At 41.2% G+C, this 57,671-nt stretch carries 52 protein-coding genes and 1 pseudogene; 35 read left to right on the top strand and 18 right to left on the bottom strand.

Features of this window, described 5'->3' with window-relative positions; genetic code table 11:
* Positions 1–40: 40 nt before the first annotated feature.
* Positions 41–1,045: a nucleoid-associated protein YejK gene (gene yejK, locus C6H66_RS05870; RefSeq protein WP_046394936.1), complete on the top strand. Its 1,005-nt coding sequence runs from the start codon at positions 41–43 to the stop codon at positions 1,043–1,045.
* Between the two features lie 88 nt (positions 1,046–1,133).
* On the opposite strand, the gene rplY is transcribed toward yejK, so the two are convergent.
* Both rplY and radD read right to left on the bottom strand, forming a co-directional pair.
* Positions 1,134–1,418 (bottom strand): 50S ribosomal protein L25, encoded by a 285-nt coding sequence (gene rplY / locus C6H66_RS05865; RefSeq protein WP_036777310.1) that lies wholly within the window; start codon positions 1,416–1,418, stop codon positions 1,134–1,136.
* Between the two features lie 160 nt (positions 1,419–1,578).
* A complete protein-coding gene (gene radD, locus C6H66_RS05860; protein ID WP_105395068.1) occupies positions 1,579–3,336 on the bottom strand; it encodes a DNA repair helicase RadD in 1,758 nt (585 codons plus the stop codon).
* 315 nt (positions 3,337–3,651) lie between these two features.
* Here radD and rsuA point away from each other — a divergent pair, with 315 nt between their 5' ends.
* The 3 genes from rsuA to C6H66_RS05845 all read left to right on the top strand — a co-directional run bounded on the left by rsuA (position 3,652) and on the right by C6H66_RS05845 (position 6,933).
* Positions 3,652–4,353, top strand: coding sequence for a 16S rRNA pseudouridine(516) synthase RsuA (gene rsuA / locus C6H66_RS05855; RefSeq protein WP_105395067.1), 702 nt, complete (start codon positions 3,652–3,654; stop codon positions 4,351–4,353).
* A gap of 44 nt (positions 4,354–4,397) precedes the next feature.
* A complete protein-coding gene (locus C6H66_RS05850; protein ID WP_046394933.1) occupies positions 4,398–5,582 on the top strand; it encodes a Bcr/CflA family multidrug efflux MFS transporter in 1,185 nt (394 codons plus the stop codon).
* 1,006 nt (positions 5,583–6,588) lie between these two features.
* On the top strand, positions 6,589–6,933 hold the full coding sequence (locus C6H66_RS05845; RefSeq protein WP_036777304.1) for a YejG family protein: 345 nt from the start codon (positions 6,589–6,591) through the stop codon (positions 6,931–6,933).
* A 61-nt stretch (positions 6,934–6,994) separates the two neighbouring features.
* On the opposite strand, the gene mepS is transcribed toward C6H66_RS05845, so the two are convergent.
* Both mepS and C6H66_RS05835 read right to left on the bottom strand, forming a co-directional pair.
* Positions 6,995–7,585, bottom strand: coding sequence for a bifunctional murein DD-endopeptidase/murein LD-carboxypeptidase (gene mepS, locus C6H66_RS05840; RefSeq protein WP_046394931.1), 591 nt, complete (start codon positions 7,583–7,585; stop codon positions 6,995–6,997).
* Positions 7,586–7,942: 357 nt separating this feature from the next.
* Complete coding sequence (locus C6H66_RS05835) at positions 7,943–8,647, bottom strand: phosphatase PAP2 family protein (RefSeq protein WP_046394930.1); 705 nt, start codon at positions 8,645–8,647, stop codon at positions 7,943–7,945.
* 403 nt (positions 8,648–9,050) lie between these two features.
* On the opposite strand from C6H66_RS05835, the gene C6H66_RS05830 reads away from it, so the two are divergent.
* On the top strand, positions 9,051–9,395 hold the full coding sequence (locus C6H66_RS05830) for a hypothetical protein (RefSeq protein WP_248000615.1): 345 nt from the start codon (positions 9,051–9,053) through the stop codon (positions 9,393–9,395).
* Between the two features lie 204 nt (positions 9,396–9,599).
* Here the strand turns inward: C6H66_RS05830 and yeiP are convergent, their stop codons facing one another.
* The 3 genes from yeiP to C6H66_RS05815 all read right to left on the bottom strand — a co-directional run bounded on the left by yeiP (position 9,600) and on the right by C6H66_RS05815 (position 12,099).
* Positions 9,600–10,172 carry an elongation factor P-like protein YeiP gene (gene yeiP / locus C6H66_RS05825; RefSeq protein ID WP_036777297.1) on the bottom strand — a complete coding sequence of 191 codons (573 nt, stop codon included), beginning with the start codon at positions 10,170–10,172 and terminating at the stop codon, positions 9,600–9,602.
* A gap of 131 nt (positions 10,173–10,303) precedes the next feature.
* Complete coding sequence (gene mtr, locus C6H66_RS05820) at positions 10,304–11,563, bottom strand: tryptophan permease (protein ID WP_046394929.1); 1,260 nt, start codon at positions 11,561–11,563, stop codon at positions 10,304–10,306.
* A 116-nt stretch (positions 11,564–11,679) separates the two neighbouring features.
* Complete coding sequence (locus tag C6H66_RS05815) at positions 11,680–12,099, bottom strand: nucleotide triphosphate diphosphatase NUDT15 (protein WP_105395066.1); 420 nt, start codon at positions 12,097–12,099, stop codon at positions 11,680–11,682.
* A 212-nt stretch (positions 12,100–12,311) separates the two neighbouring features.
* On the opposite strand from C6H66_RS05815, the gene fruK reads away from it, so the two are divergent.
* On the top strand, positions 12,312–13,250 hold the full coding sequence (gene fruK / locus C6H66_RS05810) for a 1-phosphofructokinase (RefSeq protein ID WP_105395065.1): 939 nt from the start codon (positions 12,312–12,314) through the stop codon (positions 13,248–13,250).
* A gap of 19 nt (positions 13,251–13,269) precedes the next feature.
* Here fruK and nfo read toward each other — a convergent pair whose 3' ends face one another.
* A complete protein-coding gene (nfo, locus tag C6H66_RS05805; RefSeq protein WP_105395064.1) occupies positions 13,270–14,112 on the bottom strand; it encodes a deoxyribonuclease IV in 843 nt (280 codons plus the stop codon).
* 107 nt (positions 14,113–14,219) lie between these two features.
* A complete protein-coding gene (locus tag C6H66_RS05800) occupies positions 14,220–15,302 on the bottom strand; it encodes a YeiH family protein (RefSeq protein WP_105395063.1) in 1,083 nt (360 codons plus the stop codon).
* A gap of 189 nt (positions 15,303–15,491) precedes the next feature.
* On the opposite strand from C6H66_RS05800, the gene yieE reads away from it, so the two are divergent.
* From yieE to dld, 8 genes are all read left to right on the top strand, one after another.
* Complete coding sequence (gene yieE / locus C6H66_RS05795) at positions 15,492–16,355, top strand: DNA-binding transcriptional regulator YeiE (protein WP_036814436.1); 864 nt, start codon at positions 15,492–15,494, stop codon at positions 16,353–16,355.
* 154 nt (positions 16,356–16,509) lie between these two features.
* Complete coding sequence (locus tag C6H66_RS05790) at positions 16,510–17,991, top strand: amino acid permease (RefSeq protein WP_105395062.1); 1,482 nt, start codon at positions 16,510–16,512, stop codon at positions 17,989–17,991.
* A gap of 327 nt (positions 17,992–18,318) precedes the next feature.
* Positions 18,319–19,452 carry an ABC transporter substrate-binding protein gene (locus C6H66_RS05785; RefSeq protein WP_105395061.1) on the top strand — a complete coding sequence of 378 codons (1,134 nt, stop codon included), beginning with the start codon at positions 18,319–18,321 and terminating at the stop codon, positions 19,450–19,452.
* 24 nt (positions 19,453–19,476) lie between these two features.
* On the top strand, positions 19,477–20,556 hold the full coding sequence (locus C6H66_RS05780) for a FecCD family ABC transporter permease (RefSeq protein WP_105395060.1): 1,080 nt from the start codon (positions 19,477–19,479) through the stop codon (positions 20,554–20,556).
* Positions 20,553–21,353 (top strand): ABC transporter ATP-binding protein, encoded by an 801-nt coding sequence (locus C6H66_RS05775; protein WP_105395059.1) that lies wholly within the window; start codon positions 20,553–20,555, stop codon positions 21,351–21,353. Before C6H66_RS05780 ends, C6H66_RS05775 begins: the two co-directional genes overlap by 4 nt.
* Before the next feature lie 874 nt (positions 21,354–22,227).
* Positions 22,228–24,195: a ligand-gated channel protein gene (locus C6H66_RS05770; RefSeq protein ID WP_105395058.1), complete on the top strand. Its 1,968-nt coding sequence runs from the start codon at positions 22,228–22,230 to the stop codon at positions 24,193–24,195.
* Positions 24,196–24,789: 594 nt separating this feature from the next.
* On the top strand, positions 24,790–26,172 hold the full coding sequence (locus tag C6H66_RS05760) for an APC family permease (protein ID WP_036777273.1): 1,383 nt from the start codon (positions 24,790–24,792) through the stop codon (positions 26,170–26,172).
* 193 nt (positions 26,173–26,365) lie between these two features.
* Entirely contained in the window at positions 26,366–28,081 is a 1,716-nt protein-coding gene (gene dld, locus C6H66_RS05755) for a D-lactate dehydrogenase (RefSeq protein WP_105395057.1), read from the top strand.
* Positions 28,082–28,221: 140 nt separating this feature from the next.
* Here the strand turns inward: dld and sbcB are convergent, their stop codons facing one another.
* The 4 genes from sbcB to C6H66_RS05730 all read right to left on the bottom strand — a co-directional run bounded on the left by sbcB (position 28,222) and on the right by C6H66_RS05730 (position 31,563).
* On the bottom strand, positions 28,222–29,652 hold the full coding sequence (sbcB, locus tag C6H66_RS05750) for an exodeoxyribonuclease I (RefSeq protein ID WP_105395056.1): 1,431 nt from the start codon (positions 29,650–29,652) through the stop codon (positions 28,222–28,224).
* Between the two features lie 157 nt (positions 29,653–29,809).
* On the bottom strand, positions 29,810–30,118 hold the full coding sequence (locus C6H66_RS05745) for a helix-turn-helix domain-containing protein (protein ID WP_065388691.1): 309 nt from the start codon (positions 30,116–30,118) through the stop codon (positions 29,810–29,812).
* Positions 30,108–30,437 carry a type II toxin-antitoxin system RelE/ParE family toxin gene (locus C6H66_RS05740; RefSeq protein WP_105395055.1) on the bottom strand — a complete coding sequence of 110 codons (330 nt, stop codon included), beginning with the start codon at positions 30,435–30,437 and terminating at the stop codon, positions 30,108–30,110. The genes C6H66_RS05745 and C6H66_RS05740 overlap by 11 nt, the downstream gene beginning before the upstream one ends.
* Positions 30,438–31,332: 895 nt before the next feature.
* A complete protein-coding gene (locus tag C6H66_RS05730; RefSeq protein WP_046394916.1) occupies positions 31,333–31,563 on the bottom strand; it encodes a hypothetical protein in 231 nt (76 codons plus the stop codon).
* Positions 31,564–32,351: 788 nt separating this feature from the next.
* Here C6H66_RS05730 and tmaR point away from each other — a divergent pair.
* Positions 32,352–32,669 (top strand): PTS system regulator TmaR, encoded by a 318-nt coding sequence (gene tmaR / locus C6H66_RS05725; RefSeq protein ID WP_046396789.1) that lies wholly within the window; start codon positions 32,352–32,354, stop codon positions 32,667–32,669.
* A gap of 44 nt (positions 32,670–32,713) precedes the next feature.
* On the opposite strand, the gene C6H66_RS05720 is transcribed toward tmaR, so the two are convergent.
* Entirely contained in the window at positions 32,714–33,346 is a 633-nt protein-coding gene (locus tag C6H66_RS05720; RefSeq protein WP_105395053.1) for an SDR family oxidoreductase, read from the bottom strand.
* 184 nt (positions 33,347–33,530) lie between these two features.
* Entirely contained in the window at positions 33,531–36,521 is a 2,991-nt protein-coding gene (gene rne, locus C6H66_RS05715) for a ribonuclease E (RefSeq protein WP_248000614.1), read from the bottom strand.
* Between the two features lie 632 nt (positions 36,522–37,153).
* On the opposite strand from rne, the gene rluC reads away from it, so the two are divergent.
* Positions 37,154–38,113, top strand: coding sequence for a 23S rRNA pseudouridine(955/2504/2580) synthase RluC (gene rluC / locus C6H66_RS05710; RefSeq protein ID WP_046395089.1), 960 nt, complete (start codon positions 37,154–37,156; stop codon positions 38,111–38,113).
* On the opposite strand, the gene C6H66_RS05705 is transcribed toward rluC, so the two are convergent.
* On the bottom strand, positions 38,110–38,700 hold the full coding sequence (locus C6H66_RS05705; RefSeq protein ID WP_046395084.1) for a Maf family protein: 591 nt from the start codon (positions 38,698–38,700) through the stop codon (positions 38,110–38,112). The two genes, rluC and C6H66_RS05705, sit on opposite strands and share 4 nt — an antisense overlap.
* A 142-nt stretch (positions 38,701–38,842) precedes the next feature.
* On the opposite strand from C6H66_RS05705, the gene yceD reads away from it, so the two are divergent.
* From yceD to C6H66_RS05615, 18 genes are all read left to right on the top strand, one after another.
* Positions 38,843–39,367: a 23S rRNA accumulation protein YceD gene (yceD, locus tag C6H66_RS05700; protein ID WP_105395052.1), complete on the top strand. Its 525-nt coding sequence runs from the start codon at positions 38,843–38,845 to the stop codon at positions 39,365–39,367.
* 12 nt (positions 39,368–39,379) lie between these two features.
* Positions 39,380–39,550: a 50S ribosomal protein L32 gene (gene rpmF, locus C6H66_RS05695; protein WP_011147057.1), complete on the top strand. Its 171-nt coding sequence runs from the start codon at positions 39,380–39,382 to the stop codon at positions 39,548–39,550.
* Between the two features lie 33 nt (positions 39,551–39,583).
* Positions 39,584–40,621, top strand: coding sequence for a phosphate acyltransferase PlsX (gene plsX, locus C6H66_RS05690; RefSeq protein ID WP_105395051.1), 1,038 nt, complete (start codon positions 39,584–39,586; stop codon positions 40,619–40,621).
* A gap of 6 nt (positions 40,622–40,627) precedes the next feature.
* Entirely contained in the window at positions 40,628–41,581 is a 954-nt protein-coding gene (locus tag C6H66_RS05685) for a beta-ketoacyl-ACP synthase III (RefSeq protein WP_105395050.1), read from the top strand.
* Between the two features lie 24 nt (positions 41,582–41,605).
* On the top strand, positions 41,606–42,538 hold the full coding sequence (fabD, locus tag C6H66_RS05680) for an ACP S-malonyltransferase (protein ID WP_105395130.1): 933 nt from the start codon (positions 41,606–41,608) through the stop codon (positions 42,536–42,538).
* A gap of 8 nt (positions 42,539–42,546) precedes the next feature.
* Positions 42,547–43,281, top strand: a complete 735-nt coding sequence (gene fabG, locus C6H66_RS05675; RefSeq protein WP_046395081.1) for a 3-oxoacyl-ACP reductase FabG — start codon at positions 42,547–42,549, stop codon at positions 43,279–43,281.
* 154 nt (positions 43,282–43,435) lie between these two features.
* Positions 43,436–43,672: an acyl carrier protein gene (acpP, locus tag C6H66_RS05670; RefSeq protein WP_011147052.1), complete on the top strand. Its 237-nt coding sequence runs from the start codon at positions 43,436–43,438 to the stop codon at positions 43,670–43,672.
* Positions 43,673–43,745: 73 nt separating this feature from the next.
* Positions 43,746–44,996 (top strand): beta-ketoacyl-ACP synthase II, encoded by a 1,251-nt coding sequence (gene fabF / locus C6H66_RS05665; RefSeq protein ID WP_046395080.1) that lies wholly within the window; start codon positions 43,746–43,748, stop codon positions 44,994–44,996.
* Positions 44,997–45,224: 228 nt separating this feature from the next.
* Entirely contained in the window at positions 45,225–46,049 is an 825-nt protein-coding gene (pabC, locus tag C6H66_RS05660) for an aminodeoxychorismate lyase (RefSeq protein WP_105395049.1), read from the top strand.
* A 49-nt stretch (positions 46,050–46,098) separates the two neighbouring features.
* Positions 46,099–47,124: an endolytic transglycosylase MltG gene (gene mltG, locus C6H66_RS05655; RefSeq protein WP_105395048.1), complete on the top strand. Its 1,026-nt coding sequence runs from the start codon at positions 46,099–46,101 to the stop codon at positions 47,122–47,124.
* A complete protein-coding gene (gene tmk, locus C6H66_RS05650) occupies positions 47,121–47,759 on the top strand; it encodes a dTMP kinase (RefSeq protein ID WP_105395047.1) in 639 nt (212 codons plus the stop codon). The genes mltG and tmk overlap by 4 nt, the downstream gene beginning before the upstream one ends.
* Positions 47,759–48,742: a DNA polymerase III subunit delta' gene (holB, locus tag C6H66_RS05645; RefSeq protein WP_046395087.1), complete on the top strand. Its 984-nt coding sequence runs from the start codon at positions 47,759–47,761 to the stop codon at positions 48,740–48,742. Before tmk ends, holB begins: the two co-directional genes overlap by 1 nt.
* A gap of 31 nt (positions 48,743–48,773) precedes the next feature.
* Entirely contained in the window at positions 48,774–49,559 is a 786-nt protein-coding gene (locus C6H66_RS05640) for a metal-dependent hydrolase (RefSeq protein ID WP_105395046.1), read from the top strand.
* Positions 49,560–49,630: 71 nt separating this feature from the next.
* The gene (gene hinT, locus C6H66_RS05635; protein WP_105395045.1) at positions 49,631–49,987 is read left to right on the top strand and encodes a purine nucleoside phosphoramidase; all 357 of its coding nucleotides are present in this window, start codon (positions 49,631–49,633) and stop codon (positions 49,985–49,987) included.
* A 179-nt stretch (positions 49,988–50,166) separates the two neighbouring features.
* Positions 50,167–50,736, top strand: coding sequence for a penicillin-binding protein activator LpoB (lpoB, locus tag C6H66_RS05630; protein ID WP_046395074.1), 570 nt, complete (start codon positions 50,167–50,169; stop codon positions 50,734–50,736).
* A complete protein-coding gene (thiK, locus tag C6H66_RS05625) occupies positions 50,699–51,586 on the top strand; it encodes a thiamine kinase (RefSeq protein ID WP_248000613.1) in 888 nt (295 codons plus the stop codon). The genes lpoB and thiK overlap by 38 nt, the downstream gene beginning before the upstream one ends.
* Before the next feature lie 50 nt (positions 51,587–51,636).
* Positions 51,637–52,659 carry a beta-N-acetylhexosaminidase gene (gene nagZ, locus C6H66_RS05620; protein ID WP_105395043.1) on the top strand — a complete coding sequence of 341 codons (1,023 nt, stop codon included), beginning with the start codon at positions 51,637–51,639 and terminating at the stop codon, positions 52,657–52,659.
* A gap of 415 nt (positions 52,660–53,074) precedes the next feature.
* Positions 53,075–54,379, top strand: coding sequence for an NAD(P)/FAD-dependent oxidoreductase (locus tag C6H66_RS05615; RefSeq protein ID WP_105395042.1), 1,305 nt, complete (start codon positions 53,075–53,077; stop codon positions 54,377–54,379).
* An 86-nt stretch (positions 54,380–54,465) separates the two neighbouring features.
* Here the strand turns inward: C6H66_RS05615 and C6H66_RS05610 are convergent, their stop codons facing one another.
* Both C6H66_RS05610 and C6H66_RS05605 read right to left on the bottom strand, forming a co-directional pair.
* Entirely contained in the window at positions 54,466–56,142 is a 1,677-nt protein-coding gene (locus tag C6H66_RS05610; protein WP_105395041.1) for a S8 family peptidase, read from the bottom strand.
* Positions 56,143–56,433: 291 nt separating this feature from the next.
* A pseudogene (locus C6H66_RS05605) lies at positions 56,434–56,591 on the bottom strand (IS30 family transposase); the annotation flags it as partial.
* A 527-nt stretch (positions 56,592–57,118) separates the two neighbouring features.
* Here C6H66_RS05605 and C6H66_RS05600 point away from each other — a divergent pair.
* A partial coding sequence (locus C6H66_RS05600) for a POTRA domain-containing protein (protein ID WP_146111024.1) occupies positions 57,119–57,671 on the top strand: 553 nt, incomplete at its 3' end.

The raw sequence follows: 57,671 nt of genomic DNA, 5'->3' as shown, positions 1-57,671 counted from the left end.
TTAAAAACGCATGAAGTCAGCCGCGAAAGGAGTAGAAAGAATGAGTCTGCAAATAGACCAGATTGCCTTGCATCAATTAATCAAGCGTGATGAACAGACATTAGATGTCGTGTTGCGTGATTCTTTACTCGCCACCGATCAAGTGGTGGAAGATATGATGGCTGAATTACACCGGGTATACAGCGCAAAAAGTAAAGCTTACGGCTTATTTAATGAAGAGAGTGAATTGGCAGAAGCGCTCAGGCATCAGCGTAAAGGTGATGAAGATTTTCTTGGGTTTAGTCGTGCGGCAACAGCACGTCTGAGGGATGAACTGGCGAAATATCCGTTTGCTGAGGGAGGAACGGTCCTGTTTTGTCAGTATCGCTATCTGGCGGTAGAGTATTTATTGATTGCTGTGCTTAATAGCTGTAACAGTATGTCTGTTAACGATAATCTGGATTTAAATACTACGCATTATCTGGATATTCCTCACGCAGATATTGTTGCTCGTATAGATTTGACGGAGTGGGAAACTAATCCTGAATCAAGTCGTTATTTAACATTCCTGAAAGGCCGGGTAGGGCGTAAAGTTTCAGATTTCTTTATGGATTTTCTTGCCGCCAGTGAAGGTATGAATGCTAAGGTTCAGAATAAAGGCTTGTTACAAGCAGTTGATGATTATTGTGAATCAGGTCAGCTTGATAAGAATGAGCGTCAGGCGTATCGCCAGCAAGTATACAGCTATTGTAATGAACAATTGCAGGCGGGAGAGGAAATCGAAATTAAAGAGTTGTCTCAGGCATTACCTGCGTTTGGAGAACAGAATTTTCAGCAGTTTTCTCAGGAGCAGGGATATGAATTGGAAGAGAGTTTTCCGGCAGATCGCAGTACGTTGCGTCAGCTAACTAAATTTGCCGGCAGTGGTGGCGGGTTAACAATCAATTTTGATGCGATGTTATTTGGTGAAAGAATTTTTTGGGACCCGGCAACGGATACTTTAACCATTAAAGGTACGCCGCCAAATTTACGTGACCAGTTACAGCGCCGTAGTGGTGGTCATTAAGAGTGGTGGTCATTGAGGCCAAAAAATAAATAACGCCGCATTTGCGGCGTTATTTACTCGGCGTCCCGAAAAGCTCGGCTGTGGCTAATTAAGCACGCAGGAAGTCAATGTGTGCCAGTTTTGGTTTAAACGGATGGCGCTGTACAGCCTGCACTTTAACTTTAGTCTCTTTACCGTCGATAACCAGGGTCAGAACTTCGCTATAAAATTCAGCTTTGTGTTCCATATTGATAACCTGATCGTGATCCAGTTCAATAGAAACTGGCTCTTGGTTGCCACCGTATACGATAGCTGGAAACTTGTTAGCTCTACGCAGGCGGCGGCTCGCACCCTTACCCTGCTCTTTGCGTACTTCTGCATTAATAGTAAACATTGTTTTTTCTCTTTAAGAAGAAAGTAAACCCTGCTACAGGCGACCCAGCAGCAGGTTCGAGATTTGGCTTAACATTTAACATAGTAGCATAGTGTCAAGCGGGCGGCATTCTAGCGAAAAATGGCGGTTACAGCAAATAGAATAGGTCAATCGGAACCTATTAATATAATTCGTCTGCTCGTCGAAAACGCCCTTGGTAATCAAAGATTTTTTCACGAATCTGCCAGAATCGACCTTTTTTACGAGCGACAACAAAATCAGGATGACGCAATAGAGGTTGCTGGTGAACGATATCTGAAGCTGTTTTCCAGTTAAAAGGTATAGCCGGAGCACGCTGATGTTGACGAAGAAATTGGTACTCAAAGAGCCGTCGTTGGGCAGGAGTTGTCAACCGAAAACGTTCGGCAACATCAGCACCATCTTCATCGTAATAGATGATTTTCAGCCATTCTCCTTTACTGTCAATTTCAGGGATGAGCTGCATACCACCACAACGCAGCACCAGAGCGTCTTTGAGTTTCAATGCGGCTTTCAGCATATCGTCGGGATCAACCAGCACTTCTTGGCAACTGTGGCAATGCCGTGCGGCGATATCATTTTCTGCACCGCAATGAGGGCAAAGTTTAAAACGAAAACGGAACTCACATTGACGGCGTTTGCCGTATTGATCCTTTTCCCAACCCTGACAGCGGCGGCCGAAGTGTTCAATAATTTCACCGTCGGAGGTGCATTTTCCCCAAAATATATTGGCGAAGTTGCAGATAGGGCAGAATACTTGAACCGGTTGGTTCTGTTTATCCGGTTTATTGCTGCCAACTTCTGGTGTGTAGAGATCGTGAGGATTTCCTGCATAATCGAGAATCAGGCAATCTTTTTTGCCGGGAAATAATCGTAAACCACGACCGATAATTTGCTGATATAGACTGACGGATTCAGTAGGACGCAGAATGGCTATCAGATCAACATGGGGAGCATCAAATCCAGTTGTCAATACGGCGACGTTAACCATATAGCGCAATTGCTGAGTTTTAAAGGCTTCGATGAACAGATCGCGATCAGTGGTTGATGTATCGGCGCTGACTAATGCAGCTTGGCCGGAAGGGAGTAATTGAAAAATCTCTTTGGCATGTTCGACAGTTGCCGCAAAAAGCATAACGCCTTTGCGATCAGCGGAATATTCAATGACTTGTTTTATAATATGAGGTGTGATGCGTTTTTGTCGTTTGATTTCGTGATTTAAATCAGTTTCATTGAAAATACCTTGTTGACTGGAGCGAACTTGGCTGAAATCATATTGCATAACCGGCATATCTAGCCGCTTTGGGGGGACAAGGAAACCGTGTTTAATCATATAACGTAGGGGCAATTCATATATGCAATCACGGAAAAAACAGTTTTCATCACCACGGATCATTCCGTGATAGTGATATTGATATATCCAGCCGATAGCCAGTCTATAAGGTGTTGCTGTTAAGCCAAGAATACGTAGTTGAGGGTTATTTTGCCGAAGGTGATGAATAATTTGCTGATATTGACTGTTTTCATCATCACTGATACGGTGACATTCATCAATTATCAGCAACGAGAATTGATTGTCAAAATGCTCAAGATTACGGGCGACAGATTGAACACTACCAAACACCACTTTTCCTGCGCTTTGTTTTTGCTGCAATCCGGCGGAAAAAATATCTGCGGGTAAACCGTATGCGCAATATTTGCTGTAGTTCTGTGCAACTAATTCTTTTACATGAGCTAATACTAATACTTTCCCACGCGCTAATTTTGCCAGTTCAGCAATAACCAGGCTTTTACCTGCTCCCGTTGGTAATACAATGATTGCAGGTTCATGATGGTGCCGGAAGTGATTAACAGTGGCATCCACAGCTTCTTGCTGATAGGGACGTAAAGTAAAAGTCATGATCGTTCCGTAACAGAAAAATATTCGTAAAAGAGTAACATTTTTCTTATTAATTTGCTGTGGGCGGAAGTCAAGGTAAGATAATTATCTGATTGAGAGAAACTATAACTGGTTATAACAAATAGATAATTGTTGTTCATAGTAAACATGGTTATGATTAGCTTTCAAATCTTTTGGGTTAATTTCACATCTTCTTTTTTGGTGGCACTGTTTGGTGGCACTGTTTGGTGGCATTGTGTTGTAGTGCCGAGGTAGTGCCAAAATAGTAGTGGATTATGTTCATATTTAAATTAATTAATACAGGTGTCTTCATCCATGCGATTGGATAAATTTTTGTCACAACAGCTTGGTATCAGTCGGAATGACGTAGGACGCGAGCTGCGTGCGGGGCGTATCACTGTTGATGATGAGATTATAAAAACCGGAGCTTATAAATTAACTCCAGAGCAACAGGTCATGTTTGATGGTTCGTTATTGGAACAGCAGCAAGGGTCTCGTTATTTTATGCTAAATAAACCGCAAGGGTATGTCTGTTCCACTGATGATCCGATAAATCCGACCGTTCTCTATTTTATTGATGAATCGGCAGCGCATAAATTACATACGGCTGGTAGGTTGGATATGGATACCACCGGTCTGGTTTTGCTAACCGATGATGGTCAATGGTCTCATCGCATTACTTCCCCAAAACATCATTGTAAAAAAACATATCTAGTTACACTTGAATGCCCGGTTGCAGCAGAGACGGCAGATAAATTTCTTGCAGGTGTTCAACTTAATGGTGAAAAGACACTGACAAAACCCGCCCAACTGGAAATTCTGGAACCTCAAGTTGTTCGCCTGACGATTAGTGAAGGGCGTTATCATCAGGTAAAACGTATGTTTGCCGCAGTAGGTAATCGGGTAACAGCGCTTCATCGTGAACGAATCGGCGAAATCATCTTAGATCCTGAATTGGAGCCAGGAGAGTATCGGCCATTGACTAAGCAAGAAATTGCCAGTGTCAATGTTCCTTGAATTCTAGTTTTAGTTAATTATTTTAAATTATTGGAGCAATATACGTGCAACAACAACGATCATCCTATTTAGGACTGATTTTAATTCTTGGTCTGCTTTCTATGTTAATGCCTCTTGCCATTGATATGTATTTACCGAGTTTACCGACTGTTGCCGAAGATTTCGGTGTAGATAGCGGGCAGGTTCAGATGACGCTGAGCAGTTATATTCTTGGTTTTGCTATCGGTCAGATGATATATGGTCCAATGGCTGACAGTTTGGGGCGTAAGCCGGTTATTCTGGGTGGGGTTGCTGTATTTGCTCTAGCTTCGGCTGCATGTGCAATGGTTCAGAATATCGATGATTTTATTTATATGCGCTTTTTGCATGGTTTCTCCGCAGCCGCCGCAGGGGTTGTCATTAATGCGCTAATGCGAGATTTGTTCACCAAAGATGAATTCTCGCGCAGCATGTCTTTTGTAATATTGGTAATGACTGTTGCTCCATTAATTGCTCCAATTCTTGGTGGCATGATAATGATTTGGTTCACATGGCATGCTATTTTCTGGAGTATTGCGGTAACTGCTGTTATTACCGTATTCCTCGTTGCTTTCTTTATCAGAGAGACTTTGCCAAGAGAGAAAAGACAAAAATTTCATCTTCGTACAACTGTAAATCAGTTTATTATGTTATTTCGCCAGCGCCGTGTATTTTGCTATATTCTTGCCAGCAGTTTTTCATTTGCGGGAATGTTTTCTTTTCTCAGTGCAGGGCCATTTGTTTATATTGAGTTAAATGGTGTTTCTCCTCAGCACTTTGGTTATTACTTTGCGCTTAATATTGCATTTATGTTTGTAATGACGACAATAAATAGTCGCTATGTCCGACGTTTTGGTGCGTTGAAGATGATGTATTTTGGTTTGAGTGTGCAGTTTGTGATGGGGATCTGGTTGTTACTGTCTACCACACTCGATTTTGGCTTTATTGCTTTGGTCATCGGTGTTGCAGCTTATATATGTGGTATTTCTATGATTACATCTAATGTCATGGCGGTGGTTTTAGATGATTACCCACATATGGCCGGAACGGTGTCTTCATTTGCGGGTACAATTCGTTATGGTATTAGTGCCTTGGTTGGTGCATTACTTGCCATGTTACCAGCCCAAAATGCTTGGCCAATGGTTGGCTCTATGGTTTTATCTGTTATTTTAGCTGTGCTGTTTATTATGTATACAAAAAAGAGTCGGTAAATAAAAACAGAAGGCTGTTTTCATGTGCAGCCTTTTCTTTAAAAAGAAAATTATTGTAGGCGAAAAATATTTTTGATGATATTTTACGGTTATAATTTTATGAGAGATTATTGAGTAACCATTTTATTCTAAAATGTATATCTTCTTTCATTGATATATTCTTGATTGATAGGAGTAAGGTTTAATTTATTGAAGATGATAAATTAAATTATATTGTTATGATATTTTTGTTATTTTAATATTTACCATTAGGCAATGAGACTATAATAAGTTTGTGGTATCAGTAGCATTTTCTGTATCACTGGAATTATCATTAAAAACGATAATTTTATTAAAGAGAGTATTTTTCCTGAATATTTCGGGGAATTGAAAATTGGTTGTGCTTAATAGCTATAAATAGTGGTGCTGATCTATTTATGGCGAGGCGAAACTATTGTTGTTTCATTGTTTTTTTATTATTGCTGTTGTGTTTTGTTGATTTTTGTATTCCCGTTGGGCTAACAGGCTAACTTTTGACTGTAAGGAAATTCCGAAATGTTCTGCCATGAGAATAAGTTGTTGTTGATGCATTGATAGTAATTATAAGTCTTTGTTGTATTTTTGTTAAATTAACAAATATTAAATGGCGTTATTATTAGGTTGTCGTTAATTATACCTTATAAAACACATTGTTATCTATTTGTTTTTACAGTTCTTATTTGATTTTTATGTTAAAGTGTTGAGTTGAAAAAATAAAATATGTAAACAATCATTAAACATAAAGTTGGGTTTTTGCATAAAAATTAGTTGAGTTTTCTTTAAAAAAAGTATAAATATATGAGAAATGAGAGATTGATCTCACTTTTTCTAAGGTGAAATTTGGAATTAATGTAATACTATAAACACAAATTTAACTTTTCGTTTACCTTTTTTGGGGGTTAGTTATTCGGTTTTGGCGAGTAGAACACCTGAAGATAGCCGCTAACTTTAACTTTTGTATCTATGTTCTTTCAGGTAGGAATGATTCGTGAATAATATTCAGCTTTCGGTAGTACATCGGCTGCCGCAAAGTTACAGGTGGTCACCCGGTTTTGTGGGTATCAAAGTTGAGCCACTTCCGGTTGATGAAGTGAATGCAGAGAGCAGCCTGATGGGGTTGAAGTTACTCAGCCACGAGGACGGGGCTGCGTGGAATGTTATGCAAAAATTGCAGCAATCACTTGCTGATATGCAAATCGGAAGCACTGTGATTGAGTTGGAAGGTCAACCGTGCTTATTTATTAATAGTGAAGATGAAAGTGCGGTTATGTGTCGTTTGAAGACACTTGGCGCTGCCATTGCTGAAAAGATAACTGCGCTTTATCCATTCTGATATAAACGCGAAAAGCGCTTCCTTTGATGGAAGCGCTTTTTTGTAGGCAAGGGAAAAATTTTTAGCCGTTAGGCACTAGGTTATTACTGATGACTCGGCGACCGCCGTAATAACGTTTGCTCCAGTATGTGCTGCTTAACTTGGAAACGACGACACCATTGCTGGTAGAAGCATGGACGAATTGGTCATTGCCAACATAGATGCCAATATGCCTGGTACGGGTACCTGTCTTAAATAAAACTAAATCGCCAGGGCGCAGCTTTGAGCGGTCGATTTTTTTGCCAATATTTTGTTGTTCAAATGTTGAACGTGGCAGTTCCATACCAAACTGATCACGGAAAGTACGTTGAACAAAGGCAGAACAATCTATACCGCGTTTTGTATCGCCACCGAGTCGATAGGCAACGCCCTTCCAGCCATTGTATTGGCTAAGAATTTTAGATTTTATGTCCAGATTACGAACAAGCGCTTCGAATTCATCCTGAGACGCTTGAAGTAAGAAGCCGTTCTTACCGTTTACTGCATGCGTATCAGTTTGTGTGTTACGAAACCTTGATGAATCTGGCGAGCTGCACGCGGATAAAGTGATCGCTACGAACAGCGCGGGTATCAGCCGCGTAATGTATCTCAGAGCCGGTTGAGACTTGACCATTATTTTTGTTTTCCCTTGCTATCCTTACCTTAGTTGGTCGCTATTATTGAAAAATATCAAACGCTTCGAAGCCTGGTGTTAGAAAAAACAATGAGTAAACAACGCGCTTGGTGGAAAAACGCGCCTGATGCCACGTTTTATAACGATATTTACAATAAATGTCATTCAGACCGAGAGTACAGAAACAATCAGGAAAAGGCGAGTATTTAATGACATAATTTACAAAAAATTAGATTTCTAAGTAGGAGAGATCAGGGATGTTGCTAATTTATGTTATTTATGTGGGTTTTATGAGCTATTGGGAAGGTTAAATATCTCCCCAATATTATTCGGTAAAAAGAGTTTAAGGGAAAGATCTTAAATTGGGCGACCAATTTGTGGCAGATTCTTATCCAGCCAGTTAATCATGATATCACTTAATGGTGTTAATAGTAGCCAACTTGTTCCGATTAGCACCAGTGATAAAGAGCCGACGGCAATATCAGTAAACCAATGCGCTCCCGCCATGATACGAGGTAATGCAAAGATTACCATGATCAATAATGCGGTACAGAATGTTCTGCCTGAGATATAGCGAAGGATAAAGCAGCTAAAAATCAGGAGCATTAATCCGTGATCGCCTGGAAAGCTATCGCCTGATGCATCTTTTGTTGCCAGATTGGTCATTTCGCTAATACGATTGATATGATCAAAGGTTAATGTTGGACTTGGACGGATAACCGGGAGTAGATGACCGATTTGGTTAAGTATAACTGCGCTTATTATCATGACCAAACCAATCATGAATAATCTGCGTTTGCCATCGTAATTCTGTTTACGAAAAGCGTTGTAATATAGTAATCCCATACATAAAAGCGAAATGGCATCGAAAGCCCTGATATTCACAAATGCTACAAATTCTGTGAATATTGAACCTGGGATTAATTTCTCATTAAAGAAGTAGAAGATTGCAGAGTCGATTTTGAACCAAAAACCGTGCTGTTCTGGTAAATACCAAGAGAGAAACAGAGTAATCCCCAACAGGTTCAATATAAATATGGTAAATGAGTGACTGCGTGTCATGGGAGACCTATTTGTTAAAAATAAAATAAGTGGTAACTGAACTTACAATTATGTCGGTTAATATAACAAATATTGAGTAATAATGTCACAATTCTTAATCATAAGTTAATTTGTTGTTTTTTTATCTACTTTGTGCTTTTTCCTTCATTTTTTATTTACTTTGGCAACTATATCTGTCCAATTCTGCGGGTTTTTATTGAGTGATGTTGTGGTGTTTAAGGTTGTAAATTCTTAATTTATTGATAATTATCTCTGATAATTCTAATATTGGAAGATATAAATATCTTAATCAGCTTTAATCGCTAAAAATCATAAATAAACAACGAAAATAGCCGTTACCAATACATAGACTCATAAATTTTTACGATTTCTAGGTTGATTTCATTTTTGGAAATCGCAGCGAATGATGTTGTTTTATGGTGAGGGTTTTATGTCTATGTTCCGGGTTATGATAGGTTGCTTTTTTCTGATGATTCCTAGTGTTGTCAATAGCGGATCAGAAACAACATCAAATACAGGGATTATTCGCTTTTCAGGTGCGATCGTTGAATCACCGTGTCGTTTTGACTGGCGTGATAACTGGGCTGACACTACTTGTTGGCGAAAGGGACATAAAATTACCCAACGACGAAAGCTCGATTTGCAAAATGATATTTATTTTTATTTACCACACCAAATGGGGGTAACAGAGATTAAATGGATAAAAGGAAAAGATAAAATCGGTGTTGTTACAATTTTCTATAATTGATGTTAAGAAAAATTTTAGAAGAGGAGTAAGGATTTTATTTGTCATTGCTAAAATGAATGAGTGACAAATTTATGTTGTATTTTATTTGAGAATTTAAATTATCTCTAAATGCTAAAGGGAAAGTAGGTGACTGATTTAATTAATGGAATAGGTAAAGTGAGTTACCCTGTTTTATCTTGGGCAACTCAGAATTAGCTACTATTGTTAATCACAACGTCCCATATAGCGACGTTCTGCAATATGAATACGGATTTTTTCCCCGCTACTGATATATTCAGGTACTTGCACGGTGAGTCCGGTGCTCATTTTGGCAGGTTTTGTCCGTGCACTGGCTGAAGCGCCTTTAATTCCAGGAGCCGTTTCTTCAATAACCATATCGACTGTCTGTGGCAGTTCAAGGGCAATGACTTGTCCCTCTATTGTCAGAACTTGCATACCCGGCAGGCCACCTTCGGGAATGAATAACAACTCTTCTTCGATTTGTTCCTTTTTAAAGTGATAAGGTGTGAAATCTTCATCATCCATGAAAACATATTCATCACCATCAATATAAGAAAAGTTAACGCTACGACGAGTCAGGCTGATCGTATCAAGGATATCATCGCCTTTGAAACGTTCTTCCACTTTCTGGCCGGTGCGGATATCAGTAAAGCGCATTTTATATAATGTGCTAGCTCCCCGGGCGCTTGGTGCTTGAATATCAATGTCTTTGACTAGCAGTAATTTACCATTATAACTGACGGCACTACCGCGTTTAATTTCGTTGGCTTTAGCCATATGTAACCTTCCATAAAACTGCAAGAGAATAATCGGCGACAAAATTACTCGCAGTCAGGGCATTAGGCAAGCAGGGATTAAAAAACCCCGCTGTTTTTTTTACATTGGGGTTGTAGTAAGAATGTTTTATATCAACGATACACAGGTAATAAATCAAGGGAGGACAAAATATGAGCTATAGCATTTATCAGACCAAACAGGATGACAAACCCAATAAGGAATTTTCCTCCTGGCGCTCGGTAGCTGGCTTCAGGGAAGCGCTGACGACTTGCCCGAGCCATGAGCGCTGGAATAATGACAGCCCAGATAGTTGCAGCAAATCCAGCGAAACCAATAGCGTATAGAAAACCATTGGGTAACAGCAAAGCTAGCGCTGTTGGTGGAATGAATGTCACTAATGCAGATTTTAACCGATCGGTATTGTTATCTTTAAAACCGAAGAAGTCAGCTATGTAATCAAATAGCCCTAAAGAGACACCAAGAAATGAACTTGCTAGTGCCATGTAAGAAAAGGCATTTAGAAACAGGTGAACGGCTTCGCTATTTGTTGTGTTATCCATGTGTTTTAATAAAGCATCGATATTCCCGCCATCAGCAATAATCTGTTTGAATACTTCGCGTGGAATATTTCCCTGAATAACATATTGCCACAGGATATAAATAGCTAATGCGATTAATGTACCCAATAACAGGCTGCGAATAACGGCTTTGCTGTCTTTATGATAATATTTTACTAAACTTGGGATGTTGCCGTGATATCCGAATGAAACCAATAAATAGGGCAGAGCGGCTAAAGCATAAGGCATATAATTTGTTGCTGTGTTATTTGATATGGCATCCGTCTGATTAAACAGGATGACATATTTAACTTCGGTAAACATGCCGCCAACGGACATAAAAAAAGTAATCACCATACCGCCTATCAAAATTGTGCTCAGACGATCGACAGCTTGAGTCGATAACCAGACAATAAATGCAACAACAAAGGCAAAAATAAAGCCCGCATTTGCCTGCGATATTGAGAGAACATCTTTAAAATTGTGGGCAATAATTGAGCCACCCGCTGAAATATAGGCATAGGTCAATATATAAAGCACGAATGCAATAGAGATACCATTGATGGCATTCCATCCTTTACCGAGTAAATCTTTAGTCATGGTATGGAAGCTGGCGCCTGATGGATAGTTCAGGTTGGTTTCTAGTATCATCAAGCCGGAAAAATACATGCACACCCATGTGTAAATCAGCAGAATAATTGAGCCAGTAAACCAGACTCCAGAAGTTACCACAGGAGTAGAGAACATTCCTGCACCGACAGCAGTTCCGGCAATTATCATTGCACCTCCCAGTATGGGAGGGCGCTTTAAACTTTGGGTTGTCTCAATGGACATATTTAACTCCTGCTGGTATATTGTTTCTTTGTACTAGCTTAAAGATACATTTTTGTCTATAGAGTGTAAATAGATGTCATAAAGGATTATTTGAAATTGAACTAACATAAGTTAGTTCATTCGGTCAGATAAAATTTATTTTCTTGCCACATTTTTATTGCATTCCGACTGGCTTCAAAATGAGGTTCAGGAAGATTATCGGGATTGCACCACATAAGTTGTTCACATTTTTCTGGTTCCATCAATTTCGGTTTATCTCCTGCATGTTTTGCCAGTAAACACACCGAAATAGTATGTTTTCCTTCCTGTTGATAAGTTTGAAGGTTATTGCAAATCCCGTAGACTTTTGGTGACTGAATTGTCAGACCTGTTTCTTCTGCAATTTCACGGATTGCACATTGCTCAAAAGTTTCTCCTGCATCAACATGACCACCAAAGATTGACCAGTATGGTGCATGTTTACTGCTGCGTTTTCCTAGTAATACTTGTCCATGTTCATTTACAATAACAACGCCAACACCCACAATGACAGACATCTGGTTTATTCCTTCATCTAAATTTCAGCAAATTTGCATTTCATTTTGAGAAAAACTCAATGCTATTCTTATCCGTAAATTAGTTTAAGGCAACGATCAATAAAGTACGGAATTTAACTGAAACGATTCAATTTTAGTGATATAAAGTGGTATAAATAGAACTGAAAATTCGTAGTAATGATGATTATCTACTTAGGAGACATCGGGCAAATATGAGCCGTAGAGTTGCCACTATCACCCTAAACCCTGCTTATGATTTAGTGGGGTTGTGCCCGGAAATCGTCAAGGGGGCGATCAATCGAGTGCAAACCGCCGGACTACATGCTGCGGGAAAAGGCAATAATGTTGCTAAAGTTTTGCGCGACTTAGGTATTGATGTCACGGTGAGTGGTTTTTTGGGTAAGGAAAATCAGGAAGGATTTCAACAATTCTTCAATGAAAATGGTATGGTTAATCGTTTTCATTTAGTACCGGGCAGAACACGGATTAATGTCAAATTGACAGAAGGAAGCGGTGAAGTGACAGATTTTAACTTCTCTGGTTTTTATGTCGGTGAAGCTGAATGGTCAGGATTTGTTAATGATTCGCTTTCATGGCTTGGGCAGTTTGATATGGTGGTTGTTAGTGGAAGCTTACCTGCTGGTGTCTCTGCTGAATCGTTTACTGACTGGATGACTTGTCTGCGTCAGCTTTGCCCTTGTATTATTTTCGATAGCAGTCGTGAAGCATTGGTTGCAGGATTAAAAGCATCCCCTTGGTTAGTTAAGCCGAATCGCCATGAGCTTGAAGTATGGGCAGGGCGCCTGTTACCTGAGTTATCCGATATCATCATGGCTGCGCACCAACTTAGGGATCAAGGAATTGCTCATGTTGTCATATCCTTGGGTGAACAGGGGGCATTATGGGTTAATGCTTCTGGAGCATGGTTGGCAAAACCACCATATTGTAAAGTCGTCAGCACTGTTGGGGCTGGTGATTCAATGGTTGGTGGTTTGGTTTATGGTTTGCTGATGCGAGAATCCAGTGAACATACATTGCGGTTAGCGACGGCTGTATCTGCGCTTGCCGTTAGCCAGCCTAATGTAGGTATCAGTAATCGCCCCGAATTAGCGGCCATGATGGCTAACGTTGAACTGATACCCGTTGAATGATGCTTTAATTAAAGAATCATTAATGTTGTTGTAATTTTAGCCAGGCAATTTCTTGCGGCCAAATATCTGGGTTTATCGTTTCAAGGATGAGTGGAATACCATCAAAACGAGCATCTTTCATAATATAACTGAAAGGTGTTTTGCCAATATTTCCTTCTCCAAGGCTATGATGTCGGTCAACACGGCTGGCGAATTCACTTTTGGCATCATTTAAATGCATTCCGCATAGATATTGAAAACCAACAACTTTTTCAAACTGTTGAAAAGTTTGTTTACAAACATCGTCCGTACGTAAATCATAGCCAGCAGCAAAGGCGTGACAGGTATCAATACAGACACCCACTCGGCTTTTATCTTCAACTCCGTCAATAATTGCCGCCAGATGTTCAAATTTGAAACCCAAATTAGTGCCTTGACCTGCCGTATTTTCGATAACAGCAGTGACTTCCTGGGTTTTATTGAGAGCAATATTGATAGATTCTGCAATACGTGCCAGGCATTTATCCACATCTATTTTATTGAGATGGCTGCCAGGATGAAAATTTAATAGATCGATCCCTAATTGTTCGCAACGTTGCATCTCATCAATAAAAGCTAGCCGGGATTTTTCCAGAGCTTCACTTTCTGGATGGCCGAGATTAATCAGATAACTGTCGTGAGGGAGAATTTGCCGACGGCCATATCCATAACGTTCACAATTTTCTTTAAATTTATCGATAACATCAGCGGATAAAGGTGGAGCATTCCACTGGCGCTGATTTTTTGTAAATAGGGCAAAGGCGGTAGCTTTTAATTCGTGCGCCCGGATAACCGCTTGATCAACTCCGCCGGCAGCGCTGACATGTGCTCCAACAAATTTCATATTTTTCTCCTTCCTACTTTACGTCATTATGACATTGTTCAATCACTCAATGAACCTTAAGAATGGAAAGGTTATATGTTGCTGAAATTTTTCCGTGCGGATTTTGATTAACCAAACAAATGTTGAATGCCCAGATTTATCAAAAAACCACCCGCCATCAGCCAGACAAATAAAATTAGAGCTAATAAAATGGGTTTAAATCCGGCCTGACGGATGGCGCTCACATGAGTCGTTAAACCCAATGCCCCCATTGCCATAGTAAGCATAATAGTATCGATATTAATCAGAAAATGAACTATTGCGGCAGGTAGTAAATTGAAAGAATTAAAACCCGCTATTGCAATAAACATCACCGCAAACCAAGGGATAGTCATTGGTGTTTTTTCCTGACGGTTTTTTCCATTTTTAGTGCTGGCTCGGCTAATGTAACGGGATAATAACAACAGGAATGGCGCCAACATCATAACCCTGAGCATTTTACTGATAACGGCTGCGTTTTCCGTTTGATCGCTAATCGCATGTCCAACAGCAACAACTTGAGCAACTTCATGAATGGTAGAGCCGGTAAAGATACCGAAAGTTTCCTGAGTAAGTGGTAACCACTGATAATACTCATTGAGTTGATAAAACCACGGATAAATGAAAATAGCGATAGTGCCAAAGATGACAACTGTCGATACCGCAACAGCAACTTTACTGGCAGGGGCGTTTACTACCGGCTCTGTTGCCATAATAGCTGCTGCGCCGCAGATACTGCTACCAGCGCCAATTAGTATTACCGTTTGTTGATCTAATCCAAAGAGTGATTTGCCTAGCCAGATTGCAATAAAGAAAGTGGAGGATAATATCACTGCATCAATCAGAAGGCCGGTAATACCAACATCGGCAATTTGTTGAAATGTCAAACGAAAACCGTAAAGAATAATACCTGCTCGCAAGAGATAATGTTTTGAGAAATGAATACCCTTATCACAATAAGGTTTAAGTAAAGGGTAGACAGTATTACCGGCAATAATCCCCGCGAGGATCGCCAGTGTTAATGTGCCCAGTCCCATATTAATAAACCACGGGATATTTCCGGCATATATTGAAATTGAAGTCAGTATTGCCGCCAATATTAACCCTGGTATTAATTTAATTCCGGGGATAGATGATTGTTTGTTGAATCTTTCAGCACGAATATCAGACATAGATGTTTCTCACTTTGCTTATATGTTTTAAACATAAGCATATAGCAGACTAAGTTATCATTAAAATTGATAATATTTTTATATGTAATCTGAAAAAGTGGTAAAAAAGAGGATTTTTGTTAAGTTGTTTATTACTGTATAAAATTAAAACAAGCTAACTTTGACTGACACCATATTTTGCGGGGCAATATGCACATCACATTGAGGCAGTTGGAAGTTTTTACTGAGGTATTGAAAAGCGGTTCAACGACGCAAGCTTCTCAGCAATTGGCGTTATCTCAGTCCGCAGTGAGCGCCTCATTAACGGATCTGGAAAACCAGCTTGGCGTACAGCTTTTTGATCGGGTAGGAAAGCGGTTGGTGACTAATGAACATGGCCGCCTCCTTTATCCCAAGGCTTTGGCGTTGCTAGAGCAGGCAGGGGAAATTCAGCAGTTATTCAAACAGGAGTTGGGAGCGTTACGTATCGCTGCCAGTAGTACCATTGGTAATTATATGTTGCCGGAAATGCTGGCAAATTATCGTCACGATTTTCCTGATACGCCGTTAGAGTTAAATATCAGTAATACGCAGGATGTGATCAATTCTGTGCTGGAATTCCGTGTTGATCTTGGTTTGATTGAAGGTCCCTGTCATAGCCCTGAGTTGATAACTCAGCTGTGGATGGAGGATGAGTTGGTTGTTTTTTCTTCTCCCGAAAATCCGCTAGCTAAGCAGGATTTAAAATTGGATGATTTAGTTAAGGCATCATGGATATTAAGGGAGAGCGGATCGGGTACACGAGAAGTGCTGGATCATCTGTTGTTTGCCCGTTTACCTGGGTTCAAGATTTTGATGGAATTGGGAAACTCTGAAGCGATAAAGCATGCGGTCAAATTTGGTATGGGTATCAGTTGTTTATCCAGACGAGTCGTTGCGGAACAATTGCAAAATCGCACTTTACTGGAGTTAAAAGTGCCAGGATTAAGACTTTTCAGAGTATTGTACCTAATTCATCATCGGCAAAAGCACATGTCTAACGCATTGCAAAAATTGCTCAGTTATTGCCGGTAAGGTTTACGTTCTGTCTAAAATCCAAAATTAGCTGTGTTACTTATAATTTTCTCTAAATTATGAAGGTATCTTATAACAGCGCTTCCTCGCTATTTTGATAGTGAGGATTTGTTACAATCCGCCATCAGATTTATTCGCAGCTAACAGGAACAGAATGTCTCAACAACAAAAAAGTGTTTCCGGGAAACCAGTAGCGCAACATTTGCGACGTGAATTGAAAGCTCGGCATCTGGCGATGATTGCCGTTGGCGGATCAATAGGCACCGGGTTATTCGTGGCTTCAGGTGCGACAGTTTCACAGGCAGGGCCTGGCGGAGCATTACTTTCCTATGCATTAATTGGTTTGATGGTTTATTTCCTGATGACCAGTTTGGGTGAATTGGCCGCTTATATGCCGGTTTCCGGCTCTTTCTCAACGTACGGTTCCAAATATGTTGAAGAAGGGTTTGGTTTTGCCTTGGGTTGGAACTATTGGTACAACTGGGCGGTGACTATCGCGGTGGATTTGGTTGCTGCTCAATTGGTTATGGGGTACTGGTTGCCGGATATGCCGGGTTGGATCTGGAGTGCACTATTTCTCGCGCTGATTTTCCTATTGAATTTTATTTCAGTGAAAGGATTTGGTGAAGCTGAGTACTGGTTCTCTTTAATTAAAGTCAGCACGGTTATTGTTTTTATTGTGGTCGGATTGCTGATGATAGCCGGTATCATGAAAGGGGCAGAAGGTGCCGGGTGGCATAACTGGACTGTGGGTGACGCGCCTTTTGCCGGTGGCTTCGCAGCCATGATTGGCGTGGCGATGATAGTTGGGTTTTCTTTCCAGGGAACCGAGCTGATTGGCATTGCGGCGGGTGAATCAAAAGATCCGGCGAAAAATGTTCCTAGTGCTGTACGTAAGGTATTCTGGCGTATTCTGCTGTTCTATATTTTTGCAATCCTGATCATCAGTCTGATTATTCCTTATACTGATCCAAGCCTACTGCGTAATGAGGTCGGTGATATCAGTGTTAGTCCGTTTACGTTGGTATTTGAAAACGCCGGTTTATTATCCGCCGCGGCTATGATGAATGCGGTTATTTTGACGGCTGTGTTGTCTGCGGGTAATTCAGGTATGTATGCATCGACTCGTATGTTGTTCACATTGGCAAAAGAGGGTAAAGCACCGAAGATTTTTGGCAAATTATCCAAAGGCGGTGTTCCACGTAATGCTTTGTATGCAACAACAATCGTTGCCGCGTTGTGTTTCCTCAGTTCAATGTACGGTAATCAGACCGTCTATCTGTGGTTGTTGAATACCTCTGGGATGACTGGTTTTATTGCATGGTTGGGGATTGCTATCAGCCATTATCGTTTCCGCCGTGGCTATATAGCTCAGGGATTGGATTTAAGTAGGTTACCTTATCGTTCGGGATTTTTCCCGGTTGGCCCAATCTTTGCGTTTGTTTTGTGTCTGACGATCACACTAGGACAGAATTATCAAGCATTTCTACAAGATAAAATTGATTGGTATGGTGTCACTGCAACTTATATTGGTATTCCATTATTCCTGTTGATTTGGTTTGGTTACAAGTTAGTGAAGAAAACTCACTTTATTAAATATAGCGAGATGAAATTTCCTGATATCGCAAACCAGTGAATGTGAATATGTTAAATCGTGATTAGCAGACGGGCAGGGATCTTTGAAAAAATTCCTGCCCGTCTGGTTTTTATGGTTTTTTAATTCGATTCGCGGTTAATTTATTATTATCTTAATGTTTTATTTATCTGAGTAGATCAGCCGTTATTGATAGGAAATTAAAAGAAAACCCCCATTTTGTGATCAGATGGGTGTTTTTTATTTTTCATAGAGTTAATCATACAATTAATCACGTAATTTACCAAAATTTGTGTAGATCATATTGATAAGTATTCTCATTTGGCCTATTGTTAATGCCATAATTATTAATATCAAAGGGCTAGCAAAATGAAATTTATATCTCGATCTGTAGCAAAGAGTATCAGTGTCGGCCTGTTAGCGGGTTCGGCAGTCATGGCAAGCTTCGCATCATGGGCTGAAACGGTCACCGACATAGTTGGTCGCACCGTTGAAGTTCCTGAGAATGTAAATCGTGTTTTGTTGGGCGAGGGCCGTTTGTTCCACGCTATCGCTTTACTTGAAGGCGATAAACCACTGGCCCGTATCGCAGGTTGGCAAGGTGATTTCCGCAAATTGGACCCACAGTCTTATGCTGTCTATAAAGCTAAATTCCCTGAAATTGACAAGGTTCCTTTGATTGGTAATACCAGTGCTGATAGTGTCAGCTCTGAAAAAGTATTAACGCTCAACCCGGATATCGCTATTTTTGGCTTGTCTGGTCATGGTCCTGGTAAAGACAGCGAATTGGTTGCTCAACTTGAAAAGGCAGGTGTTCCGGTTGTATTTGTCGATTTTCGTACTGAGCCGTTAAAGAATACGCTGCCGAGCATTCGTATGCTAGGTAAAGTACTAAATCGTGAAAAACAAGCGGCGGAATATGCCGATTTTTACGAAAAAAATGTAAAACTGGTGACTGACATCACTAATAAAATCCCGGAAGAGAAAAAACCAACAGTATTTATCGATTTGAGAGCGGGTGCTTTTGAAGACTGCTGTGCAACTGCCGGTGACGGTAATATGGGTAACTTTATCGATTTGGCCGGTGGTAAAAACATTGCTAAAGGTGTTCTGCCAGGCGTACTTGGTAACATGAACCTCGAAAAAATTATTGCAGTTGACCCTTATATTTATATTGCTAGCGGTGCAAAAGCGCCAGACAGTAATGAACCTGGTGTAAAACTGGGAGCGCAATCTACGTCTGAATTAGCAAAAGCCAGTCTGAAACAAATGACTGAACGTAAGGGTATTAGCTCGTTGACTGCGGTCAAAGAGGGCAGAGATTATGCGATTTGGCATAACTACTACAACTCTCCATATAATGTGGTAGCAACTCAAGTATTTGCTAAATGGTTCTATCCTAAGCAATTTGCAGATTTAGATCCGCAAAAGACGCTGAATGAATTACACAGTAAATTCCTGGCGGTTGATCCATCAGGGGTTTATTGGATCAGTGAGAAGTAATCAGTAAACCAGGTAACGGGAATAATGAGCGCCACTACTGAGCCAATGGTGAAACAACAATTAGATGACAGCAGTGTAAAAGTCCATTACCAATATATTTTACGCCGCCGTATTGTGATGATGGTATTCATCGTGCTGATTATTGGTGTGTCATTGGTGTTAGATTTTACGATAGGACCATCAGGTTTATCTTTGTCATCTCTCTGGCAGACTTTAGTATCGCCAGAGAGTGTGGATGCGGGTACACGGGTAATTGTTTGGGATATCCGTTTACCATACGCCCTGATGGCGGTAGTGATTGGCCTGTCTCTTGGGCTGGCTGGCGCGGAAATGCAGACGATCTTAAATAACCCATTAGCCAGTCCCTCTACTTTAGGGGTTGCTCAGGCGGCTGCATTTGGTGCTGCGTTGGCGATTGTATCCGGTATTGGTATTCCTGGCGTGCCTGATCAATGGTTCATCTCTGCGAATGCTTTCATTTTCGCTTTGTTGGCCGCATTGGTGCTGGATACGATTACTCGTTGGACACGCGTTGCTACGTCTGGGGTAGTATTGTTTGGTATCGCGCTGGTCTTTACCTTTGAAGCATTGGTTTCCATGATGCAATTTATCGCAACGGAAGATACCCTTCAGGGGTTAGTACTCTGGACAATGGGTAGTCTTGCCAGAGCAACCTGGATAAAACTGGGTGTTATGTTGTTGGTGTTTACCGCTGTTTTTCCTATTTCAATGATGAATTCCTGGAGACTGACAGCGCTGCGCTTGGGTGAAGATCGTGCAATCAGTTTTGGTATCAATGTTCATCGTCTGCGCTTGGGGACATTATTGCGTATCAGTATTCTTGCTGCTTTAGCCGTTGCATTCGTTGGGCCAATTGCCTTTGTCGGTTTAATTGCGCCACATATTGCCCGTATGATGTTTGGTGAAGATCATCGTTTCTATTTGCCAGCCAGTGCCCTAATTGGTGCATTGGTGCTCTCTATGGCGTCCATTGCCTCGAAGAATCTTATCCCGGGTGTTGTTATTCCGGTTGGGATCGTTACTGCGTTAGTGGGGGTTCCATTCTTCCTTAGCATAATTTTACGTCATAGGGGGAATATATGAGCTCGGGATTAACCATTAGCAATTTTTTTGCGGGTTATCCGAAACATTCGGTTATTGAAAATCTGAATGTTGCTCCGTTGCCGCGTGGGAAAATTACGGTACTGTTGGGGCCAAATGGTAGCGGTAAATCAACACTTCTGCGTTCTTTGGCTGGTTTAAATCGTGCCAGAGGTGAGCTCTGGCTTGATGGTCAAGATTTGATGCAGATGAGTTTTGCCCAGCGATCGGACAATGTGGTTTATTTACCACAAAGCTTACCTGCTGGTGTTCATTTGCACGTACTAGAATCGATTATCGTTGCTCAACGAGCGTCCGGATGGCGTCATTCTGAAACCAGTGAAGAAGAGGTGATGTCGTTATTACGTCAGTTGGGGATTGAACACCTGGCATTATGTTATTTAGATCAATTATCTGGCGGCCAAAAACAGTTGGTCGGATTGGCCCAATCGTTAATCCGTAAGCCAACGTTATTATTGTTAGATGAACCGCTTAGTGCGCTGGATTTAAATTATCAATATCATGTAATGGCGTTGGTGGCGCAAGAAACGTATCGGCGGAATATTATTACTGTGGTCGTTGTACATGACATTAATATCGCATTACGTCATGGCGACCATGTATTAATGTTGCAAAAAGGCCATTTAATTGCAGAAGGAACTCCTGAGCAAGTTATTACGTCAGAGAGTCTGGCACAGGTTTATGGTGTCAAAGGCAGAATTGAACGTTGTTCTCAGGGTATTCCCCAAGTATTAGTTGATGGATTGGTTTCAAAGCTAGCGAGTGAGAGTTCATTTTAACTTGTTATTTAAATTATATTTTTTACAAAATATGGCATAAACTGCGCACAAAAACGGAATATACATAGTTATACGTGGGGGAACGATCTATTTTTCTTATACTACGGTGTGCTAAAAGCGACATTTTTTGTCTGACTGATGCCAAGCTCCACTCTTTACTGCAAAGGATGGTAAATCGAATGATTTAATAAGATAGATTATTATAGCCAATAAAAATAAAATTTTATACTTTATGGTAATAAGATGTCAGTAAACTAATAGAACTACACAGGGATAAATATTTTATTCACGTTATCTTAGCATATGCTGATTATTCATTTTTATTAAATGAACTACTTAGTGAGCTGAATTTCAGTGATCAATATCACGTAATAGTGCTGGTATCACGAGAGACATATTATCGTAATATTATTACCTTGGGTAGTTTGTGATATTAATACGGTTTTGTGACATGGTAAGGAATTAAACACAGTTATCAGAGGGGTATTTTACAGGTATTGATTTCAAAGATAAAGATTGAGGGTTAAATTTAACTTATTGTTTAAATTGTATTTTTAATAAAGCATAGGCGTGGAATACGCACAAAGATCAGAATGTGCATCATCGTACATGGGGAGTGGTTTATTTACCTTATATTACTGTGTGTTTAAAAGCTAACTGTATTTGAAAGCTACAGTTTTTGTCTGGCTAATGCTGGGATTTAATCTTTAACCGCAAAGGATAGTAAATGGAATAAGTTAATAAGATATAAGCAAACTAAAAAAATAATAAAACCACACAGAGGTGAATATTTTATCCTCGTTATTTGAGCACATGTTGATTATCCATTTTTATAGATGAATAAAGTGAAATTATATCTCTTGGAGAATCGAGAATGGGTGTTTTTAATAAAAGAAAAATCGCGTTAGGCGTTATTGCAGCAATCTCATCTAGCTCAGTCTTTGCGGTTGGTAGCAATAATGACACTATTATTGTGACTACAGCGGCAGGCTTTCAACAGAAAATTGAAGATGCGCCAGCGTCTATTTCTGTGGTGAGCCGTGAGCAATTGGAAACTAAGGCTTATCGTGATGTGACTGATGCATTGAAAGATGTACCGGGGGTTGTTGTTACAGGGGGTGGTAGTTACAGTGATATCAGCATTCGTGGTATGACGTCTCAATATACTATGATTCTGATCGATGGTAAGCGTGTTGATACCCGTGGTACTCGTCCAAACAGTGATAATTCGGGTATTGAGCAGGGCTGGTTGCCGCCGTTGGCCGCGATAGAACGTATCGAGGTGGTGCGTGGTCCTATGTCTTCCCTCTATGGCTCTGATGCGATGGGCGGGGTAATTAACGTGATCACCCGTAAAGTTCAGAAAGAGTGGAGAACCAATTTCCGTACCGATACGACATTAACTGAAAGTAAAGATTCAGGTAACAGTTATCAGAGTAGTGTTTATACAGCAGGGCCAGTCGTTGATGGCCTGCTAGGCTTGAAAGTCAATGGCCTATATTCTCACCGCAACGAAGATAAATTTATTGATGGTTTTAGCGAGCAAGAAATGCGTAACGGTTCAGCTACTCTTTCTCTGACACCTGATGATAAGAATACTTTTGATTTTGAAGCGGGTCGTTATGAGCAGAAGCGTAATGCTATTAAAGGAAAATCGTCTCGTTATGACTCGAAAAGTGATTATGATCGTAATAACTACTCTATTACGCATAATGGTATTTATGATTTCGGTACCATGACTTCATATATTCAACATGATGATTCACGTAATCCTGGTCGTGATATGAGGTATCGGGATACTGTGTTTAACAATCAAACCGTCTTTCAGTTATTAGATGATCATACTGTGAGTATAGGGGGACAATATCGTTATGAGAACTTACATGGTGGTGATAATAGACTAGCTTATACTAATGGCTTGGATAAATTGACTCGCTGGAGTTGGGCATTGTTTGCTGAGGATGAATGGCAGATGACCAATGATTTTTCCTTGACTGGTGGTATCCGTATGGATAAAGACGAGAATTTTGGTAGCCATTGGACTCCACGCTTGTATGGAGTATGGCATGTAGATGAACAATGGATAATTAAAGGTGGTGTATCTACTGGTTATCGTTCTCCGGATTTGCGTTATATTTCGGCGGATTGGGGGCAGCAAACAGGTGGCCGAGGTGGCGGAAATGGTATTATTCTCGGTAACCCGAATTTGAAACCAGAGAAAAGTGTCAATGAAGAAATTAGTGTTATCTGGAACAATCGAGATAATTTTAATGTTGGGCTGACTGTATTTAATACTGATTTTAAAGATAAAATTACAGAAGTCACAGCTTGTAGTAGGGGGAGTTCAAAACCTTGCACTGTCGGAACGGACCCGCATAGATATACATTTATCAGTGAACGTATAAACGTACAAAAAGCTAATATTCGTGGTGTAGAAGCGACAATGAACTGGGATATCGTTGAAGACTGGTCATTGGCTGCAAACTACACTTACACCGATTCAGAACAGAAGAGTGGGAAAAACAAAGGAAAACCTTTGAACAAAATGCCTAAACATATGGTGAATGCGACTCTGAACTGGCAAGCCTTACCAGAAATACAAACTTGGACTCGAGTTAACTTCCGTGGCAAAACTTCAGATTATTTAGATCGTGGTGAAAGAATGAGTGAAGGAACACCGTCTTATGCCTTTGTGGATATAGGCGCTGTTTATAATCTGACCAAAGATTTACGCGTGTTGGGCGGTGTGTATAACGTATTTGACAAACGTGTGAACAGTGAGAATTATGGGGCACAACTGGATGGTCGTCGCTATAACATTGGTATCAATTACGACTTTTAATAACGCGTTCTAACTAACAGTGCCATAATCCTCTTTGTTTGTTGCTGACAGAGGGGATTTTTGTTTTTTACTTATACCGGTAAAAACTGAATAGCAATCCGTTTTGTGTTGTGTTAAAACTTAGCTCGTGTCAAAGAAATGTATATGACACCGCTAAACTCCATAGCGCTATCGATGAGTGTGGTAAAAAATAATGAACTTTTAGTGCGGCGAGTATTGCTATTTCAGGTCTTCAAGTGCAGAATTCGCCCACTAGAGAATAACTGATGCGTTTATATGTGTCGGTTATTTTTTTTGCTTTGACTTATTTTTTACTATACCAGAGGCCGGACTCTGAGCCGGATAGATAATTGGCCCACGAGCAACCGCAATGAGGATCGGTTGCCGTAATGAGGAACGCTAATATGGAGCAATTATTCTCTTTCGCACTTGTACCAATCGGTACATGCTGCTGCATTGATGACTACGGAGCATTGCGCTCTGCGTACAATCCAGCCTCTAACTCTCCTGCCTATAGGCAGAAGCGAAGTCTTCCCAGTAACTGTCGATTAAGTAGTGTCATAACACGAATCGGAGTTATGGGAGGTTTCGCTCATGTCGCGTAATACTGTAATCCCACTAGGCACCAACCAGACTGGTGCAAACAATCGTGTTCAACTCAGAAAAACACTGACCTTGGTTCAGGTGGTGATGATGGGCCTTGCTTATCTGCAACCTATGACCATCTTTGATACTTTCGGCATTGTTTCTGGTTTGACTGACGGTCACGTACCGACATCCTACGCTATTGCTTTGATCGCAATTCTGTTTACCGCCTTGAGCTACGGGAAATTGGTAAAACGTTTCCCATCTGCCGGATCTGCATATACTTATGCACAAAAATCCATTAGTCCGCATGTTGGCTTCATGGTGGGTTGGTCATCGCTATTGGACTATATGTTCATGCCGATGATTAATGTCTTGTTAGCGAAAATTTATCTTCAGGCCATTTTTCCTAGCGTAGATCCGTGGATCTTCGTCGTGGGTTTTGCATTACTGATGACAGCTTTTAACCTGCGTGGCATTAACGTTGTTGCTAATCTCAACACGGGTATTGTTATTGTTCAGGTTGCCATTATGGTTGTATTTGTGGGTTTACTGATCCACGGTGTGTACAACGGGGAAGGAGTTGGAACTTTATGGAGTGCGAAACCATTCGTTTCTGAGGATGCCAATTTAATCCCGATGATTACTGGGGCCACGATTTTGTGCTTTTCATTCCTGGGGTTTGATGGCATTAGCTCGTTGTCTGAAGAGACACCGAATGCTGGTAAGGTGATCCCGAAAGCGATTTTCCTGACGGTATTAATCGGTGGTGTCATCTTTATTGCGGTTTCTTATTTCTTACAGCTCTATTTTCCGGATATCTCTCGGTTCAAGAACCCGGATGAATCTCAGCCAGAAATTATGCTGTATGTAGCGGGTACTCTGTTCCAAGCCATTATCTTGGTGTTCTCTTGTGTCACTGTTTTGGCTTCTGGTATGGCGGCTCACGCAGGGGTTTCTCGTCTGCTCTATGTTATGGGGCGTGATGGTGTATTTCCTGAGAAAGTATTTGGCTATGTTCATCCAAAATGGCGGACTCCGGTAATCAACGTGTCGCTGGTAGGCATTATAGGATTATCTGCGATTACCTTTGATCTGGTGACTGCGACAGCTCTGATTAACTTTGGTGCGTTGATAGCGTTTACCTTTGTGAACCTGTCAGTCATTTCTCAATTCTATATCCGTGAACGTCGTAACCGTACATTAAAAGATACAATTAATTTCTTGGTATTACCTGTGATAGGTGCTTGTACTGTTAGTGTACTGTGGATGAATCTGGAACAAAGTTCTATGGAGTTGGGGCTAACTTGGGGAGCAATTGGTCTGATTTACATGGTATTCCTGACCCGTCGCTTCCGTCAGCCGATGCCACAATGTTCTGAAATGGTTTAATATCTAGAAAAGAATAATGGCGCCGAATTTGGCGCCATTATTTTTACTACGCTGCCAATTTACCGTAATAGTGAAGAAAAGGGAACTTAGGAAAAAAAAACAGCGAGGTAGCTTACAGATAAGAAAAATTTCAACGGTAAACGGAGAAAAACAATCTATGCTCTGAGAGGTGATTATTATTAAGGAAGAGACTATGAATGGTACAAAAACCTCTCAAAATCAACAATTCATTACTACCCTGACCAATATTGTCGGTAAATCTCATATCCTGACTGCCCCCCATAAAACTGAACGTTATCGTAAAGGCTTTCGCTCCGGCCAGGGAGACGCTTTAGCTGTCGTATTTCCTGGTTCACTGGTGGAACAGTGGCGTGTGTTTAAGGTCTGTGTTGAAGCAGATAAAATCATCTTAATGCAAGCGGCCAACACGGGGGTAACCGAAGGTTCTACCCCGAATGGCAAGGATTATGATCGTGACATAGTGATCATTAGCACACTGCGCATGAATAAGATTCAGATTTTAAAATCGTGTAATCAGGTAGTTGCGCTACCGGGTAGTACATTATGGCAACTTGAACGTGCGCTCAAGCCACTGGAGCGTGAACCTCATTCAGTTATCGGTTCTTCCTGCATTGGCGCTTCTGTGGTTGGGGGCATCTGCAATAACTCAGGAGGTTCTTTAATTCATCGTGGGCCGGCTTATACCGAAATGGCATTGTATGGACGAGTTAATGAGCGCGGTAAGCCAGAGTTGATTAATCATCTGGGTATCTATTTGGGAGAAACGCCGGAGGAGATCCTCACTTGTCTGGAAGAACAGCGTTATAGTGATCAGGATGTAGAACAGGGGCAGCGTAAAGCATCTGATCATGAATATGCCAAACGAGTGCGTGACGTAGATGCTGATACTCCATCACGTTTCAATTCTGACGAGCGCCGTTTGTTCGAAGCTTCAGGTTGTGCGGGTAAGCTGGTTGTGTTTGCAGTCCGGCTTGATACTTTTCCGGCAGAACCTTTGTCTCAAGTATTTTATATCGGTACCAACCAAACTGGCGTATTGACGGAATTACGTCGCCATATATTAGCAAATTTTCATAATTTACCGGTGGCAGGTGAATATATGCACCGGGATATTTTCGATATTGCGGAAACTTATGGTAAAGATACTTTTATCATGATTGATAAGCTTGGTACTGATAAAATGCCAGCTTATTTTACTTTAAAAGGCAGAATGGACGCTATCTTCAATCGTATCCCATTTTTGCCTGCCAATCTTATCGATCGCATTATGCAGGGGTTAAGTCGTTTACTTCCTTCCCATTTGCCTAAGCGTTTAAAAGAATACCGTAATCGTTTTGAGCACCATTTGATATTAAAGATGTCCGGTGATGGGGTTGAAGAGGCCAGAAGCTGGTTGGAAAAATATTTTAGTAAGGTAGAAGGCGATTTCTTTGCTTGTACACCGGAGGAAGGGGCTAAAGCGTTCTTGCATCGTTTTTCCGCTGGCGGCTCAGCGATCCGTTATCAAGCGGTGCATAGCAACACAGTAGAGAATATCCTGTCACTTGATATCGCTCTGCGCCGTAATGATCGTGAATGGTTTGAACAATTACCCCCAGAGTTTGATGATGTATTGGTTCACAGACTTTATTGTGGACATTTTATGTGCTACGTATTCCATCAGGATTACATTGTGAAAAAGGGGGTAGATGTACAGGCATTGAAGGAAAGAATGATAGAACTGCTTGATAAACGAGGTGCGGAATACCCGGCAGAGCATAATGTGGGGCATGTATATCAAGCTAAACCCCAACTTAAGGCTTTTTATCGGATGACTGATCCTACTAACACTCTCAACCCAGGAATTGGAAAGACATCCAAGCTGAAAAATTGGGGCGAGGGATCTTAATGTCAATATTCTCAGTAGTTACAACGTTATGCTGGTATTAAGAAAGTTCAAATCTGTAAAAGTTGATGACAATCATTCTGTTAGAAAGAAAGGCGAGTATATATGACTCGCCGTTTTATATTTGTTCTCGACCCGTTTAATTATCCAGCCAGTTGCACTGCATACTCCATGAGTGCTTTAAGTTGGCGGCATTTTTCTTCATTACTTTGGTGTTCAATGAAGAGTTGTTCAATGATAAAGAAATATTCATTTAGTTTATCCTGAGTTAAGACATCTTGACGATGACGTAACCAGCGCTGTTGTTCATCGTAAGTTAGAGTAGCGGGATAATTTCTGGCACGGTAGCGGAATAACAGCGTTTTAATACGTGGGTCCTGAAAAGTCAGATCGAGTGCCGGTAAATTCTGAGGCAGAGTCTCACGGATAATATTCATTGCTGCTTTATCGGCACTACTAAAGAAGCCGTCATACAGTCTAGCGTCAACATTATCGGATTCAGGGAAAGGTTCGGTCTCTGCAAACAGCTCTACAACTTTTTCTCTGATTTGTGGATTATTCCGTAGAATAGCCAGATTTTTTTCGCAGTGATTACGATCTAATCCAATACGTTCAGCGTCTTCTGTTCGCAAAGTATTATCCGGGGCGATTATCGGGCACTTATTAATATGAACCAGTTTTATAGGGACTGGTGATTGATCTGGCTGCAATTCGTCATGGCGGGTATATAGACGTTCACGTAACGTATCAGCATCCAATTCCAGTAATGGTGAAATATCTCCAGCTAAATCGCACATAATAACCGCATTTTGGTTTACTGGATGCCAGGCAAGAGGCGCAACCAAGCTGAGGTTGCTGCGAGCAGCGCCAAACATCCCGGAAACATGAACCAGTGGTTTCATTTGAGGGATATCGATGAGGGCGCTAATTTTCTGCTTATTTCTTAACTGAAAGAAATAATTGAACATCTTTGGCTGTACTTCTTTGAGTAATTTTGCCATTGCTATCGTGGCGTAGACATCGGACATAGCATCGTGAGCATGTGAATGTTCAACGCCATTTGCCTTAGTCAGATGTTCTAACTTAAAGCTAGGTAGACCATCTTCATTCTCTGGCCAGACAATACCTTCGGGGCGCAAGGCATAACAGGCACGCAATACATCAAGCAAATCCCAACGGGAATTGCCTTTTTGCCAACTATAAGCGTATGGATCATAAAAATTACGGTAAAAGATATTCCGGCTGACTTCATCATCAAACCGAATATTGTTATAACCGAGGATACAACTGTTCGGTACACTGAATATATTATGAATCTGGCGGGCAAATTCCGCTTCATTGACCCCTTTTTCTAAGGCAATTTGCGGAGTAATGCCGGTAATCATGACAGCTTCTGGTTGTGGAAGATAATCATCAGCGGGTGAACAGTAAATAACTAATGGCTCTTCAATGATATTGAAATCCATATCAGTACGAACACCAGCAAATTGAGCCGGTCTGTCCAAGGCCGGATGTTGACCAAAAGTTTCGTAGTCATGAATGTAGAAAGTGGGTTGTTCGCTGCTATTTTTCACTGTTGTTCAATGTCCAAGGTTGTTAATTATTTTTTATCGCTTTAGTTTGGTTTCAATCAGTTTTAATATCCAAAAAAAGTGGTAATTTATTATTTTAGTGCTAATTCAGGTCTGATAGTGTCTGGTTATTTATACAGGCATCTATCAGGTTACAAAGTCATACTAGACGTATCTGTAATTTTTTACCGACAGCTGCTGCATATTTTTTCAATGTATTATACGAAGGCCCTTGTGTACCAGAAGCTAGTCCACTTTCAAGCCGTGTGATGGCCGTTGCTTTGGTTCCCATGCGTTCAGCTACTTGCGCTTGTGTTAGCCCGGCTTTTTTGCGTGCAGCTAGCAGCTCATCAAGCAATGCAAATTCTTGTTCTAGTTTTTCGTATTCAGCTTTTACAGCCGGATTTGACAGCATTTTTGCAACCATTTCATCGTGTGTCATAGTTGGAGGGGTATATTTACCAGTCATTTTTTACCTCTTTCATTCTGATTTCGGCTTTCCTGCGTTCTTTAAGAGGGGTCTTTTGCGTTTTCTTCACGAAGCTATGCAGCATCACTATACGGTGCCCAATCATTGTGCAATAGAACACGCGAGCAATCCCTTCAGCCCCTTTGAGTCTGAGTTCAAACAACCCATTACCAAACGCTTCTGTGTGTGGTTCTCCGAGGTTGGCGCCATGTTCTCGCATTCTTTCGGAATACCTGATGTAACGGGCTTGAAGTGTGTCAGGGAGAGCAAGGATATCGTTCTCCACCTCGGTGCTATAGTAATCAATAGTATATTTCATGAGCCAAAAATAACAAATTTGTTATGTTTTTGCAATGCTTTGCTAATGTGAAGCAGGTATATGTGACTGTTCCTTGTCCTATTGAATTGTATCCTAAAAGTTGGATGCCAGATTACTGACTTAAGGGGGCTGTTCTATGAAGAAAAATATCTCGTTGCCTCTAGGATTCAGGTTGCTGAGTATTTCCTGTCAGGTACTCTTGGCGCTAAACTGATTGCAAAACATTTTGGTATTTATCATAGTACTATTGTGTACATATTTTCTTACTTTTTGCTCCATGATCGGAAATTGGTTATTAACATTTTGAGTACTTGGAATAAGAAATTGTGTGTTTTAAGACCATTTACCCTTGACAATATTGACCTGCCAACCGCAGCATGCATCGAAGTATTGAAAAAATAAACGAGGTGAATATGTCAAATTTAATTTATTTAATGAAATATTTGAAGAGTTCTCTGTAGGGCTAGATCAATGAAGATAGTAAGTATATTGATGAAAATCGTGATGCACATAACTCAAGGGGTAATTGGTGGGGTGAGTGTATTTTCAGTTATTGGATTAGTTTATTTTACCTTAATGTCAACATTAGAAAACCGATATCAGTATGCGATAGTTTCAGGTATATGCTTGGCGCTTTCTGCATTTTTTTACTATATAACGGAAAAAATAAAAGAAAAATGTATATTACTCCAATAGGTTACAATTAGTAAGCGTGAAAATTATTCTTTACCAGGGTGAATTAGACTAATAAATACATTTTTCAGCAGGGGTTTTTTATTATCAATGGTATTATCACAGGAAATCTATAAATGCCTTTTATTAGTTTGCTGATGAATTGTTTAGGCAATTTCACCAGCAAACAGGGTATATAATAATTAGAATATATTTATCTTTATTAAGGATAATTAATTTCTTGAAAATGTTCATTGATAGATTCAATATATTGTTCACTTAAACCAGTTTCATATTGGATTCTTTCAAGTAAATTTATTCTATTGACACTATAAAATGGTTTAATATGAATCCCATTTTTTGGGTGGGTTATTTTTATAATTGGAATTCTTGTCCTGCGTGCATGGCCAAAAGAGATTTCGTAACCATTCAAATCAAAAGGAATTTTTTTCATCACTTAACCTAATCATAGTTATATTTTTCGTCAATTTTAATTATGTTTCAGCAATAAGGGATTTTTTATTCTGTTATTAAGATGAATGTCACAAATATAGTGATTTTTTTAAGGGATTTAAATAATAAACTAATAAACTAATAAACTAATAAACTAATAAACTAATAAACTAATAAACTAATAAACTAATAAACTAATAAACTAATAAACTAATAAACTAATAAACTAAAGGTTTTTCCTATTTGGTATAAATTCTCTCTAAAATAATTCCCTGAAAATCCTATTTTACAAGTAATTGAAAAATAAAAGTGTGAAGACAGTTTAAGATATATAGAATATTGGTGGAATACTGATGTTTTGTTCAAGTTTTTTATCGTGTTTTATATAATTCATTGTCTTTATTTGGTTTGTTTATTGATGTCTAATTTAATGATTTAATTTCTAAATGGAATTAACTTTATAGTTTTTTATTTATTCTGTATGAGATAGTGGTGACTAATGATCACGTACTTGAAATCTGAAAAAATTGTAGAGTAAGAGATGGAAGATGAACGATAGGGAAAAACTGTGCTTCTGTCAGTGGAGGATTGGCGATTTATTATTCGTTCACATTGGCCGATTGTTTTCGATTGAGTCAATATGTTGAACCTTTAGCAAGAAGTTAACAGATCTATGTAATTAATGAGAATCAATAAATAACGGAAACTAACTTGTCTATTAATGATTTTGGTCTTATTGTGTAGTTAAATTGGATAATCTGTACGTTTGAGTAAAAGAAAGGTATGAAAATGGACAATGCAAATAAACCGTCATTCCACAATGTGCTGGAGTTTGTACGTATGTTTCGTCGTAAGAATAAGTTGCAGCGTGAAATCGCAGACAATGAAAAGAAAATACGTGATAACCAGAAACGAGTTTTATTGCTTGACAACTTGAGTGAATACATCAAGCCCGGTATGTCAATTGAAGATATTCAGAGCATCATTATGAATATGAGAAGTGATTATGAAGACCGCATAGATGATCACATAATTAAAAATGCGGATCTTTCTAAAGAGCGTCGTGAATTGTCTAAGAAGCTTAAAGCAATGGGTGAACTCAAATAGTATCGTTAGATAACCACGCATTGATGCGTGGTTATTCTTACCGACTATGCAACTGCCCAATCAGGTTCAAGCTCTGGATCAACTAAGGTATAAATCTGCTGATATGAGGTTTCTTCTTCTGCCATAATTGCAAGTTGATGTGCGACATCTTGGCGACTAATTGCACCATGAATTTCATGTTGATATCTTTGGCAATGGCCTGTTCCCGGTTTATCTGTTAATCCGCCTGGGCGAATAATTGTGTAATTCAAGGAACTTGTCTGGAGGTAGCTTTCTGCCATTGATTTACGCCTGACAGATTGACCAAACAGTGACTTAGCTCTAGGTGACAAAGTTTTCCAGCTTTCGCCACAGCCTATTGAGGTAACGAGTAACATACGTGTTATTCCAGTTTTCTCAATAGTATCAATAATAGTCATATTGCCAAAGAGATCTGAATCAATTCCACCAATAGTAGAAAAGACGATCGCCTCTGAACTTACATGTTGTACTGCTTTTTCAACATCTTCCGCGTTACAGGCATCACCCTGTATCACTTTGACACCTAAAGCACTTAGCTCAGTAGCCTGCTGAGAATTGCGGATAAGAGCAATTACGGGACGTTTTTGTTGCAGCGCGATAGTCACGAGATGACGTCCAACGCCACTACCTGCACCAAAAATAAGCCACGGTTTCATAGATTATTCTCCTGGTTAAATAAGAAATCGAATGGTAATTAATTGAACAGAATAACTGTGACAACCGTTTAAACTAACCCTTATGTAGATAGAATAAAATTAATGGTAACTATTTTTGTGGGGTTAGTGGCAAAAAAAATGGCTCCCCAAAAAGAGCCATTCTGCTAACATTAAATAATGTTATTTATTCGAAAGACTGCGGTTTAGCCATTGGTGAAGTGGCCGCATTAGTGGCTGAATGGCCCCCAGCTCCTCCTTTCCCGTCAAAATGAGAAAAAGGTCGTTGCCATTCGTTAATAACAATGGATTTTTCAATCATCTTAGGGGCTGGAGCTTTTGTCATCGGCGCATAAGCATGATGAACTTTTGCTATAACGGCAACAGGCTGTTTAACCATTTCATCCTCACTCTCTTTGACAGTCATCACTGCTGCAATTTCTTTAGAAACAACAATGTTTTCTTCTGTTTCAGGTTGCTGTTCAAATTCACGGGCAATCGGCGTTATTGCAACAAATTCAATAAATGACGGCACTTCCCGCACTGATTCAGTTTGCTGTAGAACAATGTCATTTTGTTCTGTAATGTCTGTTTCAGGTTTGCACCCGCCCTGGCGAGCTTCCAGCGTCTCCGCTACCTTAGGCGATTCAGTGATGGTTTGTTCAGATTCTGCAACGAGGGTGATTGCAGATACTGCTTCTGCTGCTATTGCTGGCAATACCTCATTTTGCTGTTCTTGCTGTTCGATCATGGCAATTTCCTCAGGAATCTCTATGGAAATCGGAACTACCGGATAGCGAACCCAAACTTTACCGGAAGCCATTTCTGGTGATGCAACAGCCATAGATAATGGCGCCGGTGATTGAAGTAGATTTCTTTCATCACGGTAACGGCGGCGGCGCTGACCACTAACGCGCAAATGACGAGGTGAGCGACGAGAGCGGCGTGGCATAACATTATCTTGTTGCTCTTTATTTTCAGCCAGTTGTTGTGGCTGAACTGTTTCTACAGGTATTTCAACCGGTGCTGGTAATTGCTCTTCTGTAACAACAGGAACCGGCAGTGAAGCGGCAGTTGTAACTTCTTTCACTTCATCTATGATGCGGATTTTTTGTTCAAGCTGACGACGTTGGCGACGTGGTGCAACTGGCAGACGCTCTTCAACCTCATTTTCAACGACTTCTGGCTTCTGGGTTTCAAGTTGCTGCTGGCGTTTTTCTTCCTGACGACGGCGTTGACGTTCGGCACGTTGCTCGCGACGTTGCTGCTGTTGAGCTTCACGAGCAACCGTATCTATCGTCACGTTGTTATCTTGAGCGCCATTTTTTTGTTGAGTATTACGATTTTTTCGTTGCTCGTCACGATCACGGTTATTACGTTGCTCATCACGCAGATTATTATCATCACGATCTTTACGTGAATTTTGACGACGTTGGTTACGTCGTTCAGAAGAGCGACGGCTATCATGACCGGATAATTTATTCTCTTTTTTCTGGGCCGATTTTTCTTCTTCTGTGCTGAATATTTTTTTCAAAGCAGTCAAGAAGCGGCTAAAGAGACTAGGTTGTTCCGTGATAGTCTGAGCAGGGCGATTAGGCTTTTTCTCTTTTGCTTTATGTGATGATTGCTGTGCTGGCGTATCGGCTGGTAAAGCAAAGGCAGAAATAGCGGGCTGTTCAGGACGCTTACGTTCAGGTTGGACATCTTCTTGGAGATTTGTCGTTCCAGTTTCATGAAATTGAGGAAGCAGATAACTCAGTGTAGAAATTTCCTCACCCTTACGCACGCGTAGGACAGAGAAGTGGGGAGTCTGCATTTGATCGTTAGGCACGATCACCACGCCAACGTCTCCTTGACGGCGCTCAATTGCACTGACTGCCTGGCGTTTTTCATTTAGTAGATATGAGGCGATTTGTACTGGAACAATAGCATGTACTTGATGCGTGTTCTCTTTCAGTGCCTCTTCTTCAATCAGACGTAAAATGGATAGCGACAGGGATTCGTTATCACGAATAGTCCCTGTGCCGCTACAGCGCGGGCAAACGTGGTGGCTGGATTCACCTAGCGATGGACTCAGGCGCTGACGGGACATTTCCAGTAGGCCAAAACGGGAAATACGACCAATTTGAATACGAGCACGATCCTGACGAACAGCATCACGTAGGCGGTTTTCCACTTCACGTTGATGGCGTACGGGTGTCATATCGATAAAATCGATAACAATCAAACCACCAAGGTCACGCAGGCGTAACTGACGGGCAATTTCATCCGCTGCTTCAAGATTGGTATTAAAAGCGGTCTCTTCGATATCCCCTCCGCGTGTTGCACGGGAGGAGTTAATATCGATCGCGGTTAATGCTTCTGTGGTATCGATAACCACAGCACCGCCTGACGGCAGGCGAACTTCACGCTGAAATGCAGATTCAATCTGCGATTCAATCTGATAATGACTGAACAGGGGAACTTCACCACTATATAGCTTGATTTTACTGGTGAAATCCGGGCGGCCAAGTGCAGTGATATGCTGCCGTGCCAGATCGAGAACCTTGGGATTGTCGATTAAAATCTCACCGATATCTGGGCGTAAATAGTCGCGGAAAGCACGGACGATAACATTGCTTTCTTGGTGGATTAAGAATGGCGCAGAGCGGTTTTCAGCGGCTTTTTTGATCGCCTCCCAGTGTTTAAGGCGGAATGATAAATCCCACTGTAATGCTTCTGCGGATTTACCGACGCCCGCGGTGCGGACGATTAGCCCCATTCCTTCCGGCACTTCTAGCGATGCCAAAGCTTCTTTCAGTTCTGTGCGGTCATCTCCTTCGATACGGCGGGAAATACCGCCAGCGCGAGGATTATTAGGCATTAATACCAGATAACTGCCCGCCAGGCTGATAAAAGTAGTTAAAGCAGCCCCTTTATTACCACGTTCTTCTTTATCGACTTGAACGATAACTTCCTGGCCTTCCCTGAGAACATCTTTGATATTAGGGCGACCATGAGGATGGTAGTTATTGGGGAAGTATTCGCGGGCTATTTCTTTAATAGGAAGGAAACCATGCCGTTCAGCACCATAGTCAACAAAAGCGGCTTCCAAACTAGGTTCAATTCGGGTGATTTTACCTTTGTAGATATTTGCTTTTTTTTTGCTCGTGTCCTGGGCTTTCGATATCCAAATCATAAAGACGTTGCCCGTCAACCAGAGCAACACGCAACTCTTCTTGCTGAGTTGCGTTGATTAGCATTCTTTTCATTGTAACTTACTCATTATTTTTTACATTAGTTATAGAGCCACGGGCAAATATAGATGAGCGACTGGTAACCGATGGTCTCGTGTCTTTTACAAATCCGCCAACCTCCCGGTTGTCGTTTGTATAGAGACGCATATTTTCGGCAGGTCTGAATTTTCACTTAGAAAACAGTACCCTTTTCTAGGAATAATCTGCAAATATAAATGAAGCGGATTTGATCCAATCCCAGTAATCTGCTACCCGTAGCCCGCTAATTATTTGATTTCCCAGTACGTCTTACGCCATTGCTGCGTTTTTGTGCAATCAAATAAAGAACAAACGTTTAACTTCGCCATTCAGGATTAAAAAACTGATGGTGGCTACGTATTATTCCATTGCTGTTGGGGTGATAGCAAGGTGACTTTATGTCTTTAAGCGGTTTTTCTGATGAAATAGGAAGAAATAGTTAATATTTAATCTTTATCTTAAAGTAGGGAAGGTAACAGCCAGAAAGTATGCGTGATTTTTACACATATTTAAAAATGAGTAGCACTCTGCTTGAGTGATAATTAAAATTGCTATCATGAAAACGAATAATCAAATTGTACAATTTGTCACTATTGATGACGATGAGGCCGGACAGCGTGTTGATAATTTTTTATTAGCGCGTTTGAAAGGGGTTCCTAAGAGCATGATTTACCGGATTGTGCGTAAAGGCGAGGTTCGGGTAAACAAAGGCAGGGTAAAACCTGAGTATAAATTGTCTGCGGGGGATGTTGTCAGAATTCCGCCGGTTCGGGTTGCGGAACGGCAAGAGGCGCCGGTTTCAGCTAAACTGGATAAAGTCGCTGCATTAGGCGATTGTATCTTATACGAAGATGACCATATTCTGGTGCTCAATAAACCTTCAGGTACGGCGGTTCATGGCGGTAGTGGCTTAAGTTTTGGCGTTATTGAGGGGCTACGGGTTTTACGTCCCGAAGCCAAATTCCTCGAATTGGTGCATCGTTTGGATCGTGATACCTCTGGAATTTTGTTAATTGCTAAAAAACGCTCAACTTTACGGGCCTTGCACGAGCAGTTACGACTTAAACAGATGCAGAAAGATTATCTGGCTTTAGTTCGGGGACAATGGCAATCACATTGTAAAGTTGTTCAGGCTCCATTGCTGAAAAACATCCTGCAAAGTGGTGAGCGGATTGTTAAGGTAAACAGTGAAGGTAAGCCTTCTGAAACACGTTTTAAAGTAGAAGAGCGTTTTACCAATGCAACGTTAGTGAAAGCCAGCCCTGTAACAGGTCGGACTCATCAAATCCGTGTTCATACACAATATGCTGGGCATCCGATCGCTTTTGATGATCGTTATGGCGATAAAGTCTTTGATTCGCAACTGTCAGATACGGGTCTTAACCGCCTATTTTTGCATGCCAGCGCGCTAAAATTTACTCATCCTTCGACGGGGGAGACATTACGTCTTGAAGCGCCGATGGATGAGCAATTGCGCTATTGTATAAAAACGCTACGTCAGTATCACAGTAATTAACCTATTTCCGTCAGAGGGTTTACCCCCTGGCGGATTAATAATTCAGTCAATGTAATTAATGGTAAACCGATTAGCGTATTCGGATCTTTCCCTTCAAGTCGTTCAAATAAAGTAATTCCTAACCCTTCGCTTTTAAAGCTTCCGGCACAATTAAGGGGTTTTTCCGCGGTTAAATAAGCCCAGATTTCATCATCAGTGAGTTCTCTAAAATAGACATTGAATAATTCACAGCGGGTATCTGCTATTCCTGTTTTGCTGTTAAAGAGAGAAATGCCGGTATAAAAGGTGACGCAATGACCACTGGCTTGCCGTAATTGTTTAAATGCATTTTCAAAATTGTGAGGTTTGCCGGTAATTTCGCCATTAATAACACAAACCTGATCAGAACCAATAATCAAATGCTGAGAATATTTAGCTTGTAATGCCTGTGCCTTGGCTTGTGCCAAACGCATAACGAGTTGTTCTGCATTTTCATTCATTCGAGGTGTTTCATCAGTATCAGGAGCCGCGCATATAAAGGGTAAACGAAGTTTTTCCAGTAACATGCGGCGGTAAGCTGAGGTGGAAGCTAAAATGATTTGTGTCATAATTTTTCCAAAAGACATGGCGAAATAATTGCAGGCATTTTAAACTAGGCACAGCTTAATAAGCGAATATTTGGCGGAAAGGTGCAGATGTGTGGCCTTTTTCTTTGACTATATCTCATTACAAAGATAATATGCGCGCCTTATGCAAAAGGTAAAATTACCCCTAACCATTGATGCGCTTCGCGCAGCTCAGAAACGATTAGACTACGCAGGTAGTTATTCACCTGGGCAAGTTTTGCGTATCGCGGAATCTGTGGTTAGCGTGGACAATGATGTAGACAGCGTTTTATCGTTTCAGATAGATAACCAACGTCTGGCGGTTGTGCGTGGGCATTCCGATGTGGATGTTACGCTTGAATGTCAGCGTTGTGGCGGTAATTTCAGCCATCACGTTCACATAACATATTGTTTTAGCCCGGTCGTCAATGATGAACAGGCTGAAGCATTACCGGAAGAGTATGAGCCAATTGACGTTAACGAATTTGGCGAAATAGATTTGCTGGCAATGATTGAAGATGAAATAATTCTTTCTCTGCCGGTGGTTCCGGTACATGATTCTGAACACTGTGAAGTGTCCGAGGCGGACATGGTGTTTGGTGAATTACCTCTAGAGGCTGAAAAACCAAACCCATTTGCCGTATTAGCCAGCTTAAAGAAAAGTACTTAAGGAGTAAGGTCAATGGCCGTACAACAGAATAAACCAACTCGTTCTAAACGTGGTATGCGTCGTTCTCATGATGCACTGACTGCACCATTACTGTCTGTGGATAAAACTTCTGGTGAAACTCACCTGCGTCACCATGTGACTGCTGATGGCTACTACCGTGGCCGCAAAGTCATCAACAAATAATCTCCGCCAGTCATTCATTAGCAAGTTAATACCTTGACTAATCTGACTTTAGCGTTAGATGCCATGAGCGGGGACTTTGGTCCTCGCGTTACGGTGCCTGCTGCATTGCAGGCACTGGCGTCTAACCCTAGACTTAAATTATTGCTGGTCGGGATCCCCGATATCATTTCTCCGATGCTTGTAAATAGCGATGCTGAGTTGCTCAGTCGTTTACAAGTGGTTCCTGCTGAACGGGTTGTGGCTAATGATGCGAAACCATCGCAAGCGATTCGCAACAGCCGAGGAACGTCAATGCGTATTGCCCTGGATTTAGTGAAATCAGGTGAAGCGCAAGCGTGTATCAGTGCAGGAAATACCGGAGTATTGATGGGGTTATCTAAATTGATGCTAAAATCTATAGAAGGCATTGAAAGACCTGCTTTGATGACCGTGTTGCCAAACCTGAAACAGCGGAAAACGGTCGTATTGGATTTAGGCGCCAATGTTAATTGCGATAGCCGCATGTTGGTACAATTCGCCATTATGGGTTCAGTGATGGCCGAGGAAGTCGTAGGGGTGGTTAATCCCGCGGTAGCATTGCTTAACATTGGTACAGAAGAGAGTAAAGGGCTGGATAATATCCGCGAAGCCGCCACTGTTTTAAAGAGCATTCCGACAATAAATTACATTGGTTATCTGGAAGGTGATGAATTACTGACAGGTAAGAGTGATGTACTGGTATGTGACGGCTTCGCAGGTAACGTGACGTTAAAAACGATGGAAGGGGCGATCAGAGTTATCTTATCCCTGCTTAAATCATCGGATGGACAAAAGAAAAAGTTTTCCTGGTTGTTGAAAATAGTCAAGAAGTGGTTGCAAAAACGGATGACAAAACGCTTCGGTCACCTGAACCCTGACCAGTATAATGGCGCATGTCTGTTAGGATTATATGGAATTGTAATCAAAAGCCATGGGGCGGCTAATGAGCATGCGTTTAAAGCCGCAATCGAACAGGCTGTTCAGGCCGTTGAAAGGCAGGTTCCTGATAGAATTGCTGCACGCCTGGAAACAGCATTACCCAAGAGTGACTGAACATACATGTATACAAAAATTTTAGGTACAGGTAGTTATCTGCCTGCGCAAGTGCGTACTAATGCTGATTTAGAAAAAATGGTAGATACGTCTGATGAGTGGATTGTTACCCGTACAGGTGTCCGCGAACGTCGTATTGCTACTGATGATGAAACCGTTGCGGTTATGGGGTTTCGGGCCGCCGAGAAAGCAATTGAAATGTCGGGCATTGATAAAGATCAGATTGATTTAATCATTGTTGCAACAGCTTCATCCACCCATGCTTTCCCTAGTTCTGCGTGCCAAATTCAGCACATGTTGGGTACCCAAAATTCAGCGGCTTTTGATATTTCTGCCGCTTGTTCTGGTTTTGTTTATGCACTGAGTATTGCTGATAAGTTTATTAGAACCGGTGTGGCGAAACATGCATTGGTTATTGGTTCTGATTCTATTACCAGAACGCTTGATCCAGACGATCGCGGAACACTTGTCCTGTTTGGCGATGGTGCAGGTGCTATGGTGGTAGGGGTTTCTAATGAGCCAGGAATTCTTTCAACTCACCTTCATGCAAACGGTAGCTATGGTGAATTGTTGGTATTGCCTTATCAGGAGCGTCAGGATCTAAAAGAACCAGCGTATGCCAGTATGATCGGTAATGAAGTATTTAAGATTGCAGTTCGTGAATTGGCTAATATAGTTGATGAGACTTTAGCAGCAAATAACTTACCGTATAGTGAGTTGGATTGGCTGGTACCTCATCAGGCTAATTTGCGTATTATCGCAGCGACAGCTAAAAAATTAGACATGACAATGGATAAAGTAGTGGTAACACTAGATCGTTACGGTAATACTTCTGCGGCATCGGTACCCACGGCATTTGACGAAGCAGTGCGTGATGGCCGGATTAAGCGTGGTCAGTTAATCTTAATTGAGGCTTTTGGTGGTGGCCTTACTTGGGGTTCAGCCCTGATACGTTTTTAATTTGACAGGAAGATGAACATGTCTATGTCTGAATTTGCAATGGTATTTCCTGGTCAGGGTTCTCAAGACCTTGGTATGTTGGCCGATTTGGCTACAGCGTTCCCGGTTGTCGAGCAAACTTTTGCTGAAGCATCTGATGTACTGGGATATGATCTCTGGGCACTGGTTCAGCAGGGGCCAGAAGAAGAACTGAATAAAACATGGCAAACTCAACCCGCGTTGTTGGCAGCATCGGTTGCTATTTGGCGGGTCTGGCAGGAAAAAGGTGGAAAAGCACCATCACTGATGGCTGGACATAGCCTTGGTGAATATTCTGCACTGGTTTGTGCAGGTGTCATTGATTTCAAACAAGCAATTAGACTTGTTGAACTGCGTGGCAAATTGATGCAAGAAGCTGTACCTGAAGGTGTTGGTGCAATGTATGTTATTATTGGTTTAGATAATGAATCCATTGATCGCGCCTGTAAAGAAGCAGCTCAGGGGCAAATTGTTTCTCCTGTTAACTTTAACTCACCTGGTCAGGTTGTTATTGCCGGTGAGAAAGAGGCGGTAGAGCGTGCTGGTGATGCATGTAAAGCCGCCGGAGCGAAACGTGCGCTGCCTTTGGCAGTCAGTGTACCGTCGCATTGTGCACTGATGAAACCCGCCGCAGATAAGCTGGCAGTTGTTTTGGAAGGAATTGAATTTAGCTATCCTCAGTTCCCGGTGGTAAATAATGTTGATGTGAAAATAGAACAATCTGCTGAAGCTATCCGTGATGCACTGGTACGACAACTCTATAACCCTGTCCGTTGGACAGAAACAGTTGAATTTATTGCTGGACAGGGTGTCGGGCGGCTATTAGAAATAGGGCCAGGTAGAGTTTTGACAGGTTTAACTAAACGAATTGTCAATACCTTAAGTGCAGCAGCAGTTAATGACACAGCTTCACTAATAACTGCATTGGAAAATAATTGAGGAACAATATGAGATTAGACGGAAAGATTGCATTAGTAACAGGTGCTAGCCGTGGGATCGGCCGTGCAATTGCTGAGCTATTAGCAGAGCGCGGAGCCTATATCATTGGTACAGCAACAAGCGAAAAAGGTGCTGAAGTCATCAGTACTTACCTTGGTGAAAAAGGTAAAGGTTTTGTACTGGATGTCACTGATCCGGAATCGATTGAACAGCTTATGACTACCATCCGGACAGAGTGGGGTGGACTTGACATTTTAGTGAATAATGCGGGTATCACGGCTGATAACCTGGTGATGCGCATAAAGGATGATGAGTGGCAGCATGTTATCGACACTAATCTTTCATCCGTTTTCCGTATGTCGAAAGCGGCAATGCGCTTTATGATAAAAAAACGTTATGGTCGTATCATCTCTATTGGTTCTGTTGTTGGATCGATGGGGAACGCTGGGCAAGCAAGCTATGCAGCGGCGAAAGCAGGGATTGTTGGTTTCAGTAAAACATTGGCACGCGAAGTGATTTCCCGTGGTATTACTGTTAACGTTGTTGCGCCAGGGCTTATTGAAACTGATATGCTAAAAGCATTGCCAGAGGCGCAGTTGGCGAACTTTTCGAGCGATATCCCCGCTCAGCGGCTTGGGGATGTAAAAGAAATTGCTAGTGCTGTGGCTTTCTTAGCTTCTGATGAAGCGGCTTACATCACAGGCGAAACATTACATGTCAATGGCGGCATGTATATGAACTAAAAAATGAGCGAACCAGTTGCATTTTTTGTGTCAAATAACGCAAAATAGTGCACGTTTGTGGTTCGACCAGCCGGGATTGGGTTGCATCTTTTCCTGTATTTTATAAACTACGAAAACCATCGCGAAAGCGAATTTTGATAGGAAATTTAATAGCATGAGCACTATTGAAGAACGCGTTAAAAAAATCATCGTTGAACAACTTGGTGTTAAAGAGGAAGAAGTCGTTAATTCAGCTTCTTTTGTAGATGACTTGGGCGCTGATTCTCTTGACACAGTTGAACTGGTAATGGCTCTGGAAGAAGAGTTCGATATCGAAATTCCAGATGAAGAAGCAGAAAAGATCACTACAGTTCAGGCAGCTATTGATTACGTCCAGAACCAAAGCGAATAAGTGAACACACCTAGGCGGTCATTCGACCGCCTATGTTTCTGCCCTAAATAATTTCCCTCCCTGGAGGATAAGCGTGTCTAAGCGTCGAGTAGTTGTGACCGGACTAGGCATGTTATCTCCTGTCGGTAATACAGCAGAATCTTCTTGGAAAGCTGTTTGTGCCGGACAGAGTGGTATCAGCCTTATTGACCATTTTGACACCAGTCACCATGCAACTAAGTTTGCAGGTCTGGTTAAAGATTTTAATCATGAAGATTTCAATATTTCGCGCAAGGATGCACGAAAAATGGATGACTTCATTCAATATGGTATTGCAGCAGGTGTGCAAGCCATTGAAGATTCCGGAATTGAAGTAACAGAAGCCAATGCTAGTCGTTTTGGTGCTGCTATTGGTTCTGGTATTGGTGGTTTGGGTCTGATTGAAGAAAATCACGGGGCATTGGTGGCGAGCGGTCCTCGTAAGATCAGCCCATTCTTCGTACCTTCTACGATTGTAAACATGGTAGCAGGTCATTTGAGTATTATTTACGGCTTGCGTGGTCCAAGCATTTCTATCGCCACAGCATGTACATCAGGTGTACATAATATTGGTCATGCTGCCCGTATTATTGCTTATAATGATGCTGACATTATGCTGGCAGGTGGTGCGGAAAAAGCCAGTACTCCTCTAGGGGTTGGTGGTTTTGGCGCTGCCCGTGCTTTATCTACCCGTAACGATAATCCACAGAGTGCAAGCCGTCCGTGGGATAAAGACCGCGATGGCTTTGTTCTGGGGGATGGCGCAGGTATTCTGGTGCTGGAAGAGTATGAGCATGCGAAGAGACGTGGTGCGAAAATTTACGCAGAAATCGTTGGCTTTGGCATGAGCAGTGATGCTTATCATATGACGTCACCACCAGAGAATGGCGCAGGTGCTGCGCTGGCGATGGAAAATGCGCTGAAAGATGCCGGTATCACTACCAAGCAAGTGGGATATATTAATGCTCACGGTACTTCAACACCGGCTGGCGATTTAGCGGAAGCCCATGCAGTTGAGTCCGTGTTTGGTGAAGGCACTGATGTTTTAGTGAGTTCCACCAAATCAATGACGGGTCATTTGTTGGGTGCTGCGGGAGCGGTTGAATCTATTTTCACTATCCTGGCATTGCGTGATCAGGTTGTTCCGCCAACTATCAACCTGGAAAACCAGGATGAGAACTGCCGTCTGGATTTCGTGCCAAATGAGTCCCGTAAGGTAGAGGGGATGGAATATGCATTGTGTAACTCTTTCGGTTTCGGTGGTACTAACGGCTCACTGATTTTCCGTAAGATTAAGCCTGATTGACAGACAAAGCCTGATATTACAGAAAATTGCTGTTGAAGGCCCCTCGGTATGAATTTGTAAATATTGAGAGGCGACAAAATAGAGAGCTCCAATAGTTAATCATTATTGGAGCTTTTTTTGTGGCAAGAATCATGGGCATTTTTGCACTCGTGACAGCGATATACTATCATACCGTCTGTTGATAAATTGATTGAAATGCCTTTTTTGAGTAATTAAGAATAAAGTGATATGTATTGGATTAATGGGGAGCGGAGCGACTATTTACCAGTGAATGATCGTTCAGTTCAATTCGGTGATGGTTGTTTCACAACAGCAAAAATAGAACAGGGGCAGGCCGCTTTATTGCCATTGCATATCCAAAGATTACAAAAAGGCGTTGAAAGGTTATATCTTCCACAACCTGATTGGCAACAGCTTGAAAACCATATAAAACAGATTGCTTCCACAACTGAACAAGGTGTACTTAAAGTTATTATTTCCCGCGGAACCGGAGGGCGTGGTTATAGTGCTGAGGGTTTTACGCAATCCAATCAGATTTTGTCTCTTAGTCCTTATCCCGATAACTATTTGAAACAGCGTCAGAAAGGTTTTTCTCTGGTGCTCAGTCCGATACCGATGGGAATAAACCCTTATCTTGCCGGAATTAAACACCTTAACCGATTAGAACAGGTATTGATTAAATCATTTATCGAAAAATCAAATGCTGATGAAGCTCTGGTACTTGATACGGATGGTTTATTGGTTGAATGCTGTACTGCAAACATTTTCTGGCGTAAAGGAAAAGATGTGTATACTCCTGATTTACGAGGCTGTGGTATCGAAGGGGTGATGCGAGCAAGAATAATCGCGTTATTATCGGAAAGTGATTATCACTTTTCCTGTGTAAACTGTTATCCCGAGACATTGGCTGATGCAGATGAAGTGATAGTCTGTAATTCTTTAATGCCAGTGATACCTGTCAGAGAAATTCAAGTTCATGAAAATCAGCCTACATGGAAATATCAGTCAAGGGAGCTATATGATTATTTGCTTCCTGAATGTCTGAAATTGTAATTCATAATGTGTCTAAGTGAACAATGTATTTAAGTGATTAGATTAATTGATGAAACGGAAAAAAAGTCTTTTTGCTCTATTGGTTTTGGTTGTCATTACGGCAGCAATATTACTCTATGCTGGCTATAAAAAAGTTGAAAAATTTGCGGATCAAACACTAACAATTAAACAGGATCGAATATTTACCTTACCAGCCGGTATTAGTCGTCATGGTTTGGAGGCGTTACTAGTGCGGGATAACTTGATTGAAGATAGTCATATTTTCCCTTGGTTATTAAGGTTGGAGCCAAAACTTGCCGAATTTAAAGCGGGAACTTACCAATTGACACGAGAAATGACGTTGCGGGAAATGTTGCAATTATTCTCTAGTGGTAAAGAAGCGCAATTTACGGTCCGTTTTGTTGAAGGTAGTCGTTTATCTGACTGGTGGAAAATACTACAGCAATCTGAATATCTTAAGCATGAATTGGATAATAAAAATGCGCAGGAGTTGGCTGAGATACTTGATATAAAAGATACCGATACTTTGGAAGGGTGGCTTTATCCTGATACCTATCACTATACGGCAGGTACAAGCGATGTGGCGTTGCTGAAACGAGCATATCGACAGATGAAAATGACGCTTGAAGAGGAGTGGGAAGGGCGCGACAAAAATCTACCCTATAAGAATGCTTATGAAATGTTGATTATGGCGTCGATTATTGAAAAAGAGACCGGTGTTGAGGCTGAGCGGACAAAAGTTGCTTCTGTATTTATTAATCGTTTACGGTTGAACATGCGGCTTCAAACTGATCCGACCGTGATTTATGGTTTAGGTGAAAAATACACAGGCACTATTTTTCGTAAAGATTTAACGACATTGACGCCCTACAATACTTATATGATTGATGGCCTGCCACCCACACCGATTGCGATGCCTGGCCTCGCTTCCATAAAAGCGGCTGCCCACCCGGCAAAAACCGAATTTCTCTATTTTGTGGCGAATGGTAAAGGTGGTCATACTTTTACGACCAATCTAGCTGCGCATAACAAGGCGGTAAATATTTATCGTCATAGGTTAAAACAGGACAAATGAACAGCAAATTTATTGTTATTGAAGGGCTGGAAGGTGCGGGAAAAACGTCAGCGATGAAAACAGTCGTTGAAATATTGCAGCAGCACGGTATTCAGAATTTAATTTTTACCCGTGAGCCGGGTGGAACACCACTGGCAGAAAAATTACGTGGGTTAATTAAACAAGGTGTTGAAGGTGAATCTCTGACGGATAAAGCAGAGGTGTTAATGTTATATGCAGCCAGAGTTCAATTAGTCGAAAATGTGATTAAACCTGCTTTGGCTCGCGGTACATGGGTTGTGGGTGATCGTCACGACCTCTCTTCCCAGGCATATCAAGGGGGAGGGCGTGGTATTGATAAAAACTTGATGAGTTCGCTACGTGATACTGTGCTTGGTGATTTCCGTCCTGACCTGACTATTTATCTCGATCTTCCTCCTCAGATTGGTTTACTGCGCGCTCGTGAACGTGGAGAGTTAGACAGAATTGAAAAAGAGTCGATGGATTTTTTTGATCGTACGCGCAGTCGTTACCTGGAGTTTGCAGCACAGGATAAGAGTATTGCGACCGTTGATGCCACTCAACCAATCGAGCAAGTACAAGCAGATATTTATCAGGTACTTGAGCAATGGCTAAAGCAGCAGGAAAATGGCTAATGAATTGGTATCCGTGGCTTAATCAGGCATATCGTCAGTTGGTGGAATCTCACCAGCAAGGTCGAGGCCATCACGCTTTATTGGTTCATGCTAATGCAGGTACTGGGGCCGATGCGTTGATCTATGGATTAAGCCGATGGTTGATGTGTCAGGATAGACAGGGGATGAAAAGTTGTGGGAAGTGTCATAGCTGTCATCTGATGATGGCAGAGACTCATCCTGATTGGTACATTATGTCACCGGAGAAGGGTAAAACCAGCGTTGGTGTGGAAGCGATACGGCAGATTACGGAAAAGCTTTATAGCCGTTCTCAGCAAGGTGGGGTAAAAATTGTCTGGTTACCTTTGACCGAGTGTTTGACAGATGCTGCGGCTAATGCATTATTGAAAACGTTGGAGGAACCGCCGGAACATACCTATTTTCTTCTGGAATGTCGGCAACCAGCCAGCCTTTTGGCAACTTTACGTAGCCGTTGTTTTTACTATTTTTTGCCGGTGCCTGAAACGGAAAGTAGTCTTTATTGGTTGCAAAAACAGTTGCCTTTAATTTCTTCTGCCGATGCAATAACAGCATTGAAACTGTCTCAGGGGGCTCCTGTAGCAGCAGAGCAATTATTGCAACCGGAGCAATGGCAGATACGGGAGCAGTTTTGTCAGGCTGTTAAACAGGCTTTGGATAAACGTGATGCTTTGTCACTTTTACCCCAGCTTAATCATGAAAATGCGCCACAACGCCTTCATTGGCTTATTAGCTTGTTACTTGATGCGGTGAAGTGGCAACAGCAGGTACAGCGTTATTGCATCAATCAGGATCAACAAACGCTGATTTATCAATTGAGTTCCATGCATACTATGGCTGTTTTGCTGCAAAGCGTTGGTGATTGGATGTCTTGTCGTCATCAGTTGCTTTCAGTCGTGGGCGTAAATTGGGAATTGTTGTTGGTAGAACAGTTGCTTAATTGGGAAAAACAGTTTACTTCATAACCATAAAATCTTTTTGTATACGAGTTTAAATATGTTGTTAGTTGATTCGCATTGTCATCTCGATTGTCTCGATTATGAAAACCTACATAAAAATGTAGATGATGTTGTTGCAAAAGCGGTAGATCGGGAGGTTAAATTTATGCTGGCAGTAGCGACGACGCTACCTGGTTTCCAGCAAATGAAAACGCTAATTGGTAAACGGGAAAATATCGTATTTTCCTGTGGTATTCATCCACTTAACTTGGATGAAGGTTATGACTTTGATGAGTTGGCGCGTTTAGCGGCCGAGAATGAAGTTGTTGCACTAGGTGAAACTGGGTTGGATTACTATTATCAACAGGATAATGCTGAATTACAGCGAACCTCATTTCGTGAACATATTCGTATCGGACGCAAACTCAACAAGCCTGTTATCGTTCATACCCGTAGTGCTCGTGATGATACTTTAAAGGTATTGCGTGAAGAACGGGCACGAGAATGTGGCGGTGTTTTGCACTGTTTTACGGAAGATAAAGATACGGCTAGAGAATTACTGGATTTAGGTTTCTATATTTCATTCTCTGGTATTGTTACTTTCCGTAATGCAGAGCAGATCCGTGAAGCGGCGAGATATGTACCATTAGATCGTATTCTGATTGAAACTGATTCGCCTTACCTTGCACCCGTTCCTCATCGTGGCAAAGAGAACCAGCCAGCCTATGTACGTGATGTTGCGGAATATATGGCTGTACTCAAAGGTGTGAGTGTTGAGGCAATAGCAGAAGTGACTACACAGAATTTTTGCGATTTATTTCATGTTGATGTAGACAAAATTTGATTTATCAACTTGAATCTTTGGCTTGTAAGCGCTCATATATCGGTTGTTTTTTTGAATAAAAGGAAAATGTGATGGCAGAAGAAACTATTTTCAGTAAAATTATTCGCCGTGAAATACCTTCTGATATTGTTTATCAGGACGATCTGGTCACTGCATTCCGCGATATTTCTCCACAGGCACCGACCCATATTCTAATTATTCCAAATGTCCTTATCCCAACAGTGAACGATGTTAAACCGGAGCATGAAGCAGCGTTAGGGCGCATGATGACGGTTGCGGCAAAAATTGCTGAACAAGAAGGCATTGCTAAAGATGGATATCGTTTGATTATGAACTGTAACCGCCATGCGGGACAGGAAGTTTATCATATTCATATGCATTTGGTTGGCGGTCGCCATTTAGGGCCATTGTTGATGAAGTCAATGTGAAGTATTGAAATTCATGGATATAGGCAGATATTCGGGGATGTTTATTCCAAGATGCCTCGAATATCTCGATTTTTTAATAAATGCTGCAAATTTATCATTGGAGTTGAACTGATAATATATTGCTGCTGTCACAGCAGAAATTTATCTGTTTTTTAAAACTCTGTAATTGGAATAGGTTAATGAGAAGAATTCTTTTTGTAGCACTATCGGTTATGTTTTTGGCGGGATGTCCATCCTTGCCACCGGAGCAGCCTGAACCTCCGACGCCGATTGTACCTGTGACTCCATCGGAAAAACCGACGCCGCCATCGGAAAAAGTGCCAGAACTCCCGAAAATGCGCGCGATTGACTGGGAAAGTACTGTGCAGCCATTAGTAGAGCAATTAGTTAAGGCTCATGGGTTGGAAAACGGGAAGTTACTATTAGTTGATACAGTAAAAAATAATACCAACGGTGCATTACAAACTATGCAAGCAACCGATGCTTTGCGTCAAGCTGTCAGTAGCAAGCATGTTTTTGAGTTAGTACCACAAAATCAAGTGCAAAGTGCTCGTCAATCTCTAGGCTTATCTGAGGAAGATAGTCTGGGATTGCGTAGCAAGGCGATTGGTCTGGCGCGTTATTTGAATGCCGATTACGTCCTCTATTCTATAGTTTCAGGTAACAGTGATAAGCGCGATATCGTCATGCAACTGATGCTGGTACAGACGGGTGAGATTCTTTGGTCAGGGCACGGTGACGTTAAATAATCATGATTGTTTGTTGCGGGCATTGTGCAGGCAATGGCCGCATACCGAAGTAGGCGATTGGAAAATAAGACCGTTAAGCGGTCTGACAAATGGGAGCTATTACGCCACCAATGGTAAATATCATGTTGTCGGCCGTAGGCAGTGGCAACAAGGGAAACAGCTTGGCGTTAATCGTCAGCGTGAAAGCGCCATTTTGCGCCATCTCAGCCAGGTAAAAATTGCTCCGCAAGTCATAGCAATGGTTCCTCATTGGCTGTTGTTGACGTGGTTGCCCGGCCATGTGATTGGGCAAAATGAGTTTTCTCAGCCTGATTTTTTGCAAAAATTGGCGGCATTATTGGCGATTTTGCATCACCAGCCGCTGTTTGGCTACCGGCTTCAACTACGGCATCAGTTAGAAAGCCACTGGTTGCAAATTGATAAAACGCGTCTTACTCCCCGCTGGTTGCGGTTGCATAAACATTTTATGTCATCTCCAATGCCTTCAATACTCAAATTATCACCCGCTCATATGGATGTGCATTACGGTAATTTGCTTAATACTTTTCAGGGGCTGAAACTCATTGATTGGGAATATGCAACTGATACCGATATTGGGTTTGCGCTAGCGACACTGTTTCGCACTAATCACTGGAATGAATCGCAACAGCAAGATTTTTTGAACTACTATTGTTGTCAGCCATCAGGATACTTGAATCGCACACTATTAGAGCGCCAGATTAAACGTTGGCGACTTTGGGTTGATTATATGTTTTTGATGTGGTTTGAAGTGCGTTGGAAACAGAGTGGTGATCCACAATTTTTAGAATTAGCACAACCGTTACGTCTCTCTTTTGGTCTAACGTTTTAAATATATCGCACTGCATTAATTGCAGTACATGAATACAAGTGAGGAATGTTATGGGTCCGGTCATGTTAGATGTTGTTGGTTATGAATTGGATAATGAAGAGAAGGAAATTTTGCAACATCCATTAGTGGGCGGATTAATTCTGTTTACCCGTAATTTTCATGATCCTGAGCAATTACGAGAATTAGTACGTCAGATTCGTAAGGCTTCCCGTCATCGTCTTGTGATTGCTGTTGATCAAGAAGGCGGCAGAGTTCAGCGTTTCCGTGAAGGTTTCACTTGTTTACCGGCGGCTCAATCTTTTGCTGGATTGAGTGACAATCTCAATGGAATTCAATTGGCGGAAGAGGCGGGTTGGTTGATGGCGTCTGAAATGATTGCTATGGATATTGATATCAGCTTTGCTCCGGTTTTGGATTTAGGTCACCGATGTGTGGCTATTGGTGAACGTTCATTCCATGAAGATCCCGAACAGGCCAAGATGATGGCGGAGCACTTTATTAAAGGCATGCATTCTGCTGGTATGAAATCGACGGGTAAACATTTTCCGGGGCATGGTGCTGTTGATGCTGATTCTCATAAAGAAACTCCCTGTGATGATCGCCCGTTGGAAGTTATTTGTCATCATGATATGTCTATTTTTCGTGATTTTATTCAGCGCAATTTATTGGATGCGATTATGCCGGCTCATGTGATCTATTCTCAGGTAGATGAGCATCCAGCCAGCGGGTCGTCATACTGGTTAAAATCAGTGCTGCGTCAGCAATTGGGCTTTGATGGCGTGATATTTTCCGATGATCTCTCTATGGCGGGGGCGGCGATGATGGGAAGTTACGTTGAACGCGGGCAGACTGCCCTCAATGCAGGTTGTGACATGATTTTGATATGTAATAACCGTGATGGAGCGATTAGCGTGCTTGATAATCTGCCTTTGACCAAAGTGGAGAAATTATCAGAATTGTATCATCGAGGTAATCAATACAGTTTGAATGAGTTAAAGAATTCAAAACGTTGGCAGCAGGCTAATAAAGCACTAACGGCTTTACATGAGCAATGGCAGGGTTGTGTGCGGTAATTGTAAAGTCATCTTTTATGTTTGTTTTATTGCCAAATAGATGACCTTTAGCGTTAATTGTGCGGGAAAATATCCCGCTTTTTTGTATAAATAGCATTGTCGCATTCCTGAAATTTCTTTGATATCAGGTTTTTTTAAGATCTCTTTCTTAATTCATATTTTCTTTCCTGCGTCAATAAAAACATGAGAAAAATAAGAGCTGAATCCAACCAACTGAAAATAAATTGACAAATTTTGTGATTGATGTTTATTTATTCAAAAGAATTTGATGTTGTTCAATTTTGGTATGACCTACTAACCAGTCATGATATTCTGTAATTATCACATCAGTTATTTGTATAAAGCTAAATGTTATTTAAAGGTATTATTTTACTGCCCTTAAATAACATTTGGTTTACATTTTAGTGGAGTAGTCATGACAACACCAAAGAAGAGAATTGTTATCATTGGTGGAGGTGCCGGTGGTTTGGAACTGGCAACCAGTCTGGGGCATAAGTTGGGTCGCAAGAAGAAAGCAGAAATTGTGCTGGTGGATCGTAACCAAAGTCATTTATGGAAGCCGTTATTACATGAAGTGGCAACAGGCTCCCTTGACGATGGGGTTGATGCGTTGAGTTATCTGGCCCATGCCCGTAATCACTATTTCAGTTTCCAATTAGGGACGTTGACTGATATTCACCGTGATAGCAAAAAAATTACTTTGGCTGAGATCAGGGATGAATATAACGAAGTGCTGGTGCCTGAACGTGAATTGAGCTACGACATTCTGGTTATGGCCTTGGGCAGTACATCCAATGATTTTAATACACAGGGTGTGAAAGAGCATTGTATCTTCCTGGATAATCCACAACAGGCTCACCGTTTCCATAATGAAATGTTGAATCTGTTTCTTAAGTATTCTGCAAACTGTGGGCAGCAAGATAAGGTTAATATTGCTATCGTTGGCGGTGGTGCGACAGGTGTTGAGCTATCAGCGGAATTGCACAATGCGGTAAAACAGCTTAACAGTTATGGTTTTGAAGGGTTGAATTCAGAAGCGTTGAACGTGACGTTAGTCGAAGCAGGGGAGCGGATTTTGCCTGCATTGCCGCCACGTATTTCTGCTGCGGCACATCAGGAACTCACAAAACTTGGCGTTCATGTATTAACCAAAACTATGGTGACCAGTGCTGATGAACGCGGGTTGAATACTAAAGAGGGTGAGCTAATTAAAGCTGATCTCATGGTATGGGCTGCCGGTATCAAAGCACCTGATTTTATGAAAGATATTGCGGGTCTTGAAACTAACCGAATTAATCAGTTAGTGGTGAAGCCAACGCTGCAAACGACACTTGATGATCATATTTTTGCCATTGGTGATTGTGCGTCATGCTCGAAGAAGGAAGGCGGTTTTGTTCCACCAAGGGCGCAGGCGGCTCATCAAATGGCTAGCTGCTGTTACAGTAATATTATTGCCTTGTTGCATGATAAACCGTTAAAAGAGTATACCTACAAAGATCATGGCTCATTGGTGTCATTGTCTAAATTCAGTACGGTGGGTAGTTTGATGGGCAATTTGATGCGTGGTTCAATGATGATAGAAGGGCGTGTAGCTCGCGCTGTCTATATCTCTTTATATCGTATGCATCAGGTAGCCTTACATGGATATATCAAAACTAGCTTGATGATGCTTGTTGGCGGTATAAACCGTGTAATTCGCCCGCGATTAAAATTGCATTAATGACTTAATTAATACAAGGCCCCCCGTAGAATAACGGGCGGCCCTGATAAAACATCACTACTTTAATCTGAAATCATTTACCTTAATTAAGAAAGCAAACGATCAACTAATTTGAAAGCATTTGCGACATTTGGTCGCGAGCCGATTCCTTGTAGTTCTCCTATTGTAAAACCGCTACTTCTAACCAGTGTTGCTATTTGAGTGCAGTTAAGATATTTATGATATTTTGATTTGGCATAGGACTGAATAAGTGCTAATGCCCCTGCGACTAAAGGTGTAGCACTGGATGTACCATTATAACCGCGAGTATAATTTCTATTATTTCCTGGTAGGTACTGTAAGTTTGTATATCCAGTAGTTGTGACATTCTCACCCCAGGAGTTTAAACTGGTGTGAAGATTATGATTGGAAAAGCCTAATCGGTGTCCATTAATTGATGTGCAGGCACCGATCATAATACCACCAGGATCACCGTAATTAGGGAAAGTGAAGTCATAGGCTAAATTAATACCACTATTACCAGAAGCGAAAATAATGATAGCTCCTGCATCAGCACAACTTTTTATTCTTTGCCAATTAGATTTGAGGTAGGTAAAAGGATAATATCTATTATTGGCTACAGTTTGAATATTTAAACTAATAATATCTCCTGGTAAAAAGCTATATATTATTCTATCAAAATCATCGACGTCATAAAAACGGAATTGACATTCGTGAGCAATACCCGTCACACCGAATTCATTATCTTTTGCAGAAATACAGCCGGTGGCTGCTGTGCCGTGATTACAATCTTGTGTTTCTGGGCGGCTGTTGATAACCGTAATATTACCAACTAAATCCTCATGGTTTCTATAAACGCCAAAATCAAGATGGTGTACAGTGACGCCTTTACCTTTATAACCTTCATCCCAGGCTTTTCTAATATTCATACCGTTATGTTCGTCTAAATATCCTTGTAGATGTGAAAAATCAGGTGTAACGATATGAGTAGTATCAAATTCAGGAATTATGGTTTCCTCTTCGGACAGAAGTAAAGGCGGTGGCGGCAACTCTTTCAAAATCGGCGTAAGAGAGCAAAATTCGACATAATCCAGCTCCTCTAGTTCATTGGCTAACTTGACCAAATTAGCGTGATTAATATCAGCGTCTATCTTGTAAAGATGAGTTAATTTACTGAATTCTGGTGTTTTCCAGGTTTTCCTATTTAAATCTTCTTGATTAAAAACAGGTTTTATCTCTATTGCGTTTTTATATGAATTAAAAATAGGTAATAAATTATCTTTTTCTATTTCAAATTTTCTTAATCCATCAGGGAAAAACATAATCTCAAGATTATATTTCAAATTCTTATTTTGGATATCATTATTTCCTTTTAAAGAGACAGTGTTACTTTTAGAGGGTGTTTGTTTTGGGGGTATATGGTTAATGTCGATATTATCAGTTTCGTTTTTATCTATCTCATCGATTTTCTTATTGATATCAAACAAGAAATCTGATTCTTTTATTTCTATATTTTCTGGTGTAAGCTCGGCAATTGTTTTACCATCCTGGACAAGAATGGTTTCTATGGTATAATTTGCGGGTTTTAGTGAAGTCAAGCAGGTGATTTGATTATCTTCACTATAACATTCATATATCTCTTTTGTATTTGAATTGGTTACAGTGTATTTTATTTCTGTATTGTTACTAATTTCACCGTGACATTTGAGATATAAATTACCGTCAAATTTTGCAGATTGAAAGTACTCAAGGGATATGTTCATTATCATTCTCCTCTTTGGTTAATTTCCTCCTCAGTATAACTATAACTGGGTATTTCATATTATTATTATTTCTTAGTCCATTGTTCTGTTAGAGAGTAACTGGGCCATCTATACTAATTATTGCTGAATGTGATTTTAGAATTAATTTATAATCGCTTTGGTAAGGAAGTTATTTTTCTTAAAATAAAAAGTAGACTTTTATTAAGGTGGGTAGGTTTGAATGACATTATTAATATTGTGGAATAGATTCACATAATAAGTGCAACATCGTTACTCTGGAAGTAAACATATCTCACTGATGAGTTCATGCTCTGCAAATGCTAAACCGTTATCGAATGTAATATTTTAACCTTTTGTTTTAACCCGTATAACACTTTCACGGTGGCTTTCGCGACTTCTGATGCCTGTTTGCTATCGAGCTTAACGATAGGGGTATACAGCGTCTTTTTTATTTTTACTTGATAGAGTTTACTTAACCAAAATCGATATGGGTAGCCCAGTCCGGTAATAGAGAAATTAGCTGTGTAATCACTATCAACACCTGCTTCTGATGATTATCTCCCAATCCGCAATAGCATAGCTCTGCCAACTGAGCTACAAGTTATCATCCAACCTAATCAGAAAAGGTAATACCTCATCACAAATTAAAAATAACTGTCACAGTTCAAGTCATTCAATGCTGAAATCAATCATCATAAATGTGATGTAAATCACATTATTAAAATAAAACAATAAAATTAATTTGAAATTATTAATGTTGGTTATTAAATGATTAATATTAATCTATTTTTTATACAATGCTGTTACAAAATAATCACATTGGCCTGTTTTTTGCCTTGTCATATAACCTCTTGTTTTTGCTGCTATCTTAACCAACCCCCTATTTTAGTTGCCCGGTTGATAATCAACCCTAAATATTGATCGCTAAGTTAAATTCGTGGTTAATGCTGCTTCAACATTGTGGAATAGAAAGTCAATGAAAAGCAGTATTTTGGTATTAACGGTCTTTTGTAGCGTAGCCTCAGGCAGTCAAACCGCCGACATCGCAGATCAACAACTCATTCATCAACAGGCCCGTCAGCAAGCGCTGGAAGCTCAATTAGCCCCGCCGCCTGCGGAAGTTCATCTGTCGGTACCGGAAACCGGGGAGTCAGCCGCCTTTGCGGTGGAAACCCCCTGTTTTCCTGTCACCCATGTTGTATTGGCCGGCACCGAAAATTTTCCACACTGGCTACCGTTCCGACGTGTCGCCCAACAGGGCGAAAACCATTGCCTGGGCGATAAAGGCATTAGCCGGCTGATAACCCAGTTGCAAGATCAGCTCATTAATCACGGCTATGTCACCAGCCGGGTTCTGGTTCCTCCCCAGGATCTGCGTACCCAAACGCTAAAACTGGTGATGATACCGGGCAACATCCGGCATATTCGCTATACCCCGGATAGCGGCCATTATATTCAACGCATCACGCCCTTTCCCGCGCGTGAAGGCAAACTGTTGGATTTACGGGATATTGAGCAGGGATTGGAAA

It is taken from the genome of Photorhabdus hindustanensis (assembly GCF_002968995.1).
GTDB lineage: Bacteria > Pseudomonadota > Gammaproteobacteria > Enterobacterales > Enterobacteriaceae > Photorhabdus > Photorhabdus akhurstii.
This window is presented reverse-complemented; position numbering and strand designations above follow the sequence as displayed.

Coding starts and splice junctions, on each gene's coding strand:
- fabG (WP_046395081.1), top strand. CDS start 42,547: ATGAGATTAGACGGAAAGATTGCATTAGTAACAGGTGCTAGCCGTGGG.
- fabD (WP_105395130.1), top strand. CDS start 41,606: ATGTCTGAATTTGCAATGGTATTTCCTGGTCAGGGTTCTCAAGACCTT.
- fruK (WP_105395065.1), top strand. CDS start 12,312: ATGAGCCGTAGAGTTGCCACTATCACCCTAAACCCTGCTTATGATTTA.
- acpP (WP_011147052.1), top strand. CDS start 43,436: ATGAGCACTATTGAAGAACGCGTTAAAAAAATCATCGTTGAACAACTT.
- C6H66_RS05705 (WP_046395084.1), bottom strand. CDS start 38,700: ATGACACAAATCATTTTAGCTTCCACCTCAGCTTACCGCCGCATGTTA.
- rplY (WP_036777310.1), bottom strand. CDS start 1,418: ATGTTTACTATTAATGCAGAAGTACGCAAAGAGCAGGGTAAGGGTGCG.
- C6H66_RS05785 (WP_105395061.1), top strand. CDS start 18,319: ATGAAATTTATATCTCGATCTGTAGCAAAGAGTATCAGTGTCGGCCTG.
- holB (WP_046395087.1), top strand. CDS start 47,759: ATGAATTGGTATCCGTGGCTTAATCAGGCATATCGTCAGTTGGTGGAA.
- yceD (WP_105395052.1), top strand. CDS start 38,843: ATGCAAAAGGTAAAATTACCCCTAACCATTGATGCGCTTCGCGCAGCT.
- C6H66_RS05740 (WP_105395055.1), bottom strand. CDS start 30,437: ATGAAATATACTATTGATTACTATAGCACCGAGGTGGAGAACGATATC.
- C6H66_RS05640 (WP_105395046.1), top strand. CDS start 48,774: ATGTTGTTAGTTGATTCGCATTGTCATCTCGATTGTCTCGATTATGAA.
- C6H66_RS05745 (WP_065388691.1), bottom strand. CDS start 30,118: ATGACTGGTAAATATACCCCTCCAACTATGACACACGATGAAATGGTT.
- rluC (WP_046395089.1), top strand. CDS start 37,154: ATGAAAACGAATAATCAAATTGTACAATTTGTCACTATTGATGACGAT.
- C6H66_RS05800 (WP_105395063.1), bottom strand. CDS start 15,302: ATGTCTGATATTCGTGCTGAAAGATTCAACAAACAATCATCTATCCCC.
- yieE (WP_036814436.1), top strand. CDS start 15,492: ATGCACATCACATTGAGGCAGTTGGAAGTTTTTACTGAGGTATTGAAA.
- C6H66_RS05790 (WP_105395062.1), top strand. CDS start 16,510: ATGTCTCAACAACAAAAAAGTGTTTCCGGGAAACCAGTAGCGCAACAT.
- rne (WP_248000614.1), bottom strand. CDS start 36,521: ATGATTTGGATATCGAAAGCCCAGGACACGAGCAAAAAAAAAGCAAAT.
- C6H66_RS05615 (WP_105395042.1), top strand. CDS start 53,075: ATGACAACACCAAAGAAGAGAATTGTTATCATTGGTGGAGGTGCCGGT.
- nfo (WP_105395064.1), bottom strand. CDS start 14,112: ATGAAATTTGTTGGAGCACATGTCAGCGCTGCCGGCGGAGTTGATCAA.
- C6H66_RS05720 (WP_105395053.1), bottom strand. CDS start 33,346: ATGAAACCGTGGCTTATTTTTGGTGCAGGTAGTGGCGTTGGACGTCAT.
- C6H66_RS05830 (WP_248000615.1), top strand. CDS start 9,051: ATGATGTTGTTTTATGGTGAGGGTTTTATGTCTATGTTCCGGGTTATG.
- rpmF (WP_011147057.1), top strand. CDS start 39,380: ATGGCCGTACAACAGAATAAACCAACTCGTTCTAAACGTGGTATGCGT.
- mtr (WP_046394929.1), bottom strand. CDS start 11,563: ATGTCCATTGAGACAACCCAAAGTTTAAAGCGCCCTCCCATACTGGGA.
- dld (WP_105395057.1), top strand. CDS start 26,366: ATGAATGGTACAAAAACCTCTCAAAATCAACAATTCATTACTACCCTG.
- C6H66_RS05610 (WP_105395041.1), bottom strand. CDS start 56,142: ATGAACATATCCCTTGAGTACTTTCAATCTGCAAAATTTGACGGTAAT.
- tmk (WP_105395047.1), top strand. CDS start 47,121: ATGAACAGCAAATTTATTGTTATTGAAGGGCTGGAAGGTGCGGGAAAA.
- hinT (WP_105395045.1), top strand. CDS start 49,631: ATGGCAGAAGAAACTATTTTCAGTAAAATTATTCGCCGTGAAATACCT.
- rsuA (WP_105395067.1), top strand. CDS start 3,652: ATGCGATTGGATAAATTTTTGTCACAACAGCTTGGTATCAGTCGGAAT.
- C6H66_RS05775 (WP_105395059.1), top strand. CDS start 20,553: ATGAGCTCGGGATTAACCATTAGCAATTTTTTTGCGGGTTATCCGAAA.
- pabC (WP_105395049.1), top strand. CDS start 45,225: ATGTATTGGATTAATGGGGAGCGGAGCGACTATTTACCAGTGAATGAT.
- nagZ (WP_105395043.1), top strand. CDS start 51,637: ATGGGTCCGGTCATGTTAGATGTTGTTGGTTATGAATTGGATAATGAA.
- mepS (WP_046394931.1), bottom strand. CDS start 7,585: ATGGTCAAGTCTCAACCGGCTCTGAGATACATTACGCGGCTGATACCC.
- yejK (WP_046394936.1), top strand. CDS start 41: ATGAGTCTGCAAATAGACCAGATTGCCTTGCATCAATTAATCAAGCGT.
- mltG (WP_105395048.1), top strand. CDS start 46,099: ATGAAACGGAAAAAAAGTCTTTTTGCTCTATTGGTTTTGGTTGTCATT.
- yeiP (WP_036777297.1), bottom strand. CDS start 10,172: ATGGCTAAAGCCAACGAAATTAAACGCGGTAGTGCCGTCAGTTATAAT.
- C6H66_RS05730 (WP_046394916.1), bottom strand. CDS start 31,563: ATGAAAAAAATTCCTTTTGATTTGAATGGTTACGAAATCTCTTTTGGC.
- C6H66_RS05685 (WP_105395050.1), top strand. CDS start 40,628: ATGTATACAAAAATTTTAGGTACAGGTAGTTATCTGCCTGCGCAAGTG.
- lpoB (WP_046395074.1), top strand. CDS start 50,167: ATGAGAAGAATTCTTTTTGTAGCACTATCGGTTATGTTTTTGGCGGGA.
- C6H66_RS05835 (WP_046394930.1), bottom strand. CDS start 8,647: ATGACACGCAGTCACTCATTTACCATATTTATATTGAACCTGTTGGGG.
- C6H66_RS05770 (WP_105395058.1), top strand. CDS start 22,228: ATGGGTGTTTTTAATAAAAGAAAAATCGCGTTAGGCGTTATTGCAGCA.
- C6H66_RS05780 (WP_105395060.1), top strand. CDS start 19,477: ATGAGCGCCACTACTGAGCCAATGGTGAAACAACAATTAGATGACAGC.
- radD (WP_105395068.1), bottom strand. CDS start 3,336: ATGACTTTTACTTTACGTCCCTATCAGCAAGAAGCTGTGGATGCCACT.
- tmaR (WP_046396789.1), top strand. CDS start 32,352: ATGGACAATGCAAATAAACCGTCATTCCACAATGTGCTGGAGTTTGTA.
- C6H66_RS05815 (WP_105395066.1), bottom strand. CDS start 12,099: ATGTCTGTCATTGTGGGTGTTGGCGTTGTTATTGTAAATGAACATGGA.
- C6H66_RS05760 (WP_036777273.1), top strand. CDS start 24,790: ATGTCGCGTAATACTGTAATCCCACTAGGCACCAACCAGACTGGTGCA.